The organism is Citrobacter freundii complex sp. 2024EL-00216 (assembly GCF_043945515.1).
Classification (GTDB): Bacteria; Pseudomonadota; Gammaproteobacteria; order Enterobacterales; family Enterobacteriaceae; genus Citrobacter; species Citrobacter portucalensis.
The window spans coordinates 114,797-172,467 of record NZ_JBIMRA010000009.1; the positions used below are offsets into that span (position 1 = coordinate 114,797).

Consider the following 57,671-nt stretch of genomic DNA (forward strand, 5'->3'; position numbering starts at 1 on the left):
AAAATAGCACTCATCTGCGAGGAAGTGGCCGCGGTCATTGAACGCGAAGGCCACCACACATCTGTGGATGATTTACGCTATTATGTCGAGCAAGTGATTGACAGTACGGCGGAAAATATCTCATCAATGCTGCAAGACATTCGTGCCCTGCGTCATACAGAGATCGACTACATTACCGGATATTTGTTAAAACGCGCCCGCGCGCACGGCATCGCCGTCCCGGAAAACGCCCAACTGTTTGAAATGGTAAAGAGAAAGGAAAGTGAGTATGAGCGCTCAAGCACTGGTATGTCTCGCCCCTGGTAGTGAAGAGACCGAAGCGGTCACCACTATCGATCTGCTGGTGCGCGGCGGAATTAAGGTCACGACCGCTAGCGTCGCCAGCGATGGCGACCTGACGATCGTGTGCTCACGCGGAGTGAAGCTGCTGGCGGATGCGCCATTAGTCGAAGTTGCTGACGGCGATTTCGACATTATCGTGCTACCGGGCAGTATTAAAGGCGCCGAGTGTTTTCGCGACAGCCCGCTGCTAATCGAAACCGTGAAACAGTTTCATCGCTCCGGGCGCATTGTCGCGGCAATTTGCGCCGCGGCCGCCACCGTACTCGTCCCACACGATATTTTCCCCATCGGTAACATGACCGGTTTTCCGGCGCTGAAAGACAAAATTCCCGCTGACCAGTGGCAGGACAAGCGCGTCGTATGGGATCCTCGCGTCAACCTGTTAACCAGCCAGGGACCGGGAACCTCAATCGATTTCGGTTTAAAAATCATTGATCTGCTGGTGAGCCGCGAAAAAGCTCACGAGGTGGCGTCACAACTGGTGATGGCCGCGGGAATCTATAACTACTACGAGTAAATCTTCGAGCCACTCCCTTATAAGGAATCATAATGAAAGGATATCTGAGTGGAGTGGCTTTACTGCTCCTTTCCGGTTATGCCACAGCGACGCAACTCGAAATAAAGAGTATTGAATATCGCTATCCCGGAAGCACTGAAATGCAGTATCGCGTGCCATGGTTTTCCTCGACGGATAACCCCAACGTTGCAAAACGCATTAACGATTATATTTTCGCAAGCTTTATCAATCAGCTACCGGGTAATACTCCACAGGCCACAGTAAATCAGTTTGCGAAATCAGCCATGAATCCCACCGCAAACCTTGACTACACGGTTGAGTATCGCGACGCAAAAATCCTGACGCTCAACATGTTTATCGAAGGCTGCGGGGCGTATTGCGAGTCGTACAATGTGCCGATAAGCTTCGATTTAGCCAGCGGTGCGGCAATTACCCTTAACGATCTCTTTTCCCGGGCTACAATCGCCGAATTAAACACCCGCATCAGAAAAGATATCCGCGGCCAAATCGATACCTTTGTTACGGCGCATAATTCGCAAACACCAGAAAAAATAAAAGAAGATAAAGGTGAAGATTTTAACTATGCCGAATTCTACGCATCGTGCGCAACCTACACCGATGGTTTGTACTACATCGACAAATTCTCCCTGCAAAAAGACCACCTGGCTTTCCTGAACGGACGCTGTAGCAACCACGCCAGCCGTGCGTTCGACGAGTTGGGTGATTTCACAACGAAAATCCCAACCGCGGAACTGCAAAATCAGCTCACACCGTACGGCCAATATCTGACTACCGCAAAGAGTACAACACCAGTTTCGCCAGCGCCCGGCATTGACGGCAAAGTCATGTACGGCACGCTGGGAAAAAGCATGCGTATTGTGTTGAAGGTGGACTGCAAATACGGTGATTTTTTTGAAGGGGCTTACTTTTACCAAAAATTTGGCGCACCGATTGAATTGACCGGCAAATGCGACACAGCCGACAATCAACATTATGAACTGAAGACATCTGCGGCTGAACAAACGCAAGAGAAGATAACGCTAGAGTTAAAAGACGGTGTCTATCAGGGGGTCTGGGAGTCGAACGGGAAGACGCTTCCCGTTCGTTTTGAATAATATCGTTATATTGCCGGATGGAGGCGTAACCGCCTTATCCGGCCTACAACACGATGTTTACTCAATTACGGGCGATACACCTTCACATTTTCAAAGCCCTGCTCGCGCAGATAAAGCGCCTGCAGGCGACTCATCACCCCGCGTTCACACCACAGCAGCCAGGTTTTACTCTGGTCCAGATCGCCGAATTTAGTGCTCAGCTTGTAGAATGGCAGAGAAACGACGTCCACACCTTCAACCTTCAGCGGTTTATCATCCTGTTCATCCACAGAACGGATATCAAGGATTACGTCATTCGGGCCGAAACCGCTCACGGTTTCCACTTCTACCACGGTCTGCTGCGTCTGCTGGGCGATATCGCGAATATCGATATTGTTCGCTTCTTCAACCACTTTATCGAGGATAGAGAAATCGAAGTTTTCTTCTTCGGCCTCAATCTTCGCTTTGATCGCTTTCACCGTCGGGCTTTTTGAAATTACACCGCAGTATTCCGGCATGGTACGGGCAAAGTCCTCGGTACCAATTTCACGCGCCAGATTGATGATGTGCTCTTTATCATGGGAGATAAGCGGGCGCAGAATCAGGGTGTCAGAAACGTTATCGATCAGACGCAGGTTGGTCAGCGTCTGGCTGGACACCTGGCCCAGTGCTTCACCGGTTACCAGCGCCTGTACGCCGTAGCGCTCAGCGACTTTCGACGCCGCGCGAACCATCATACGTTTGAGAACCACGCCCATCTGGCCGTCATCAACTTTCTCCAGGATCTCACCGACCACCGGTTCAAAGTTGATAGCAACAAAACGCACGCGATGCGAACTACCGAAGCGATTCCACAGGTAATGCGCCACCTGGCGAACGCCGATTTCATGCGCTGCGCCGCCAAGGTTAAAGAAGCAATAGTGTACGCGGCAGCCGCGACGCATCAGCATGTAGCTGGATACACCAGAGTCGAAACCACCGGAGATCAGCGACAGGACGTCTTCCTGCGTACCAATCGGGAAACCGCCAATACCTTCATAGCGGCCTTTAACCAGCAGCAGACGATCATTTTCGATTTCAAGATTAACGGTCACATCCGGCTTCGTCAGCTTCACGCGCGCGGATTCAATATGCTGGTTCAACCCGCCGCCAACATAACGTTCCACCTCAATGGAGCTAAACTCATGCTTCCCGCGACGCTTAACGCGTACACAGAAGGTTTTACCTTCCAGTTGATCGCGATACTGCACCAGTGCCTTCTCGAAAATATCGTGCATATCGGTAAACGGCACGTCTTCTACTTCGAGAATGTGGTGGATACCCGGAATACGGGTCAGCGCGTCGCGAATATCCAGGCGCTGGCTTTCATCTTTAGCGCGAACCTCAACGTGATCCCAGTGACGGACAACGGCAAGGTCTTCATCGTAGTGCTTTAAAACGTTACGAATGTTCCCTGTCAGAATTTTTATAAAGCGCAAACGCACAGATTGGCTTTTGATGGTGATTTCTGGGAACAATTTAATGATAAACTTCATGGCGGCAATGGTTCTTAGGCAAGTCGGAATGACTTGTAATGGAAAAAAATACAGCAGCCCATACCCGCGACTGCATCCAGGCGCGCAAGTATATCACCATCACGCGGCTACTGTGCACATTGCGCGTTATTTGCTTATCAGTGCGAGTCCGTTACCATAGTCTTGTGCTGCCAATACAGAGAGTCAGACATTCATTATGCCGAAGAAAAATGAAGCGCCCGCCAGTTTTGAAACCGCGCTGAGCGAGCTGGAACAAATTGTTACCCGTCTGGAAGGCGGCGACCTGCCGTTAGAAGAAGCGTTGAACGAATTCGAACGTGGCGTACAGTTGGCGCGTCAGGGACAGGTCAAATTGCAACAGGCTGAACAGCGCGTACAAATCCTGCTGTCAGATACTGAAGACGCCGCCCTTACGCCTTTTACACCGGATAATGAGTAAATGGATTTTACGCAGCAGCTACAGGCTTGCGTTGAGCAGGCAAACCAGGCACTGAGCCATTTTATCGCGCCACTGCCCTTTCAGAACACTCCCGTGGTAGAAACCATGCAATATGGCGCATTATTAGGCGGTAAACGTCTGCGCCCGTTCCTGGTATATGCGACCGGTCAGATGTTTGGTGTCAGCCTGAGTACGCTTGATGCTCCCGCTGCCGCCGTCGAATGCATTCATGCCTATTCGCTGATGCACGATGATTTGCCCGCGATGGATGACGATGACCTGCGACGCGGTCTGCCGACTTGCCACGTAAAATTTGGCGAGGCAAATGCAATCCTGGCCGGAGATGCGCTACAAACGCTGGCATTCTCCATTATCAGCGACGCCCCAATGCCGGAAGTCACTGACCGTGACCGCATCGCGATGATCTCTGAACTGGCTCAGGCCAGCGGTATCGCCGGTATGTGCGGCGGCCAGGCACTGGATCTGGAAGCTGAAGGTCATCAGGTTGAGCTGGATGCACTGGAGCGGATTCACCGCCATAAAACCGGAGCATTGATTCGCGCCGCCGTGCGTTTGGGGGCGTTAAGTGCTGGCGATAAAGGGCGAGAATGCCTGCCAATACTCGACAAATACGCAGAAAGCATCGGTCTGGCTTTCCAGGTTCAGGATGACATCCTGGATGTGGTAGGCGATACTGCAACATTGGGTAAACGTCAGGGTGCTGACCAGCAGCTTGGCAAAAGTACCTATCCTGCACTTCTGGGTCTTGAGCAAGCCCAGAATAAAGCCCGGGATTTAATCGAGGACGCCCGCCAGTCGCTAAGTCTGCTGGCCGCACAGTCACTCGATACCTCGGCACTGGAAGCGCTAGCGGACTACATAATCCAGCGTGATAAATAAACCAACATATCCCATGAGCTTGCGATGAGTTTTGATATAGCCAAATACCCGACCCTGGCGCTGGTCGACTCCACCCAGGAGTTACGTCTGCTGCCAAAAGAGAGCCTGCCAAAGCTTTGCGACGAACTGCGCCGCTATTTGCTCGACAGCGTAAGCCGTTCCAGCGGGCACTTCGCCTCTGGTCTGGGCACGGTGGAACTCACCGTCGCGCTGCACTATGTCTACAACACCCCGTTTGACCAGTTAATCTGGGATGTGGGACATCAGGCTTATCCGCACAAAATTCTGACTGGTCGCCGCGATAAAATCGGCACCATTCGTCAGAAAGGCGGCCTGCATCCGTTCCCATGGCGCGGTGAGAGCGAGTATGACGTACTGAGCGTTGGGCACTCTTCTACCTCCATCAGCGCAGGTATCGGTATTGCCGTTGCCGCCGAGAAAGAAGGTAAAGAGCGCCGTACCGTGTGTGTGATTGGTGATGGTGCCATCACCGCTGGGATGGCGTTTGAAGCGATGAACCACGCGGGCGATATTAGGCCCGACATGCTGGTTATCCTCAACGACAACGAAATGTCGATTTCAGAGAACGTTGGCGCGCTGAACAATCATCTGGCACAGCTGCTCTCTGGCAAACTCTACTCCTCGCTGCGCGAAGGCGGGAAGAAAGTCTTCTCCGGCGTGCCGCCGATTAAAGAACTGCTCAAACGTACCGAAGAACACATTAAAGGTATGGTTGTGCCGGGGACTCTGTTTGAAGAACTGGGCTTTAACTATATCGGTCCGGTGGACGGTCACGACGTGCTGGGGCTTATTACTACGCTCAAAAACATGCGCGATCTGAAAGGCCCGCAGTTCCTGCACATCATGACCAAAAAGGGTCGTGGCTATGAGCCTGCGGAAAAAGATCCGATAACCTTCCACGCGGTACCCAAATTCGATCCGTCCAGCGGATGCCTGCCGAAAAGCAGTGGCGGCCTGCCGAGCTATTCAAAAATTTTCGGTGACTGGCTGTGCGAGACCGCAGCGAAAGACAATAAGCTGATGGCAATCACCCCGGCGATGCGCGAAGGTTCCGGAATGGTGGAGTTTTCACGTAAGTTCCCGGATCGCTATTTCGATGTGGCGATTGCCGAGCAGCACGCGGTGACGTTTGCTGCCGGTCTGGCGATTGGCGGCTACAAGCCGGTGGTAGCCATTTACTCGACCTTCCTGCAACGCGCCTACGATCAGGTGCTGCACGATGTAGCCATCCAGAAACTGCCGGTCCTGTTCGCCGTTGACCGGGCAGGGATTGTTGGCGCAGATGGACAAACCCATCAGGGGGCGTTCGATCTCTCCTTCCTGCGCTGCATCCCGGAAATGGTCATCATGACCCCGAGTGATGAAAACGAATGCCGCCAGATGCTGTTCACCGGCTATCACTACAACGACGGTCCAACGGTCGTGCGCTACCCACGCGGCAACGCGGTAGGCGTTGAGCTGACCCCGCTGGAACAACTGCCAATTGGTAAAGGCATCGTGAAACGTCACGGGGAAAAAGTGGCGATTCTCAACTTCGGCACCCTGATGCCGGAAGCCGCTCAGGTCGCAGAGTCGCTGAACGCCACGCTGGTCGATATGCGCTTTGTAAAACCACTGGATGAAACGTTGATCCTTGAAATGGCTGCCCAACACGAGGTGCTGGTTACCATTGAAGAGAACGCCATTATGGGTGGTGCTGGCAGCGGCGTAAACGAAGTGCTGATGGCCCATCGTAAGCCCGTCCCGGTGCTGAACATTGGCCTACCAGACTTCTTCATCCCGCAGGGAACTCAGGATGAAGCCCGTGCCGATCTGGGTTTGAATGCCGCCGGAATTGAGACCAAAATCAAGGCCTGGCTGGCATAATCCCCTCCCCGCTCCTGCTATGCTTAATTCATCACGAGCTAAGCAGGAGTGGATTGATGAAATACAACATCTTAGGAAAAACCGACCTACGGGTCTCCCGCCTTTGCCTGGGTTGCATGACATTTGGCGAGCCCAATCGCGGCAATCACGCCTGGACGCTACCTGAAGAAAGCAGCCGCCCGATAATCAAACACGCCCTTGAGGGTGGCATTAACTTTTTCGATACCGCCAACAGCTACTCCGCTGGCAGCAGCGAAGAGATTGTCGGTCGCGCACTGCGTGATTTCGCCCGCCGCGAAGATGTCGTGGTCGCTACCAAGGTTTTTCACCAGGTGGATGATTTAGCGGAAGGTTTATCCCGCGCACAAATCCTGCGCTCAATCGACGACAGCCTCAGACGCCTGGGTATGGACTATGTGGACATCCTGCAAATTCACCGCTGGGATTACAACACGCCAATCGAAGAAACGCTGGAGGCTCTAAACGACGTCGTGAAAGCCGGTAAAGCTCGCTATATTGGCGCCTCATCCATGCACGCTTCGCAGTTTGCCCAGGCTCTTGCCTTACAGAAGCAACACGGCTGGGCGCAGTTCGTCAGCATGCAGGATCACTACAACCTGATCTACCGCGAAGAAGAACGCGAAATGCTGCCGCTTTGCTATCAGGAAGGCGTGGCCGTTATCCCATGGAGCCCGCTGGCGCGCGGTCGCCTGACGCGTCCCTGGGGAGAAACGACCGCACGTCTGGTTTCCGATGAAGTCGGTAAAAATTTGTACAACGAGAGCGATGAAAACGACGCGCAAATCGCCGCACGACTGACCGGTGTCAGTGAGGAGTTGGGTGTAACGCGGGCACAGGTTGCGCTGGCCTGGCTGCTGAGCAAACCCGGCGTGGCAGCGCCAATTATTGGCTCTTCACGTGAGGAACAGCTGGATGAGTTGCTTAACGCGGTAGATTTAACATTGAAGCCGGAGCAGATTGCCGAGCTGGAAACGCCGTACAAACAGCATCCGGTGGTGGGATTTAAATAAGCGAGGTTGTAGATTGTAGGCCGGATAAGCATAGCGCATCCGGCACTGATCGCCCGATGTCGCGGCGCTTATCGGGCCTACAATAGTCCATGAAAAGGGTTAAATGATACCTACCGGCCAGTGATGACCGATAAAATACAAAATTCCGGCAGAGAGTATCCCGGCCACAATATCGTCGATCATGATCCCCGTCCCGCCATGCACGTTGCGATCAAACCAACGAATCGGCCACGGCTTCCACATATCCAGAATACGGAAAATCACAAATCCGGCGGCAACCCACTGCCAGTCGTTGGTCGGCAGCGCCATCAGGGTAATCCACATCCCGACAAACTCGTCCCAGACAATGCTACCGTGATCGTGCACGCCCATATCTTTCGCCGTTTGATGGCACAGATAAACGCCGATACAGATAGATAACATCACCACCAGCGAATACAGCTGCCACGGCAGAAAGGTCATTAAATACCAAAAAGGGATCGCCGCCAGCGATCCCATCGTGCCAGGAACAATTGGGCTCAGCCCGCTGCCAAAACCGGTGGCTAACAGGTGCCACGGATTGCGCATACTCAGGCGGCTTTTGGCGACATCTTTTTTAAGGCGCGGCAAAATGGTCATATCCTTTCCAGTCAAACGTGACGGGTTTTCCATCGCGCGTAAAGTGAATGCCTTCCACGTCCGCGCTCATCTGCCCAATGCAGGTAAACGCTGCGCCGAGATTTCCCAGCGCTACGTCCAGCGCACCACGATTAATTTCCGGTACGGTAAAGCATAACTCATAATCTTCACCTCCCGAGAGCGCCCAGCGCAGGGCCTGTTCCGGCTCAACGTGCTGTGACAATGCCGTGGAGTATGGCAGCACATCAACGTTAACCCGTGCGCCACAGCCGCTGGCATTAACGATGTGTCCCAAATCGGAAATCAGGCCATCGGAGAGATCGATAGCCGCACTGGCCAGATCGCGCAGGGCTTGTCCCTGCAAAATACGCGGCGTGGGACGCAGATGACGTTGCAGCAGATAGTCCGCGTCTGTTGCATCTGCAACCTGCAATCGGTTCTGCAAAATCGCCAGCCCGGCCGCACTGTCGCCCGGTGTGCCGGTAACATAAATCCAGTCACCCGGTTTCGCGCCGGAACGTTTTAAGGCCCGCCCAACGGGGACGTAGCCATGGATACCCAGCGTCATCGACAGCGGCCCACGCGTGGTGTCACCACCAATCAGCTGCATATCATAGTAATTGAGGAGTTCAAACAGGCCATCGCTGAAGGCTTCCAGCCAGGCTTCATCGACGTCAGGTAACGTGAGCGCCAGCGTCAGCCACGCAGGATCCGCCCCCATCGCCGCCAGATCGCTCAAATTCACCGCCAGCGCTTTCCAGGCGAGATCGGTCGGATCAATGTCGGGGAGGAAGTGGTTGCCTGCCACCAGCGTATCGGTACTGATCGCCAGCGTTTGTTTTTCAGGGATGTTCAGAAGTGCGCAGTCGTCACCAATACCGGTTTCGACATCAAGACGAGAAGTTCTTACGCGGTCAAAATAACGGGCAATCAGGGAAAACTCGCCACATGCCATACGTTATGCCTCAGCAGAAAAAAAAGAAAAAGCCGGGGACAGCGGAAACAGGTTCCACCATCCAGCCGGCCTCGGGATTACTTTTTGTTGGGGCGAATCACAGGTGCTGCTTTATCCAGTACGCCGTTCACGAATTTGTGGCTATCTTCAGCGCCGAAGGTTTTTGCCAGTTCAATCGCTTCGTTGATGGCCACTTTGTACGGCACATCACTACGTTTAGACAATTCAAACAGCGCAATACGCAGTACGGCTTTTTCTACCTGACCCAGCTCTTCCAACAGACGAGACAGGTAAGGCTTCATTAATCCATCCAGGTACGCGCTGTTAGTCGCCACCCCGGACAGCAGTTCACGGAAATACAGAACGTCGACATCTTTAACGTCCTGTTCCGCCAGGAACTGGTATTCAACATCAGCGATGTCGTTCTGGGACAACTGCCAGGAGTAGAGCGCCTGGACGGCACACTCACGGGCGCGGCGACGAGCAGCAGGTTTCACGGATTTCCCCTTACAAAAATCAGGCCTTGATGGCTTTCAATACATTAATCATTTCAAGCGCAGTCAGTGCAGCTTCTGCGCCTTTGTTACCGGCTTTAGTGCCAGCACGTTCGATGGCTTGTTCAATACTTTCGGTGGTCAGAACACCGAAGGCTACCGGAATGCCACTGTCCTGAGCGACATGCGCCAGGCCATTGCTTGCACCGCCAGCCACATATTCGAAGTGCGCGGTACCGCCACGGATCACCGTACCGAGCGCAATCACCGCGTCGTATTTACCGGTTTTTGCCAGTGCGTCAGCCGCCAGTGGCAGCTCATATGCACCTGGAACCCAAACAACGGTAATGTTTTCATCTTTAACCTGGCCAATACGTTTCAGGGCGTCGATAGCACCTTCCAGCAGGCTGTCATTGATAAAGTTGTTGAAACGCGCAATGGTGATGGCGACGCGAGCGTCCGGGGTAGCAACGTTAGCTTCAATAATGTTCATATTCTTCCTTCGGGTTCGATTTATGGCCCCGTAAGGGGGGCGGATTTTATCATAATATTCTGTGCGCTGCTTCCTCTAAATCAGAAAGCCTCACGCAGTCGTTAAATGCAGGCAAACGTCCGGGCCCACCTGGCGTATCTCATTGAATTTGAAATGGGGTGCGTCAGCCAGTTTCTCAAGGCCTGGAAGCACACATAATCCTCTCGCATCGCTGCCTAACAGTTTAGGCGCAACATACACGATTAGCTCATCGACCAAACCGGCCTGTAATAATGCCCCGGCGAGCGTTGGGCCTGCTTCAACCCAAATGCTGTTAATTTGCTGTTTGCCCAGTTGCATCATTAGCACCACCAGATCCAGATGCCCGTTATGTTCCGGCACCTTCAGGCTGCGCACCGTCTCCGGCCAGCTACGAGGGTCGTCTTCAGTCCGGACAATCCAGGTTTCTCCAGGCTGTTGCACAATTCGGTGCGCCGGTGTGACCTGATTCTGGCTATCAAGAACAATGCGGATTGGCTGACGCAGCTCTTCCTGCGGGTAACTCGCCTGAGTTGACTCCCCAAGCTCCGACCAACGCACGGTAAGCTGAGGGTCGTCTGCCAGCACCGTCGCACTGCTGGTTAAAATGGCATGGCTTTGCGCGCGCAAGCGTTGCACATCGCGGCGCGCCTGTGGCGAGGTGATCCACTGGCTTTCACCGCTGGCCATCGCTGTACGGCCATCAAGCGACGCGCCAAGCTTAAGCTGAAGATATGGGAATCCCGTACGCATGCGCTTGAGGAAGCCTTTATTCAGTTGCTCAACTTCGCTCATCATCAGCCCGTGGCTGACGTCGATACCCGCCTGCTGCAAACGGTAGAGCCCACGTCCTGCGACCTGCGGATTGGGATCCTGCATCGCCGCAACCACACGCGACACCCCCGCCGCAATCAGCGCATCGCAACACGGCGGCGTGCGACCATGATGACTGCAGGGTTCGAGCGTCACGTAGGCAGTTGCCCCCTGCGCTTTTTCTCCAGCCATCCGCAGAGCATGAACTTCGGCATGCGGTTCGCCCGCGCGGTGATGATATCCTTCACCGACGATCTCCCCATCTTTCACAATCACGCAGCCCACGTTGGGGTTGGGGTGAGTGGTAAAACGTCCGCGCGCAGCAAGCTTTAGCGCGCGCGCCATGTACAATTCATCCTGCATGGCTTAGTCCTGTAGGCGAGCAATCTCTTCGCCAAATTCTTTGATGTCTTCGAAACTCCGGTAGACAGAGGCAAAGCGGATGTAGGCGACTTTATCGAGCTTTTTCAACTGCTCCATCACCAGGTTGCCAATCATCTTGCTCGGCACCTCACGCTCGCCCGTCGCACGCAGCTGTGATTTGATATGGTTTAACGCCATTTCGACGTCATCTGCACTGACAGGGCGTTTCTCAAGCGCTCTGAGCATGCCGCTGCGCAGCTTTTCTTCATTAAAGGGTTCACGCACATCGTTGCTTTTCACAACGCGCGGCATGACAAGTTCAGCCACTTCAAAAGTGGTGAAACGTTCGTTACAGACCAGACACTGCCGACGGCGGCGTACCGAGGAGCCCTCGCCTACAAGACGAGAGTCAATTACCTTAGTGTCTACGGCGAAACAGAATGGGCAATGCATACGGCGTCCTGTACCTCAGTGGTTAACAGAATCTATTTTACCCTGAACTGCCGTGACAACAAAGGCGCTGCGCTTTTGAGACAAAGGATCGATGCCTTCGTGCTCAGTGCACACTACCATTATGCTATCGCGACAATGAAGGAAGTAATCACAATGACAAGACGTTACCTAAGAATTCTCCTGGTGGGAAGTCTCTTTAGTCTTAGTGCCTGCGCACAGCAAAGCGAAGTACGCCAGATGCATCAAAGCGTTAGCACGTTGAATAAAGAGATGACGCAGCTTAATCAGGAAACGGTAAAAATTACGCAACAAAATATGTTGAATGCAAAATCAACCAGCGGCGCCTATCTGCTGCCCGGTTCCAAAACCCCGGCACGACTGGACAGCCAGATTGGCACCTTACGCATGTCGCTGGTGAACATTGCGCCGAACGCCGATGGTACGCGCCTGACGCTACGAATTCAGGGTGAATCCAACACGCCTTTACCCGCCTTTAGCGCCACCGTCGAGTACGGGCAAATTCAGGGCACCACGGACAACTATCAGGAAGTGAACGTTCATAACCAATTGGTCAACGCTCCGGCGAGTATTCTAGCTCCCAGCGACGTAGACATTCCGTTACAGATAAATGGCCTCACTCCAGATCAGTTAGGATTTGTGCGCATCCACGACGTCCAGCCTGTTAGCCAATAAACTTTTTTGCGGAACGTTTTGTGCGTTCCGCAACATCACTTCGCTTCTTTTTGTTACTCCCCTGACATAACCGATATTTCTGGTAAAACTTGGCAACATTCATGGGAGCCAGTACAATTCGCCGCCTAAAGTACGCAAACGTGAACGCAATCGATTACGTAAATGATAGAACTGTGAAACAAGACATATTTTTGTGAACAATGATTTTTATAATAGGCTCCGAAGAATTACGAAATATTTAGAAACGCAAATTGCGCATTTTTCACTCCCGAAAGGGATTTCAAACAGTGGCATACATATGAAAAAAACATTACTTGCAGCCGGTGCAGTGCTGGCGCTCTCCTCGTCTTTTACTGCCAACGCAGCAGAAAATGACAAACCGCAATATCTGTCCGACTGGTGGCACCAAAGCGTTAACGTGGTGGGTAGCTATCACACCCGTTTCTCCCCGAAACTGAACAACGACGTGTATCTTGAATACGAAGCGTTTGCCAAAAAAGACTGGTTTGACTTCTATGGCTACATCGATATTCCGAAAACCTTCGACTGGGGTAACGGCAACGATAAAGGTATCTGGTCTGACGGTTCCCCGCTGTTTATGGAAATCGAACCACGTTTCTCCATCGACAAACTGACCGGTGCTGACCTGAGCTTTGGTCCGTTCAAAGAATGGTATTTCGCCAACAACTACATCTACGATATGGGTGATAACAAAGCCAGCCGCCAGAGCACCTGGTACATGGGTCTGGGTACCGATATCGATACCGGTCTGCCGATGGGTCTGTCCCTGAACGTGTATGCTAAATACCAGTGGCAGAACTATGGCGCATCCAACGAAAACGAGTGGGATGGCTACCGTTTCAAAGTGAAATACTTTGTGCCGATCACCCAGGTTTGGGGCGGCCAGTTGACCTACATCGGCTTCACCAACTTCGACTGGGGCTCAGATTTGGGTGATGATCCGAACCGCACCAGCAACTCTATCGCGTCCAGCCACGTCCTGGCGCTGAACTACGATCACTGGCACTACTCCGTCGTAGCGCGTTACTTCCATAACGGCGGCCAGTGGAAAGGTGGAGATACCCTGAACTGGGGCGAAGGCGACTTCAGCGCGAAATCTACCGGTTGGGGTGGTTACCTGGTCGTAGGTTACAACTTCTAATCCAGACAATGTCTCGCAGACAAGCCAGCTTAACCGCTGGCTTTTTTATGGCTGGTCTTCACAGCGTACTTTACGCAAAAAGTCACTTAGCGAGCGATCTGCCGATTCGCGAAAATGCCTTTCGAGTGGCGTAATCTTCAGACATCGATCAACGCGAAAGCAACGATAATCGTCACGCTTCTCGCACCAGCCAACCAGCAGCCAGTGCTCGCCCCAGAAAAATAATCCCAGCGGCTGAACGTCGCGCCAGGAGAGGTTCCCGGACTCATCGCGATAATGCAGCGCCAGCACCTGCTGGGCTGAAACCGCGCGATGTATGAGATCGAAGGCACTACGTGAATGCGGCTGATTACCAAAATCTGGCGCGAAAATCCGCGTTTGCTCGGCTCTGCGCCGACTCTCTGGCGGCAATATCGCCAACACTTTTTCCTGCGCGGATTCCAACGCCTGTGAGAGTGAATCCCCACCCCATGTTTTCAGCAATCGAATCGCTACCATCAATGCTTCTGATTCGTGATGCGTTAACATCAACGGCGGTAGATCAAACCCGGCCATTAAGCGGTATCCGCTGCCCACTTCGCCTTCAATAGGCACACCGGATAAAGAGAGATCGCGGATATCGCGATAAATCGTCCGTTCAGAAACCTCAAGACGCTCTGCCAGCAGCGCCGCCGTTGTCACTCGCCTGCCACGCAGGATTTGCACAATCTGAAACAAGCGGTCGGCGCGTCTGCTCATTTTAATCCTCAGTGCTGAAAATATTACGCGGGTTGATGTAAACCAACACGATTGCCTTCGCTGTCAGTAAATAGCGCAATCGTACCAATGTCCTGACCCAGTTCTAGTGGGCCAAACACACACTGACCGCCAGCAGTGGCGACGCGTTCAAGCGTTGCAGCCAAATCGTCCGTATGCAGATAAATGATAGCGCCCTGCGTTGAAGGCGTAATACCGTCAAATTTAGCCAGCGCCCCGCCGGGAGCGGGATCCTGATGCGGAAATACGGCGAGCTCAGCGCAGTCCATGTTCTCCCGGCGCAAAGAAACCTGCATTACTGGCTCATAAAAAGCGATGGCGCGGTCCATTTGTGCCACGGGGATTTCAAACCAATTAATTACGTTGCTCATACTTCCTCCTGCCTGTGTGGGTAATCTCAGGAGGACTATATGACAGGGCTGCTGACAGCATACTGTCAGTAGTGTGGCGACAGGAAAAGATAATTACCTGTCGCTAATTCACAGGCAAAAAAAATCCCGACCTTGCGATCGGGATTCCAGTATCTTCACTCCTGGATGGGTTAAGGCAGAATCGACGGTTGATCTGCCCCTTCTTTCTCGACCTTCTGCTGCAGCATGTGCTCACGCTTCATACCCAGCTTCAGCGCCAGCGCCGATGCCACGTAGATAGAAGACGCAGTACCGATAGAAACACCGATCAGCATCGTCAGCGAGAATCCTTCCAGTACCGGACCACCGAACAGGAACAGCATCAGAATAACCATCAACGTTGTACCGGACGTAATCAACGTACGGTGCAGCGTTTGAGTCAGTGACACGTTAAAGATTTCGTAAGGCGTACCGCGACGAATTTTGCGGAAGTTTTCACGAATACGGTCAGATACAACGATACTGTCGTTCAGCGAGTAACCGATTACCGACATCAGTGATGCGACGATAGTCAGGTCAATCTCGATATGGAACAACGACAGGATCCCAAGTGTGATAATCACGTCGTGCGCCAGCGCGATAACTACCCCTGCCGCCAGTCGCCACTCAAAGCGGAAACCGACGTACACCAGGATGGAGATCAACGCCGCCATCAGCGCCATCGCACCTGTTTGCGCCAGGTCTGCACCCACGCTCGGACCCACGAATTCAATTCGCTTCACCGCGGCGTTTTGGTTGGTGGATTCGTTAATCACACTCAACACTTTGCTACCCAGCACCTGACCGCCGTCTGCACCTTCAGTTGGCGGCATACGTACCATAATGTCGTGGCTGCTGCCGAAGTTCTGCAGAAGCGGATCAACGAAGCCCGCTTTCTCCAGCGCATCGCGCATCACGTCCATATCGGCCGGTTTTTCCAGCGTGATTTCAATAACCGTACCACCGGTGAAATCGAGACCCCAGTTAAACCCGCGTACGCCCATCACCACGATGGCCGCAATCAGCAGGAAACCTGAAATGCCGAAAGCCCAGTAGTCCCAGCGCATAAAGTCCCAGACTTTACGGCCGTGGTTCAATTGTTCAACAGTATATTCCTGTGCCACTTCGCACTCCTCAGATTGACAGCTTTTTGACGCGCTTGCCGCCATACAACAGGTTTACGATGGCACGTGTACCGACAATCGCGGTAAACATCGACGTCGCCACACCAATACCGGTAGTAATCGCGAACCCTTTAATTGCCCCGGTGCCAACTGCGTACAGGATGATGACCTTGATCAGCGTCGTAATGTTCGCATCAAAGATGGAGCTAAATGCGCCCGCATAACCTTCATTGATGGCCTGCTGCACCGAACGCCCGTTACTCAACTCTTCTTTGATACGTTCGTTGATCAGTACGTTCGCATCGACCGCGACGGCAAGGGTTAAGACGATCCCCGCAATCCCCGGCATACTCAGCGTAGCACCCGGCAGCAACGACATAATACCGACAATCAGCACCAGGTTAGCAATCAGCGCACTGGTCGCAATCAGACCGAACTTCTTATAGAAGAAGATCATGAACAGGATAGACACCACCAGACCGGCCAGACATGCTTCCAGACCCTGTTTAATGTTCTGCATACCCAGGGTTGGGCCGATGGTACGTTCTTCAACAATCTGAATCGGCGCAATCAACGCACCGGCACGTAACAGCAGGGAAAGCTGGCGTGCTTCGTTCGGGTTGTTGATACCGGTGATACGGAAGCTGTTACCCAGGCGAGACTGGATATTGGCGATGTTAATCACCTCTTCCTGTTTCACCAGTACTGCACGACCGTTGGCATCTTTCTTACCGCTGTCTTTGTACTCCACGAACAGGGTCGCCATCGGCTTACCGATATTGTCCTTGGTGAAGTTGGACATGATGTTACCACCTGCGCTATCCAGCGAGATGTTAACCTGCGGCTGATTGTATTCGTCCTGGCTGGAAGTGGAGTCGGTGATATGGTCACCGGTCAGGATCACGCGCTTGTACAGCACAACCGGCTGACCTTCGCGAGATTGTTTCACTTCCGAATCACCTGGTACACGCCCGGATGCCGCAGCAGACTGGTCAACGTTGGTATTTACCAGACGGAATTCCAGCGTCGCGGTTGCGCCCAGAATTTCTTTCGCACGCGCGGTATCCTGAATACCCGGCAGTTCGACCACAATGCGGTCAGCACCCTGACGTTGTACCACCGGCTCAGCAACACCCAGTTGGTTAACACGATTACGCAGAATGTTGATGTTCTGCTGTACTGCGTATTCACGGGCTTCGCTCAGGCGCGCATCGGTCATTACCGCACGCAGAGCATTGCTGCCCTGGCTGGAAATAACCAGATCCTGGTGACGTTTGCTCAGGTAAGAGATAGCTTCATCACGGGCGCTGCTATCACGGAAAGTGATGCTCAGACCGTAGTTATCTTCTTTGCGAACGGTAGTATAAGGAATGCCTTTTTCACGCAGATCGCTGCGCAGGCTATCGATATTTTGTTCCTGCAACTTACTCAGCGCGGTGTCCATATCCACTTCCATCAGGAAATGAACGCCGCCACGCAGGTCAAGACCGAGTTTCATCGGTTCTGCGTGAATGGCAGCCAGCCAGCGCGGGGTTGCCGGAGCAAGGTTAAGCGCCACGACGTACTGATCGCCCAGTACGCCCATTAATACTTCACGTGCGCGCAGTTGGGTATCAGTGGAGTCGAAGCGCGCGAGAATAGCACCCTCTTCCAGAGCCACAGACTTAGGTGTGATTTTATCTTCTTGTAACGTTTTCTGGACCTGGATCAGCGTTTGCTCACTGGCGGCGGCACCGCGCACGCCAGTGATTTGAACAGCCGGATCCTCACCATACAGGTTGGGAAGCGCATAGAGCAGACCGACGACAATAACGACGATCAGCATGACATACTTCCACAAAGGATAACGGTTTAACACGGCAGTTCCCTTTGGGAAAACAATAAATTACAGCGCCTTCATGGTGCCTTTCGGCAGAACGGCAGCTACGAAATCACGTTTGATAACCACTTCAGTGGTGTCGTTCAGCGCGATAGCGATGTAGCCAGATTCTGCTACTTTAGTCACGCGACCCACCAGACCACCGTTAGTCAGTACTTCATCGCCTTTCGCAATGGAGTTCATCAGGTTCTTGTGTTCTTTGGTACGCTTTTGCTGTGGGCGCAGGATCATGAAATAGAAAATCAGACCAAACACCACCAGCATCAGAATCAGAGACATCGGGCTGCCCTGCGCCGGAGCACCTGTTGCCGCTACCGCATCAGAAATAAAAAAGCTCATTCAAATTCCCTCATTATTAAAATTAATCAACGTTCACAGGTGGAACTGGTCTACCCTGACGTTGGTAAAAATCGGTCACGAAGCTCTCTAATTTACCCTCTTCAATAGCCTTGCGTAAACCCGCCATCAAACGCTGGTAGTAGCGAAGGTTATGAATCGTGTTGAGTCGCGCGCCCAATATTTCGTTGCAACGGTCGAGATGATGCAAGTAAGCGCGCGAATAATTGCGACAGGTGTAACAATCACACTCAGCATCGAGCGGACTGGTGTCGCTTTTATGTTTCGCGTTACGAATTTTTACCACGCCGTCAGTCACAAACAAATGACCATTACGGGCATTTCGCGTTGGCATCACGCAGTCAAACATATCGATACCGCGACGCACACCTTCAACCAGATCTTCTGGTTTGCCGACGCCCATCAGGTAACGCGGTTTATCTGCCGGAATCTGCGGGCAAACATGTTCCAGAATGCGGTGCATATCTTCCTTCGGCTCACCGACAGCCAAACCGCCGACAGCGTAGCCATCAAAGCCGATATCTACCAGACCTTTGACGGAGATATCACGTAAATCTTCGTAAACACTGCCCTGAATGATGCCAAAAAGCGCATTTTTGTTGCCGAGACTATCAAAACGGTCACGGCTGCGCTTCGCCCAACGCAAAGACATCTCCATTGAGCGTTTAGCATAGTCCCAGTCGGCCGGATACGGTGTACATTCATCGAAGATCATCACGATATCGGAACCGAGATCGTATTGAATCTCCATCGACTTCTCTGGATCGAGGAAAATCGGATCGCCGTTGATCGGGTTGCGGAAATGCACACCCTGCTCGGTAATCTTGCGGATATCGCCCAGACTGAAAACCTGGAAGCCGCCGGAATCGGTAAGGATTGGCCCTTTCCACTGCATGAAATCGTGCAGATCGCCGTGCAGTTTCATGATTTCCTGACCCGGACGCAGCCACAGGTGGAAAGTGTTGCCGAGGATAATCTGTGCGCCGGTCGCTTCAACTTCTTCCGGCGTCATGCCTTTTACTGTGCCGTAAGTACCGACCGGCATAAAAGCAGGCGTTTCTACTACGCCACGATCAAAAACCAGGCGGCCACGGCGAGCGCGACCGTCTGTGGTATCCAGTTCAAATTTCATCTTCACTCCTGCGTCAGAAAAACAGTCCGACGTTTTAAACACTCATGCCGGAGACTTACTCCCCGACACGCTCAGAAATAGCCTGCGGATTGTACGTGATAAACATGGCATCCCCGTAACTAAAAAAGCGATATTCCGCTTTTACCGCTTCATGATAGGCGTGCATGGTGTTTTTATAACCAGCAAATGCGGAAACCAGCATAATCAGCGTCGATTCCGGCAGGTGGAAGTTGGTGACCAGAGCATCAATCACCTGATATTTATAGCCTGGATAAATAAAGATTTGTGTATCGCCGAAGAACGGCTCGATGAGATCGTTTTTGGCCGCCTGCGCCGCACTTTCCAGCGAACGCACGGAGGTGGTACCTACCGCAATCACGCGATTACCGCGCGCTTTCGCCGCCAGCACCGCGTCCACTACATCCTGCGGCACTTCCGCATATTCGGAATGCATAATGTGGTCTTCGATGGTGTCTACGCGTACCGGCTGGAAAGTACCCGCTCCAACGTGCAGGGTGACGAACGCCATTTCAATGCCTTTATCGCGCAGTTTAGCCAGCAGCGGATCGTCAAAATGCAGACCCGCGGTCGGCGCAGCGACGGCACCCGGTTTTTCGCTGTACACGGTCTGGTACAGCTCGCGGTCGGCGTCTTCATCCGGACGGTCGATATACGGAGGCAACGGCATATGGCCGATGGCGTTGAGGATATCCAGCACGCTGCGTTCGTCGTTAAACTCAACTTCAAACAGCGCGTCATGGCGGGCGACCATCGTCGCTTTAATACTTTCGTCGTCGCCCAGCAGCAGCTCGGCACCCGGTTTCGGCGCTTTCGAGGCACGAATATGCGCCAGAATACGTTTGTCATCCAGCATACGCTCGACCAGCACTTCAATCTTGCCGCCGCTGGCTTTACGACCAAACAGACGCGCAGGAATGACGCGGGTGTTGTTAAAGACCAGCAAGTCTCCATGGTTGAGCTTATCGAGCAAATCGGTGAAAGTACCGTGCGTCAGCGCGCCCGTCGGCCCGTCCAAAGACAGCAAGCGGCAGCTACTGCGCTCAGCTTGCGGATAGTGGGCAATCAGGGATTCGGGTAGTTCAAAGGTGAAATCGGTAACGCGCATGACACTGACTCAGACTAAAATAAGAGGCGGGTAGTCTAGTGCCGGGGCGTTCTCCCTGCAACCTTTACCCCTCAAGTTAAGAGACATAATCTATACACAAAATCATTCAAGATGCATCGAGGCGGCAACTGAATGAGTCCCCGGGAGCTTACTCAAGTAAGTGACAGGGGTGAGTGAAGGCAGCCAACAAAGAGGCAGTTTGAAGGATGAAGTGGATATGAATTTTCTTGCGCACCTGCACTTAGCTCACCTTGCCGATAGCTCGCTTTCCGGCAATCTGCTGGCCGATTTTGTCCGGGGTAATCCGGAAACACACTACTCGCCTGATGTGGTAGCAGGCATCTTCATGCATCGTCGTATCGACGTGATGACCGATAACTTACCGCAGGTGCGTGAAGCCAAAGAGTGGTTTCGTAGCGAAACGCGCCGCGTCGCGCCGATTACGCTGGACGTTATGTGGGATCATTTTCTGTCGCGCCATTGGTCGGAAATCTCCCCTGACTTCCCGCTGACGGACTTTGTGCGCTATGCCCGTACCCAGGTAACCACTATTTTGCCGGAATCGCCGCCGCGCTTTATCAATCTGAACAACTATATATGGTCAGAGAAATGGCTTGAGCGCTACCGGGACATGGATTTTATCCAGAACGTCCTGAACGGCATGGCCAGCCGCCGTCCACGGCTCGATGCCCTACGCGACTCATGGTATGACCTCGATACGCATTACGATGCGTTAGAAGAACGATTCTGGCAGTTTTATCCGCAAATGATGGAGCAGGCGCGGTGTAAAACCCTTTGATCGCAGCCCACATTCCCCGCCGGATAAGCAGTAGCCGCCGTCCGGCAAAAGATTGATAGACAAAACCTGTCTCATTGATTGCCAGCGCCTCTTTGTCTTATTCCCGAACACTCTCTATACTGGCCCGCGTTGCGTTCCAAAAACCCCTTAACTTTGCAGGAGAATTATATGGTACTGGTAACTCGTCAGGCTCCGGATTTCACAGCAGCTGCGGTACTGGGTAGCGGTGAGATCGTTGAAAACTTCAACTTCAAACAGCATACCAACGGTAAAACCACCGTTCTGTTCTTCTGGCCGATGGACTTCACCTTCGTTTGTCCGTCTGAACTGATTGCATTCGACAAACGTTACGAAGAATTCCAGAAGCGCGGCGTTGAAGTTGTTGGCGTTTCCTTCGACTCTGAATTTGTCCACAACGCATGGCGTAACACCCCTGTCGACAAAGGCGGCATCGGTGCAGTGAAATACGCAATGGTTGCTGACATCAAACGCGAAATCCAGAAAGCCTACGGCATCGAGCACCCGGAAGCGGGCGTTGCGCTGCGCGGTTCTTTCCTGATCGACGCTAACGGCGTTGTTCGCCACCAGGTGGTTAACGATCTGCCGCTGGGTCGTAACATCGACGAAATGCTGCGCATGGTTGACGCGCTGCAGTTCCACGAAGAGCACGGCGACGTTTGCCCGGCACAGTGGGAAAAAGGTAAAGAAGGTATGAACGCGTCTCCGGACGGCGTGGCAAAATACCTGACCGAGAACGTTTCCAGCCTGTAATTGGCATGAATCGACAAAAGGCCCGCAAATGCGGGCCTTTTTTATTGTTAGCAGATCCGATAAGCGATTAAAACGCGAAGCAGGAACAGCCAAGCGCGCCCCAGAAAGCTCGGTCATCTGACACCGGAATCCCCGATTTCCGCGCAATATCATGCTGGTGACCGTGTACACCGCAGCTACCGCAGCACTGGTGCATCTGCACCATTGCGCCAATTTTCGCCGCAGCAGGTGGCGCTGAGCGATAATGCCCTGGCACCTTCACCACTGGTGACCAGTCCGGCACAATCGGAATAGCAGGTGGTGCCAGCGGAGTGAAATGCCCGGCGGCGTAAACCACTTTGCCATCAACAACGGTCATCACCGCCTCTATACCTTTGATCTCTTCTTCCGGCACGCTGAAGTAATCTTTAGACAGCACCACCAGGTCGGCCAGTTGATCTTTCTCGATGCGCCCTTTCTTACCCTGCTCGCTGGAAAACCAGGCGCTACCGGCCGTCCACAGTTCCAGGGCAACATCACGCGGCAGACGGTTGTTATCATCGTACATTGCCATCCCGCCAACGGTACGGCCCGAAACCAGCCAGTAGAGCGCGGTCCACGGGTTGTAGCTGGCCACGCGGGTGGCGTCAGTCCCCAGCCCGACCGGAACGTCAGCCGCCAGCATTTTCGCCACCGGCGGCGTATGTTTAACCGCGTCTTTGCCGTAGCGATCGACAAAATACTCTCCCTGGAACGCCATACGGTGCTGGACCGCAATCCCGCCGCCCAGTGCTTTTACACGCTCAATGTTTCGTTCGGTAATTGTTTCGGCGTGATCAAAGAACCAGTGCAGGCCATTGAACGGGATATCACGATTAACTTTCTCAAATACGTCCAACATTCGGCTGATAGATTCATCGTAGGTGGCGTGCAGGCGGAACGGCCAGCGATGCTCCACCAGGTGACGAACCACGCGCTCCAGCTCATCTTCCATCCCCTCCGGCAGATCCGGACGTGGCTGAAGGAAGTCTTCAAAATCCGCTGCAGAAAAGACCAGCATTTCCCCCGCTCCGTTGGCACGATAGAAGTCGGTTCCCTGCCCTGGCTTGAGCATATCGGTCCAGCGTTCAAAGTCTTCCAGTTCCTGCTTCGGACGCTGGGTAAACAGATTGTAGGCAATACGTACCGTCATCTGTTTGTTAGCGTGTAACTGCTCAATGATCTCGTAATCTTCCGGGTAGTTCTGGAAGCCGCCGCCCGCATCGATGGCGCTGGTCAGTCCCAGACGGTTCAGTTCACGCATAAACTGACGGGTCGAATTAACCTGCATTTCCAGCGGCAGTTTTGGTCCCTTTGCCAGCGTCGAGTAAAGGATCATGGCGTTCGGTTTAGCGATCAGCATTCCGGTCGGGTTGCCGTTGCTATCACGCACAATCTCACCGCCCGCCGGATCCGGCGTCGCTTTGGTATAGCCAACCGCTTTCAGCGCGGCGCGGTTGAGCAAAGCCCGGTCGTAGAGATGCAGAACAAAAACCGGAGTATCCGGAGCGGCTTCATTCAGTTCTTCGAGGGTTGGCATGCGACGTTCGGCAAACTGGAATTCACTCCAGCCGCCCACCACGCGTACCCATTGTGGCGACGGCGTTCTGTCAGCCTGGTCTTTGAGCATGCGTAGCGCGTCCGCCAGTGACGGCACGCCCTCCCAACGCAATTCCAGGTTGTAATTCAGTCCACCACGAATAAGGTGCAGGTGCGAATCGTTCAGGCCCGGGATCACCGTATGTCCTTGCAGATCGACAACCTGCGTCCCTTCGGCGGCAAAGCTCATTACCCGTTCGTGGCTACCGGTCGCCAGGATCTTTCCGTTGGCGATCGCCACCGCCTCGACCTGCGGACTTTGCCTGTCGAGAGTATGAATTTTTCCGTGAGTCAGAATCAGTGTGGCAGTTTGAGACATAACAATCTCCTGAGATACCGGTCAGGCTTTTTTCAGCCATCCGGCAAACAGACGGGTTACGATGGGCATCCAGAACCAGACCACTAGCGCAACCACAAAGGCATCATTGATGAGATGCAGGAGTAACGAGCCCTTCATTGCAGGCAACACAATGCCGGTCAACCACGGCACCAGATTGGTACTGGGAAATATCACCAGCAGGGTTATCAGAAACTGTTTCCAGCGTTTGGGCTGGCGTACATGGGGCGCGGGCGGCGTAAACCAGAATGCTGCTTCGGTGCGAATTTCAGTTTTGTCACCTTCAGCCAGCAGTGGAGCAATCTCTTCGACCAACACGCGGCGCGTATCGGACTGGGTCCAGCTATACAGATGCTCAAGCGTGTCGAAGCGGATAATGATGTTCCACAGGTTGTTGCCATCTGCCGGGCGAATCACGTTCGCCCCGAGATGACCGGGAAATTCAGCCGCTACAGGCATGATTTTCCCCAGCCACTGCTCATACCGCTGTGCCTGCTCAGGTAGCAGAGTGTGAGTAATTACCAACGTCACATGTTTGTTCTGCGCCATGAAGGGTTCCTTGTTGACAGGAAACAGGCCGCTTAGGCCAGGAAAGCAATACACAAAATCATTCATGGTGCATCGAGGCGGCAAGGTTGTGGATCCCCGGGAGCTTACATAAGTAAGTGACCGGGGTACGCAAGCGAAGCCAACAAAGATGCAACATGAAGGATGACATGTATTTAAGCTTTACGTTCCGGCGCGCCATGCACCATGGTATAGGCATAATCCACGCCCATACCGTAGGCGCCGCTGTGCTCGCGTACCAGATCCATTACGGCGTCGTAGGTTTCTTTGCGGGACCAGTCGCGCTGGTACTCGAGAAGAACCTGTTGCCAGGTTACGGGTACGGCACCTGCCTGTACCATGCGGTCAATAGAACGCTCATGAGCATCTACGGACGTGCCGCCGGAGGTATCCGTTACCACATAAACTTCATAGCCTGCCTCCAGTGCCATCAGCGCCGGAAAAGTCAGGCATACTTCGGTCCACAGCGCGGAGATAATCAGTTTTTTACGCCCGGTCGCTTCCACTGCTTTCACAAACGCCGCATCTTCCCAGGAGTTCATTGAGGTGCGTTCAATGGGTTTGACATCAGGATGAACCGCTAACAATTCCGGCCAGATATATCCGCTAAAACTTTTGGTTTCTACAGAAGTATAAATCACCGGAACATTGAATATTTTCCCGGCTTTCGCTAATGCCACGGTATTATTTTTTAAAGTCTGGCGATCAATATTCGCCACACCGAATGACATTTGCGGCTGATGATCAATAAAAATAAGCGTAGAGTTTTGAGGGTCAATCAGTTCCCGAATAGACATAGCACACCTTCTTAATCAATAAGTTAAAAGGCAACGGTCTGTATCTGCCGTCAGCAGCAGGATCCTGAATCAGAAAGCTTGTTGAGTATAGCGGGAAATTTCTAACGAGTTATTAAAGAAAACTTACCATCCTGTGAAACTATTAATTTTGTGTTGCGATATATCCTAAACAACATCAAAAAAATGCGCATGACTCATCTAATTTATTCACTGGCATTGTTTTTCTTCATTCGGTACAACAGAAGGGTTTAATTTTCAGGATATTTTCTGCTTATGCGCATTAATCTGGATGTTTTGCTTATTCTCGACGCTCTCGACAAACAGGGTTCATTTGCCGCAGCGGCCGAGTCGCTGTTTAAAACCCCTGCCGCACTCAGCTATATGATTCAGAAGCTGGAAAGCGATTTGAATATCGAGCTGCTTGACCGTTCCGGGCACCGGGCAAAATTTACCGATACCGGACAGATGATGCTGGAAAAAGGGCGTTTGCTGCTGAATGCGGCAAAAGATCTCGAAAAGCAGGCGGTACAGCTGAGTTCAGGCTGGGAAAAAGAGCTGGCAATTGCGCTGGACGACTCCTTCCCTTTCGCCGCGCTGTTGCCCATTATCGATGAATTTCATGCGCTGAATAAGCAAACTCGCCTCAGTTTTACCCACCATACGCTGGCGGGCTCCTGGGAGGAGCTGACCCATAATGGAGCCGATATTATTCTGGGGGCAATTAATGAACCGCCAACGTCTGCAGCCTGGTCCTATAAAATGCTCGGCACGTTGGACAATGTGTTTGTCGTTGCGCCTGAGCATCCGCTGGCCGCAGCAGCAGACGGCCTGACCAACGAACAGTTATGCCTGCATCGGGCGATTGTTATCAGCGACAGCGCCCGCTTCTGCCATCCGTTACAAACCAATCTGATGGAGGAACAGGCGCAAATCCGCGTCGATGACTTCCACAGTAAGGTGATGCTACTACGAGCCGGTATGGGCTGCGGATTTCTCCCCCGCCATATTGCCAGCCCGTGGCTTACCACGGGCGAGCTGGTGGAAAAAACGGTTATCTCATTTCGCCAAAAAGACGTGGCATATATGGCATGGCGCAATAACCGCGATGGGCTGGCACAGCGCTGGTGGCGGGAAACGCTGCTGGCAAGCCCGGAGATTGCGCGCTTATATCAATGACCTATCCATACCGAGGCGGAAATCGCCGGCAACGTCAGGATATCGTCGGCAAGCATGCCGTTGCCCTCTTTGTGCTGCCATTGACTCACGCTCAGTAATGGCGAGGCTGGCAGGACCACTTCACAAGCGTGGCCACGGTTAATCGCCACCAGTACGCGCTGTCGGTTTAGCACGCGAACAAACACCACCACGTTATCCTCGGCGTAAATCACCTGGCAACCACCGTGGCGCAGCGCCTGATTCTGGTGGCGTAGTTTTGCCAGCCGCTGATACAACGCCAGCAGAGTAGCGTCCTGTTTTTCAGGCTGCCACGGGAACGGTTTGCGACAAAACGGATCGTTGTTCCCGTCCAGCCCCACTTCGTCACCGTAGTAAATACAGGGCACGCCAGGCCAGGTAAACAGCCACACCACCGCTAGCGGTAACCGTGCGACGTCTTTACCGAGCAGAGATTTAAAGCGGGCGGTATCGTGGCTGTCGAGCTGATTAAACATCCGCAGCTGTTGCTGATGCGACAACCCCGCGCGGTAGTTATCCATCCATGCCATACAGGTCTGGGCATCAATGGATTGCGGGTCGTATGAGATATCGGTATTGGCGAGAAATCCCCAGAGGGGGAAAGTAAAGCCGCGATAGTTCATGGCGGCATCTTCTGCATCAGCCTGCAACCACTGGCGCGCATCGCCAAAATGCTCACCTACCACATACGCCTCTGGCTGGGTTTCTTTTGCCGCCTGCGTAATTCCGGCCACATGTTGTAGGTTGTTACGTGCGCCTCCGGCCTCTCCCAGCATGTGCACCACATCAAGACGCCAGCCGTCCATACTCCACGGCGCTTTCAGCCAGTGGCGGACGATACTGTCTTCACCACGATAAATTTCATTCACCAGGCTTTCCGAGGAAAAGTCCAGCTTAGGTAAGCTGGAATATCCCAGCCAGTCGAGCGCAACGCCGTCGGCTGAGAAATGATACCAGTCGCGCCAGGGGGATTCTGGATTATGGCACGCCCCGTCTGTCCCCCGATTATGTCGGTCAAACCAGGCGTGCGAATCGCCGCTATGGTTAAAGACGCCGTCGAGAATCAGACGCATGCCCTGCCGTTGGGTGTTGTGCCGCAGACGCAGTAGCGCCCTGTCGCCGCCAAATTGCGGATCAACATGACGGTAATCTTCGGTATCGTATTTATGCACGCTCGGGGCGGTAAATACAGGATTCAGGTACAGCGCCGTGACCCCTAACGTTTTCAGGTACGGTAGCTTTTCGCTGATGCCGTCCAAATCGCCGCCATAAAAAGTGGAGCCACCGGCCTGAGCCGTAAGCGGTTCGTCCCATTCGCGCCGCACGATGTCGTGTCCGGCGGCGTGGTGGTAATAGACGTTATCCTGGCCCGCTTCACGCGACTGGCTGCGGGCAAAACGGTCCGGGAAAATTTGATAGAAAATCTGATCGGCAACCCACTGCGGACCATTATCCGGCACATCAACCGCAAACTGCTCCAGACGCGCAGGCGGAAAACGGCTGAATCCCTGCGGGGTGAACCACAGCTGACGATCGAGCCAAAGTAATTTAAAGCTATAGCGTCGACGAGGCTGCCCGCTGGAGAGATCGATCGCCGCTCGCCACGCGGTCACACCCGGCTGCGGCTGGCTGCGCTGCTTGTGCATAGCCAGCGAAATCTCTTCGTTATCGTTTTCTGCGCGTAGCGTCACCCGCTGGGGTGGATTTTCCCCCGCCAGCCATAATGTAATCGTCAGTTGATCTTTGTTTTGCTTAACAAATGGGGCAACCGGAAGGTGCCAGGCGTTCAACATCACGTATCCCCTTTGATGATAATGACGTCACCTTGCCATAGCGAAGTGCAGGATCACTCATCATCTTAACGTTTATTGGGGGAGGAGTTCGGGGGAGGAGAAACTTGCCGGGTAACGCAAAGCTACCCGGCAAAAATATTACTGTGCTTCAGCCAGTTGGCGCTCGCGACGGCGCTTGAATCCCCATCCGACCAGCAGCAGGACAATCCACGCAAAGCCGACGTACAGCGAAATGCGGGTATCCGGATGATAGCCGATGAGCGCGATGATAAAGACCAGGAAAATCAGGCCAACAACGGTCGTCGTTACCCCACCCGGTACTTTAAATTTCAGCGCTTTGACCTCTTCCGGCGGCAGACGACGACGGAAAGCAATCTGCGACAACAGGATCATAATCCACACCCATACCGTGGCGAAGGTCGCCAAAGAGGCGATCACCAGGAAGACGTTTTCCGGCATGATGTAGTTAAGATACACCGCAAACAGCAGCGCGATAGTCATCACCATTACCGTCACCCACGGCACGCCACGACGCGACGTCTTGGCAAACATTTTCGGGGCACTGCCCTGCTCCGCCATGCCGTGCAGCATACGCCCCACACCGAAGACGTCAGAGTTAATAGCCGACAGCGACGCAGTCAGAACCACAAAGTTGAGGATCCCGGCAGCAAAGGTAATGCCCATATGCTGGAACGTCATAACGAACGGGCTACCGTCGGTACCCACCTGGTTCCACGGGTAGATAGACATAATGACGAACAGCGTCCCCACATAAAACACCAGGATACGCATTGGTACGGAGTTGATGGCGCGCGGAATAGATTTTTCCGGGTCTTTGGCTTCGCCTGCGGTAATCCCGATAATCTCAATCCCGCCATAGGCAAACATCACCATTTGCAGCGACATCACCATGCCGAGCCAGCCGTTGCTGAAGAAGCCACCGTTGCTCCATAAGTTATGGATACCGGTTGGTTGCCCGCCGTTGCCAATCCCCCAAATGATGATACCGAAACCGGCGACAATCATGATGATAATGGTGGCGACTTTGAAGAACGAGAACCAGAACTCCAGCTCACCAAACACCTTCACGCTCATCAGGTTGATGGCGCAGATAATCAGCACCACGCTGAGTACCCAAATCCAGTGCGGTACCGCCGGGAACCAGACGCCCATGTATATGCCGAAGGCTGTCACGTCGGCAATGGCGACAATCAGGATTTCAAAACAGTAGGTCCAGCCGGTAATGTAGCCTGCCAGCGGTCCGAGGTTTTCCTGCGCGTAGCGCGAGAAGGAGCTGGCTGCCGGGTTATGAACAGACATTTCGCCCAGCGCACGCATAATAATGTACGCCGCGACACCGCCGATAATATAGGCCAGCAATACGCTTGGCCCCGCCATTTTGATAGCGTCGGCCGAGCCGTAAAACAGCCCGGTACCAATTGCTGAACCTAATGCCATAAAGCGGATGTGCCGGGTGCTCAGCCCACGCTTTAGCTTGTTATTACTTTCCATCGATTCCTAACCTGTTAACACAATAAAAAAACCACGGGGCCATGTTAATAGCCCCGTGGTTAAAACTTATTGTCAGTGATATTAGTGTGCGCTGGAGGTCACTTGTCGACCCGCGGCGCGATCCCAGATAACTGCCAGGACCACCATCACGACTGTTGGCATCAACCACGCCAGCCCCTGCTCCGCCAGCGGTAAACGCTGGGTCCAGGCCGGTAACACGTCGCCAATTGCAGAAGCTTTAATGCCATCAAGGATACCAAAAATCAGGCTGATAAACATCGCAGGAGCAATGACGCGGGAAGAATTATGCCACCATGAGCGGGTAAAGCTTAATACAACCAGTGCGATACATGGCGGATAGATAGCCGTCAGCACCGGAATAGAGATCTGAATCAGATGGCTCAGACCCAGGTTAGAAACCACCATCGAGAAGCCGCCGAGGATAAATACCAGCGTACGATAAGACAGTGGAACGTACTGGGCAAAGAACTCTGCGCACGCACAGGTCAGGCCAACCGCGGTGACCAGACAGGCGATGAAAATCAGCGCTGCCAGCAGGAAGCTTCCTGCACCGCCAAAGGTGTGCTGAACATACGCATGCAGAATCGCCGCGCCGTTAGCAGACTGATCGACCAGAATCGCGCTATCTGAACCCAGACGGAACAGCGCGAGATACAGCAGCGTTAAGCCCACACCCGCCATTAAACCCGCCCAAACGGTATAACGAGTCAGCAGACGCGCTTCAGTAACACCACGCGAGCGAGCGGCGTTAACGATAACAATACCAAACACCATCGCGCCCAGCGTATCCATGGTCAGATACCCGTTCACGAAGCCATTAGAAAACGCCGCAGTTTGATAGGCTTCCATCGCATTACTGATCGGGCCTGCTGGCCAGACGATTGCAGCGACAGACAGGACCACCAGCGCCAGGATTTTCAGCGGTGCCAGGAAATTACCCACCGTATCCAGCAGTTTGCCCGGATAAAGCGAAACCAGAATGACAATCGCGAAATAGATAACGCTATAGATAAACAGCGGCAGCGCAGAATCACCAGTCAGCGGTGCAATCCCGACTTCGAAAGAGACCGTCGCGGTACGCGGGGTAGCGAATAACGGCCCAACGGCCAGATAGCAAACGGTCGCCAGCAGCAGACCGGCAACTTTACCGATAGGCGTGCTCAGTCGGTCCACACCACCGCCGACTTTCGCCAGCGCGACAACGGTAAGAACCGGCAGGCCAACGGCCGTAATCAAAAAGCCAAAAGCCGCAGTCCAGACGTGTTCACCTGCCTGCAAACCAACCATTGGGGGGAAGATGATGTTACCTGCACCAACGAACAGTGCAAATGTCATAAATCCCAAAGCGATAATATCGCGCGATTTTAACTGATGGGTCATAAAGTCTTACTGCCTGTGGATGTGGTGTTGAAAATAGTAAATTTTTGCCTTTCCTTGGGGGACAATACAGCGGCATTTTTGCTCAATTCCAGCGGGAAACACTCCCGACCTGGCGCGGCGAAGAATAGTTTTTCGATTTACCGCGTAAATGCAGTCGGTATGACAGCACCTGGAGCGCAATTTAAACGCTTATAACGTTTTAAAGCAAGGTGGGATCCAAAAACCAGAACAATATAGCGATATGAAAAATAGGGTTAGCACAAAACACCATTTCATGGAAAAAGGTATGGGTAATAGTTCGAACAAAAAACAATCAAACGTCGTGAAATTCAGGAGGCATCTATTGACCACATAAAAAAAACCAGCTTGCGCTGGCTTTTGGAAAGATTATCTTACGAATACGTCTTAGCCGTTACTTTTGGCAATGAAACGTTCCGGGATCATGAAACTAAATCGCGTCCCTTTGCCTGGTTCGCTTTCGATGTTCAAACGGCTGTCGTGATGATGCAGCGCATGTTTCACGATAGCCAGACCCAGCCCGCTACCGCCCGTTTGTCGCGATCTCGCCTTATCCACACGATAAAAACGTTCAGTCAAACGTGGAATATGCTCGGGGGCAATGCCCGGACCGTTGTCTTCCACGCAAAACTCCGCCCCCGACGCCACATGCTGCCAGCGTACGGTAATGTGCGTTCCCGCTGGTGTGTGGTTAACCGCGTTGTACACGAGATTCGAGATAGCGCTACGCAACTGCTCCTCGTTGCCTCGCACATTCAGGCTGTTATCGACATCAAAGGTAAACGTATGTTTATGCTGGCTCAGGGTTTGCGCTTCGTGCTCGATCACGCGCAGCATCATGGGTACATCGACTTTCTCATTCAGCTGCAACGTCGGCGCAGCTTCAATTTTTGACAGCGTCAGCAGCTGTTTCACCAGGCCTTCCATACGGTACGTTTGTTCACGCATGGTATGCAGTGCTTTTTCGCGCGTTGTCCCTTCCAGCGGATGCTCCTGCATCATTTCCAGGTAGCCTTGCAGCACCGTCAGCGGTGTGCGCAACTCATGGCTGGCGTTGGCGAAAAAGTTACGCCGTGAACCTTCCAGTTGGTGCATCTGGGTAACGTCGCGCGCCACCATCAACAATTGCTTATCGGTATAGGGCATCACGCGAATTTCCAGATGCCGTCCGGTATTGAGCACCAGATTTATTGGCCGGCTAAAATCGCGCGTTTTCAGATATTGTGTGAATTCCGGGTAGCGCAGCAGGTTAAGAATATTTTGCCCGCTATCGTCCGGCCAGCGCAGTCCCAGAACCTGCTGAGCCAGTCCGTTACACCAGAAGATACCGCCTTCTTCGGTGGTCAACACCACCGCGTCGGGTAGGGATTCCGCCCCGCTGCGAAAACGTTTAATCAGGTTACCCAGTTCTCGACGGCGCTTTTTGTTGCGAAGCTGCATTTGATGCAGCCCATATAACAACGGCTCCCAACTGCCTCGCCCCGGCGGCGGCGTCATGCTTCTGTCGACCCATAACCACCAGGACAAACGTAATAAATTCCAGAAATGCCAGATAAGCAGGCCCGTTACCGACGCCAGTAAAAACCAGGGCAGGTAACCGAAAAAAGCGCTAAGGATAAATGCCGGTATGCAGCACAGGATCAGCTCCAGTACCAACCTTTTCCATGACAATCGTTCTAGCAAACGTCTTACTCCATAAACGGCCTAATCCATCAGGCCCTGATTCTTGTCAGTCAAAAGCGGGTCGAAAAACGATATCCCGTCCCGCGAACTGTCTGCACCATACGATCGTGTCCGCTGTGCTCCAGCGCTTTACGTAAGCGGCGGATATGCACATCCACTGTCCGGTCTTCTACGTAGACATTGGTTCCCCAGACATGATTGAGGAGTTGTTCACGGCTGTAGACGCGCTCGGGGTGAGTCATAAAGAAGTGCAACAGTTTGAATTCGGTCGGCCCCATATCCAGCGGTTCTTCGCCGGTCATTACGCGATGCGAAGTGGGATCAAGACTCAGCCCCTGCATCTCAATAACCTCTTCCACCGCCATGGGGGAAATTCGACGCAGCACAGCTTTAATACGCGCCACCAGCTCCTTGGGAGAAAACGGCTTGGTAATATAGTCATCCGCACCGGTTTCCAGACCCCGGACGCGATCTTCCTCTTCTCCCCTCGCCGTCAGCATCATCACGGGGATGTCCCGCGTCATGGCTTCGCGCTTGAGATGCTTAATAAACTGTAGACCCGAGCCGCCGGGAAGCATCCAGTCAAGCAGGACGAGATCCGGCCAGGGTTCATTGAGTTGGTTCACAGCACTGTCATAGTCTTCGGCTTCTACGGGTTGAAAACCGTTTTGCTCGAGCACGAAGCAGACCATTTCACGAATTGGAGCTTCATCTTCTACGACCAGAATACGTCTCGCCATGATTTGCCCTGTTTATAATTAAATCGTTTGCCATCAATACGGTGCCATTATGCGTCAGTTTTATGACAGATTTATGAAAAGATAGTCCAGGTTTAACGCAGCCAGACGAATTATGACAGCCCGGAGACAAGATATTACCGTCCTTGAAAGGTTATAATCCCCGCCACTGTTTTATCGTCATGGAACTCTTATGCGCATCCTTCACACGTCTGACTGGCATCTGGGCCAAAATTTCTACAGCAAGAGCCGCGCCGCTGAACATCAGGCCTTTCTCGACTGGCTGCTGGAGACGGCACAATCCCAGCAGGTGGATGCCATTATTGTGGCAGGCGATATTTTCGATACCGGCTCACCGCCAAGCTACGCCCGTGAGCTGTATAACCGTTTTGTCGTCAATCTGCAGCAAACTGGCTGTCATCTGGTCGTGCTGGCAGGCAACCACGACTCCGTCGCCACGCTCAATGAGTCCCGCGATATTCTGGCGTTTCTCAACACCACGGTCGTTGCCAGCGCCGGCCATGCGCCGCAGGTGCTGCCGCAACGTGATGGCACGCCGGGAGCAATCCTGTGTCCGGTTCCTTTCTTACGACCACGTGACATCATTACCAGCCAGGCCGGGCTAACCGGACAAGAAAAACAGCAGCATCTGCTGGAGGCGATCACCGACTATTACCAGCAGCAGTATCAGGACGCCTGCACGCTGCGTGGCGATCGAAACCTGCCCATCATTGCGACCGGGCATTTGACCACCGTTGGCGCCAGTAAAAGCGACGCCGTACGTGACATTTATATCGGTACGCTGGACGCCTTTCCGGCGCAAAACTTTCCACCCGCGGACTACATCGCACTGGGGCATATTCACCGGGCGCAGGTTATCGGCGGGACGGACCATATTCGCTACTGCGGTTCACCGATTGCCCTCAGTTTTGACGAGTGCGGCAAAAACAAATGTGTACATCTGGTGAGCTTTGAAGCGGGGAAACTCAGCGCCGTTGAAAATCTCACCGTACCGGTCACCCAGCCGCTTGCGGTACTGAAAGGCGATTTAGCCGCCATTACCACCCAGCTTGAACAGTGGCGTAACGTGCCACAAGAGCCGCCGATATGGCTGGATATTGAAATCACCACCGACGACTATCTGCATGACATGCAACGTAAGATCCAGGCCTTAACCGAAGATTTACCGGTCGAGGTGTTATTGGTGCGCCGCAGTCGGGAACAACGTGAACGTATTATGGCCAATGAACGACGCGAAACGTTAAGCGAGCTAAGCGTAACGGAAGTTTTTGACCGCCGCCTGGCGCTGGAAGAGCTCGAGGAGCCTCAGCGTGAGCGGTTGAATCAGCTGTTTAGCGCAACCTTACACACGCTTGCCGGGGAGAGTGAAGCATGAAAATTCTCAGCCTGCGCCTGAAGAACCTCAACTCCCTGAAGGGAGAATGGAAAGTCGATTTCACTGCAGAACCTTTTGCCAGCAACGGGTTGTTCGCCATTACCGGGCCAACGGGCGCGGGGAAAACCACCCTGCTGGACGCGATTTGCCTCGCCCTGTACCACGAAACACCGCGCCTGAATACCGTGTCACAGTCGCAAAACGACCTGATGACTCGCGATACCGCGGAGTGTCTGGCCGAAGTTGAGTTTGAGGTGCGCGGCGAAGCCTACCGCGCATTCTGGAGCCAGAACCGGGCGCGCAATCAGCCCGAGGGCAACCTGCAGGTCCCGCGCGTAGAGCTGGCCCGCTGCGCTGACGGTAAAATCCTCGCCGATAAAGTCAAAGACAAGCTGGAGATGACAGCCGAGCTTACCGGGCTGGATTACGGGCGTTTTACCCGTTCGATGCTACTGTCTCAGGGCCAGTTTGCCGCCTTTCTTAATGCCAAACCGAAAGAGCGCGCCGAGCTTCTGGAGGAGTTAACTGGTACTGAGATCTACGGCCAAATCTCCGCCATGGTGTTTGAAAAGCACAAGTCGGCGCGTACGGAGCTGGAAAAACTGCAGGCCCAGGCCAGCGGCGTGGCGCTGTTAGCACCAGAGCAGGTGCAGTCCCTGACGGAAAGTTTGCAGGTACTTACTGACGAAGAAAAACAATACCTTACCAGCCAACAAACCCAGCAACAGCACCTCAACTGGCTTATTCGGCAAAATGAGCTTCAGACGGACATAAACCGCCACCAGCAGGCATTACAGGCAGCACTTCAGGCGCAAGAAGACGCGCAGCCGCAGCTGGCAGCGCTGAGCCTGGCGCAGCCGGCCAGAGCATTGCGCCCTCACTGGGAGCGAATCCAGGAACAAACGGCTACTATCGAGCGTACGCGCCAGAAGATTCAGGAAGTGAATACTCGCTTACAAAGCAGCTTAGCGCTGCGCGGGCGCATCCGTCAGCAGGCGCACACGCAATCGACCGCGATACTCGCCGAACAACAGACGTTAACCGACTGGCTGAACGAACATGACCGCTTCCGCTTATGGAGTAGCGAACTGGCAGGATGGAAAGCGCTGCTGGCGCAACAGTCCGACGCCAGCGCCCAGCTACGCCAGTGGCAGCAGCTACGGGAGAACGACACACGTAAGCTCGATGCCCTGCAACTTCCTGCGCTGACCCTTTCGCCGCAGGAAGTGACAGAAGCGCTGGCTCAACATGTGCAGCTTCGTCCATTACGCCAGCGCCTCAGTAATCTGCACGGGCAAATCGCCCCGAAGCAAAAGCAGCTGGCACATCTACGCGCTTCACTGCTGCAGCGCCAGCAAGAGCTGACCCAGCGCAACACGGTACTAGCCGAGAAACGTCAGCGCTATAAAGATAAAAATCAGCAACTTGCCGATGTGAGACTCATTTGCGAGCAGGAAGCCCGCATCAAAGATCTGGAAAGCCATCGGGCATTACTGGAATCCGGCAAACCTTGTCCGCTTTGTGGCTCTACTACACATCCGGCTATCGCGCGTTACCAGACGCTTGAGCTGAGCGTAAATCAGGCACGACGTGAAGCGCTGGAAAAAGAGGTCAAAACGCTGGCCGATGAGGGTTCAACCCTGCGCGGGCAGCTTGAGGCGATAACGCAGCAACTTCAGCGCGATGAACATGAAGCACAGAGGCTTTCTCAGGAGGAGCAAGCACTTACTCAAGAGTGGTTGACCGTTACCGCCAGCCTCAACGTATCGCTACAACCGCAGGATGACATTGCCCCGTGGCTGGCCGCTCAGGAAGAGTACGAACAACAGCTTCACCAGTTAAGCTTGCGTCATACCCTGCAGGCGCAAATCGCCGCGCATACCGAACAGATTACTCAACTCCAACAGCATATTGACCAGCGCCAGGCGACGTTAACCTCAGAGCTGGACCGTCATGGCCTGGCCCTTCCGCCCGAGGATAAAGTCTCCTCATGGCTAAGAGAACGGGCGAACGAAGCGCAAATGTGGCAACAGCGCCAGAATGAACTGACTGAGTTACAGGCCCGGATTGCCCAGCTTGCGCCACTGCTGGAAACGCTGCCAGAATCTGAGGTGCTTTCTGAAAACATTGAGGATCTGTCGCTGGAAAACTGGCGGCAGGTGCACGACGATTGCCTCTCTTTACAGGGACAGTGGCAAACCTTGCAGCAGCAGGAAGCACAGGACGTTCAGCGCGCTGCAGACATTCAGGCGCAGTTTGATGCCGCATTGCAGGCCAGCATCTTTGACAACCGTGACGCCTTTATTGCCGCCCTGCTGGATGAAGAGACCTTCAACCGTCTTGAGCTGTTGAAACAATCGCTGGAAAACCAGCAACAACAGGCACAAACGCTGCTTAATCAGGCCCAGCAGGCGCTGGTGACTCATCAACAGCAGCAACCAACCGGGGTGGATCTCACGCTCACGGCACAACATCTTCGCGACACGCTGGCGCAGCTCACCCAACTGCTGCGGGATAACACCACTCGTCAGGGAGAAATTCGCCAGCAGCTCAGGCAGGATGCTGAAAACCGCCAGCAGCAGCAGGCGCTGATGCAGGAGATTGATAACGTCGCGCAACAGGTCGAAGACTGGGGCTATCTGAATGCGCTGATCGGCTCGAAAGAGGGAGATAAGTTCCGCAAATTTGCCCAGGGACTGACGCTGGATAACCTGGTCTGGCTTGCCAACAACCAGTTAACCCGTCTGCACGGTCGCTATTTGTTGCAGCGCAAAGCTAGCGAAGCGCTGGAGCTGGAAGTGGTCGATACCTGGCAAGCCGATGCGGTGCGTGACACGCGTACGCTCTCCGGCGGCGAGAGCTTCCTGGTGAGTCTGGCGCTGGCGCTGGCATTGTCCGATCTGGTCAGCCACAAAACGCGAATTGACTCCCTGTTCCTCGACGAAGGCTTCGGCACGCTGGACAGCGAAACGCTGGATACCGCGCTGGACGCACTGGATGCACTGAACGCTAGCGGTAAAACCATTGGCGTGATCAGCCACGTCGAAGCAATGAAAGAACGCATTCCGGTGCAAATCAAAGTGAAAAAAATTAACGGGCTGGGTTACAGCAAACTCGACAACACTTTCAGAGTGGAATGACGCTGATTTTTCGACGTATTGATATTGCCGACAAGATCGGCAATATCATTCCCTGCATATTATTCTTACGCTTAAAAAATAACCGCTAGCGGTAAATCATATCAAAGGTCGCCGTGGCGTTGATTTCGCCGGCCCGCAAGTTCTCATTTAAACGTATGACGTGAGCTTTAAACGGCAGAGCGACGCTCCCTTCTGCACCATTTTTTATCGTGGACAGGAGCTCGCCAAAATTCACTAACCGATCGTTATATAAAATTTGTACACCGACACCTTGCGCAGACGTCGGAGAATCAAGATCATTTAATGTCAGAATAGTGCTATCGCCTGCTGCCGTTGTACCAGAAAATAATACATTGACATTGGTATCCTGATCGCACGTCAAATCAATTTTAAAATCAACCGCATCACCAGTATCACCCGGGTTATTCAGGCTGACAGTTTTAAAGTAACGCCCCAAATTAACAGAAATATTCTTACTATTAAGTACACAACTGGCACTGTTAACTACCACATCTGCATCGGTAAAGTTAATATGAAGTTGGGCGGCGGATTCATATATTCGGGAAGCACTAAATCGTGATAATTGCAAGGGAGTATCTGTAATAGGTTGCCCGGTTGAGATTAATCGCACCTCAAACATTGCCGATACATTTGTGTATTCACACCCCTTACATGTTTTATTACCCTCGGCCTTTGCCGGAGAATAAAAAATACGGGCATCACTTGGTGAGTAGCTTTTGCCACTATCAACAGACAACCACCAAATTTTAATCCCAATGCCTGGATTATTCGTCTGATAAACATATTCTTCAACACCATTTACCAGCGTCAATGATGAGTCATCATATCCACGATAGATTGGGTGCACCCCATTACAAAATATATCCGATTGATTTGGAGCACTAAGATAACCGCTATCCCATAGGACAGTTCCTGCAGGGACATCGCGCTGAGCGTTAATAGTCGGAACGGTGACCGTATAGGTTGCAGCTGTCGTATCATTTTTATAATAACATGAAGCATAACTTACCACTGACCAGTTTAGTACAAAAAATACAATCACATACCTAATGAAGGATATCATTATCACTTTCACCTTTATTTACACTCTGCCGCTAATATAGCAACGGTTTTGTTGGTAAGTTCATCGGCAGGAATAGCAATCTGCGCGGTACACTGCTGTGTTGCTTTCTCACCCCACTTCACCATAACGCGATCGCCTGCCGATACACCGGTTAAATAAACCTGTCCGTTATCACCCACGATACTGGCATAATTTTTTTCGTTTTCCCCTGCCAATGCCGCAAGCGCGCCGAAAGGAACGTTATTTCCATTATGTTGTAGCGTTAACAAAACACGTATACCGGTGCGTGCAGAAAATGTTGCCAGTGTGACCGCACCACGCGAAGGAATCACCTGTTTGACGGGCTCCTCAATATCAACCTGCGGGTTACTTGCCGTATTCAATATAATGTTATTCGTTCGATAGGGTGAGGCATATGGAATAACAGCGTAGCCATAGGAATCAGTATATACGCCGGTACTGTTTTCTACTTTAATATCAGGCCCATCGTCGGCATCGACTAAGGTCACCGTTTCAGGTAGCGACTGTGCTAAAGTAAACCCGCCAGCATGGCCGATAATCCCACCTTGTAACTTATAATTCACTTGCCTGCTGTTGTTGTCATAATTGTACCCACCAGAAACAGAGCCAAATGAGCCTTGCCAGGTGGCATTCATACTTCCATTCTCCCCCATTCCATTATTCCCCCAGGACTGCTGGAGATTATAATTGAGGTTATCATCCTGCAATGCAGTACCACTGATCCCAATCAGATGTTGCTGACTACGATGACGGTTATCTGTATAAGTATAATTCGCCCAGGCACTGGGTAACCATTTATCTAAGGGAATACTGACAGTAAATGAAACCTGCTCATCTCGATGTGAGGTTGGCGTTTGCGTCAACGAATAGTTGAGCATAAATCGGATCCGTTCCCAGTTCTGGTTATAACCGACAGAAACCGTGCGCTCATAACCCGCCAGCCCCCAGTAATCTTGCTGATAACCGGAGAGATAGAAAGAACCTAGCTCATTCAGGCTCTGGCTGATATTTACCTGAAAGCGGCTACGACGGTTATTGGTATTGCGATAAGCATAAAAACTGTCGTCATCAATAGCGTTAGTTCGGTTATTTAACGTTTCCGTAAACGTATAAAAATTACGGGTAGAGTAACGATAACTCGCAAGCGTAAGATTGGTGTTGGTCGTATCGATATTCTTCGCATACTGGGCACGATAAGACATCCCCTGCCAGACGTTATCAGCCACTTCGCTTCTGGCCGTTGTGGCATCAAACGAAAACGCGCCAAAATCATGAAGATCGATACCAAAACCTAATGCCGCGGAACGATAAAAATCACTGCCCAACACGCCGCTATACACGGTAAACCATAAGGCAACCCATAGATAAGTTGCGCTTCGACCAGATTAGGATCCTCTGATGTATCATTATTTTGGTAATGCCCGGCGGCAACGCTATATTGCAATGCCCCCTGTCGCTGCATGATAGGTAAAGAAGACGACGTCTGAACGAAGCTACGCTCACTCCCATCAGCCTCCGTGATTGTTATATCGAAATCACTGCCGGAAGATACCTGCGGTACATCCGTAATTTCAAACGCCCCTGCGCTGACATAGGTTTGATAGAGAGTGTAGCCATTTTGCTTAATGGTCACCTTAGCATCGCTTTTCGCAATCCCCCGAATCACCGGCGCAAACCCTTGTTGGCTATAGGGCAGCATAGCGGTATCTGTTTGCAGACGAATACCACGAATCGGAAGGCTGTCAAAAATATCTCCCGCAGTAGAGCTATCGCCGAGCGTCAGTTGGCTACGCAGGCGCTTTATATCCCGCTGAATATACGTCGAAATGTTTTCCCAACCATCTCCGCTTTGGTAATTTCCATTGTTTCGTATGCGCCACGGCCCTACATTCAGTCCACTGTTTAAACTCAGGTAATTTTGTGTTGACGAGCCCTGAGAGCTGTAGTGTGTTTTAGAGCCGCTATAGTAATAACCCAACAGTGCAGCAGGTATCCCATCATCCCAATTATCAGGGTCGATATACCCCTGCACTTCCTGATTAACAGCAACTTGCGGAACACGAATATCCAGCCGTTGTTGCTGAGTGGAGAAAGTCCAGGAAGCCTCTTCAATGTAACGTCCGATATCATCAACCGTGGCGTCATCAGACATCATTTTCATCAATGGCATTTTGCTGACATTGACGCCATAGGCGGCCAGTTCTGATTTTTTTAACACGGGAATGAGTGCGGTATGGGCTTCATTAAGCACATACGTCACATTCTTTTTTTCAACAAAATGATTATTAAAATAAACAGAACTGAGGTAGACGCCTGGTGCAAGTGCATTATCGTCTAAAAAAGTACGGATCGCCTCTGCGCTGTCTATTGGGGAATCAAAACGTAGCGCATCAATATTAAACTCATCATCAGCAACTTGTGATTCAGCGATACAAAACGGACTACACAACATCAATGCGGCGGCAATAGCTGATAATTTCAATGAGAGAATTTCATGATAATTATTGATAGGCCGCATATTGTGGATATCCTTATCCGCCGAATTTAAAGTGACTTTTCCTGTTCGGAAGTGGCATTACCGTAGTCGTCAATTGCGCTCCACCGAACAGACTTAGCGTTCCCACCCGGTAGGGAATAGATCATTTTTGAATAGGGTGAAATCATCATAGACACAGCAGAAAGCGTATCTTTCGGCGGCTTTACCTCTTTGCCGTCAACGGTCATATTATGCAAAGAAATATAGTATGCCGTCGGGTTATCCACAGCCAAACGTCCACCTGAAACCGAAAATATCAGGCTTTTGTATGCTTCTTGCGCGTCGCTTTTATTTAATCCCTTTGGTCGCCATATCAGCTTAATACGACTGCGGGTAGCCAATTGTAGCTTACTTTGTTGTACTAACACTTTAGGCGTCGCTTCGATAGACTTGATATTAGCCCAAAAAATTTGTTCACGATCTTTTGTCAGGATGCCATTTTTATCGACTGAGATAAAATGCAGGATATTTGTCTGTCCGCCAATAAGTTTAAATAACGGAGGAGTAATAATAAGAGGAGGCTTACTTTTATCATTCTTATCGAAGTTATCAACCCATGCCTGAACAAGCTGATTTCCATTACCCGTATTTTTTACCGTTGCCTGAACTTCATCTACATCTCCAGGATAAATAATACGCGTATTGCTAATTTGCACCCCCGCCGAAGCAGCGTTTTGAAAAAGAATGAATATTGCTGAAAACAGCAAACCAGAAATGTTGAGATTCATCATTCATCCCTTATGGCTAAATCTCGAAAAGAATTACAGGACATACCCTGATTATCCTATGGCATATCCTGTCTGGACTTACATCACTCCCACTCTACATCCCTTATGGATAGTAAATGGTATAGGTTGTGGTTGCGGCAAACTCGCCGCCTTTGATACTCGCCGGATCAACGGTTGCCACAACTTTTGATGTGAAGTTAAACGTCAGGTCATTTTCTTCGCTTGCCCCGGTCGTTTGAGCAAAAGCAGAGTTCGCTTCGTCGTTAAAAACGACTTTATCATTGCTGGCATCAGCGCCATAAACCACAATACCAACACCGGTATCAACGCCGCCAGTAAGCGCTTTCAGCTGCGTATTTTCCGTTGCGGTATCACCTGCAAAGGTCAGGTTTACCACAGTATTTGCCGGGCACTTAGTCAATTTAATTGCAAATGGCTGAACCTGAGACGCTTCTTCGCCAATACCAGCAAAGGCGTTCGTCCCCAGCGGGGTAAAGGGTACCTGAACATCTTCGCTGTCTGTATCAACCTGGCAAGGTGGGTTAATAATAGTACCGGTAAAAGTGACGGTGCCCTGGTCATCAGTTAAGTCTGCCGCATGCGCAACATTGATAGCCGCAACAAGCAACAAAGAGGCAGAAAGGAGTACTTTCTTTTTCATGTGAAATTTCCCTATAATAAATTTTATTATCTTTCGAATGCTGCCTCTGAAATTTCCGCCAAAGACTTTTGCATATAAAAATCCCAAACAGTCCTCAGAAGAGGTCCGAAAGATAGAATCTTATGCGTTCTAACCCAATGGATATTGTGGTCGGCATATATAATATAATATGATTTTTATTTCATCAATAGCACAAAGACAAAAAACAATACCATTATAAAACAGTAAGTTAAAATAAATTAATCGCACAAAGAAAAACAATATTTAAATAATATATAGCTATGCGCTTTATATATAAAAAATAAATCACTATTGATTCATATACGCTATGAATACAATAATCCATTCCCAACCAGAAATCGCCCATCAATAAATTATTATTTTAGTGTGTTTTATATATTGAAAAGACTACAATTCCGAGTCCGTATGTTATCGGCATCTAACATGCAAATAATTGCTTTCAAGAATAATTGCAATCGTTCGTTCAGACTTCACAAATATGATAGCATTAGCCCTACTTAGCTGTTGTTGCTGTGTATGACAGGTGGTATGAAAAAAGTCATTTTCTCTTTAGCCCTGGGGACGTTTGGGCTGGGCATGGCCGAGTTTGGCATCATGGGTGTACTCACCGAATTGGCGCGGGACGTGGGAATTTCCATTCCTGCCGCTGGCCATATGATTTCGTTTTACGCCTTTGGCGTGGTGCTTGGCGCGCCCATTATTGCACTCTTTTCCAGCCGCTTTTCGCTCAAGCATATTCTGCTATTTCTGGTCACGCTGTGTGTGATTGGCAACGCCATTTTCACCCTCTCCTCCTCGTATTTTATGCTGGCGGTGGGCAGGCTGGTTTCAGGCTTCCCGCACGGCGCATTTTTTGGCGTTGGCGCAATTATCCTGTCGAAGCTCGCCCGCCCGGGAAAAGTCACCGCCGCCGTTGCGGGCATGATTTCGGGTATGACCGTTGCCAATCTGGTTGGCATTCCCGTCGGCACCTGGCTGAGTCAGGAATTTAGCTGGCGCTATACGTTCCTGCTGATTGCCGTCTTTAATATCGCCGTGATGGTCTCGGTCGCTTTTTGGGTACCCAACATCAGCGATGAAGCAAAAGGAAACCTGCGCGAACAATTTCACTTTTTGAAAAGCCCCGCCCCGTGGCTCATTTTCTCCGCCACCATGTTTGGTAACGCCGGGGTTTTCGCCTGGTTCAGCTATGTCAAACCATACATGATGTTCATCTCCGGCTTTTCCGAAGCGCTGATGACCTTCATCATGATGCTGGTAGGATTAGGAATGGTGTTGGGAAATCTGCTGAGCGGTCGGCTGTCTGGTCGCTATACGCCGCTGCGCATTGCGGTGATAACCGACTTCGTGATTGTGCTGGCTCTGCTGTTACTCTTTGCCTTTGGTGGGATCAAAGCCACGTCGCTGACCTTCGCCTTTATTTGCTGCGCGGGCCTGTTTGCCCTGTCGGCACCGCTGCAAATTTTATTGCTGCAAAATGCTAAAGGAGGGGAGCTGCTGGGTGCGGCTGGCGGGCAAATTGCCTTTAACCTCGGCAGCGCGATTGGCGCCTACAGCGGTGGCATGATGCTGACGCTGGGCTTTGCCTACAACTACGTGACGCTGCCGGCGGCACTGCTGTCGTTTTCTGCGATGTCGTCACTGTTGCTGTACGGTCGCCTGAAGCGCGCAGTACCCCAGATGACACACGCTGCCGGATAGCATCTGCGCTACCCGGCTACGCGAACCTTACTCCTGCGGCCACAGCCAGGCCGCACCGCGTACACCGCTGGAATCCCCGTGTAGCGCCTTGCGTAGAGGCGTTTCGCATTCGCCGCCAAAGACAAACTGCTTAATCAACGTCGGAACGTTTTGATACAATCGGTCGACATTGCTCATTCCGCCCCCCAGCACAATGACGTCCGGATCGAGAATATTCACCACATGTGCCAGTGATTTCGCCAGACGACGCTCATAGCGGCTCAACGCCTGCTCCGCAAGAGCATCCTGCGCAGTAACAAGACTGATAATTTCATTGCCTTTGAGCTGCTTACCGCTCAGACGCTGGTAGTCGGTGGCAAAGCCGGTCCCGGAAATGAAGGTTTCAATGCAGCCTTGTTTACCGCAATAACAGGGGACTTCCTGTCGGAAACGCAGCTCATCTTCGTCCATCCATGGCAGCGGATTATGCCCCCACTCGCCCGCGGTACCGTTACCGCCCGTGTGCGCCCGACCATTCAGTGCCACGCCTGCGCCACATCCAGTGCCGATAATCACCGCAAACACGGTTTGCGCCCCGGCCGCCGCACCATCCACCGCTTCTGAAACCGCCAGACAGTTGGCATCATTTGCCAACCGCACTTCACGATTCAGACGCGAACTCAGGTCTTTGTCAAAAGGTTGTCCGTTAAGCCAGGTCGAGTTGGCATTCTTTACCACCCCGGTGTAAGGCGAGATTGAACCTGGAATGCCCATTCCCACGGTTCCCGTCTGTCTGGTGGCGTTTTCCGCCATCTCCACCAGCGTGGCGATGGTTTCTATCGTTTGCCGATAATCATCACGCGGCGTGGGCAGGCGATGGCGAAAAAGCTGCTCACCCGCATCGCCAAGCGCAATAACTTCCGTTTTCGTACCGCCCAAATCGATACCTATACGCACTGTTTGCTCCTCTTCCCGATTAACAATGCAAGCATAGCGACAATTCGCTATCATGCCCGCTGGATTTAACGACAAGGCCGTGGAAATTATCATGCTGTGGTTCAAAAATTTAATGGTTTACCGTCTTAGCCGCGATGTTTCTTTGCGAGCCGAAGAGATGGAAAAACAGCTGGCATCAATGACGTTCACCCCTTGCGGTAGCCAGGATATGGCAAAAATGGGCTGGGTTCCGCCGATGGGATCGCACAGCGATGCATTAACGCATACCGCCAATGGCCAAATTATTATCTGCGCCCGCAAAGAAGAAAAAATTCTGCCGTCGCCGGTTATCAAACAGGCGCTGGAAGCCAAAATATTCAAACTGGAAGCTGAGCAAGGTCGCAAACTTAAGAAGACCGAAAAAGACTCGCTGAAAGATGAAGTTCTGCACTCATTGCTGCCGCGCGCCTTTAGCCGCTTCAGCCAGACAATGATGTGGATCGATACCGTCAACGATCTGATCATGGTTGATTGTGCGAGCGCGAAAAAAGCCGAAGATACGCTGGCGCTGCTGCGTAAGAGTCTCGGTTCGCTGCCGGTCGTTCCGCTGACGATGGAAAACCCTATTGAGCTGACGCTGACCGAATGGGTTCGCTCCGGCACCACGGCGCAGGGCTTCCAACTGCTGGATGAAGCTGAACTGAAAGCGATCCTTGAAGACGGCGGTGTGATCCGCGCGAAAAAGCAGGATCTGGTCTGCGACGAAATCGCCGTGCATATCGAAGCGGGCAAACTGGTCACTAAGCTGGCCCTCGACTGGCAGCAGCGCATTCAGTTCGTTATGTGTGACGACGGCTCCATTAAGCGCCTGAAGTTCAGCGACGAGCTGCGCGATCAGAATGAAGATATCGACCGCGAAGATTATGCTCAGCGTTTTGATGCCGATTTCATCCTGATGACAGGCGAACTGGCGGCGCTGATTAAAAGTCTGGTGGAAGGATTAGGCGGCGAAGCGCAACGTTAAGCCGTGTTTAGCGAATGGCGACTCAATATCGCCATTCGTCATTTTTACGCTTACAGGTAACGGCAAAGATAGGATGTTGGCTCTGCTACCTGCAGATGAAACTCGCTGTTGCCCGGTACGTTAAACACGTCTCCTGCGGCATACACTTTCCACTCGGTTTCCCCTGGCAGCAGCACGTTCAGTGCGCCACTAACTACCGTCATCTCTTCAGGTGCCGCAGTACCAAAGGTATATTCACCTTCAGCCATCACGCCTACACTGGCGCGGCCAGTACTGCTGCTGGTAAAACCGATCGATTTTACTTTGCCGGAAAAGTATTCATTACTTTGAAGCATACAACTGGCCCTATCTCGTGATTAAGTTAGGAACCAATATAGGGGGCTGACGTTCCACCTGTCACGCAAAATTACGCCAGCAATTCCGAAGCCAGTCGGGCAATCAACACATTGGACAGCAGAACCGGGACATCCAGCGACTTTTGCAGTAAATCACGATGACGTTGATGAAACCCCAAGCAGTCCAGCATAAGAACATCAGCACCTTGCTCAAGGAGATATTTCCCGGCATCAATCAGCTGTTGTTCAGAACCTTCTACTGGATTCGCCACGGCGTACACTGGCGGAGTTTGTAACACCTGCCACTTTTGTGTCTGGGCTTTGAGCAATTCAGCAACAGGTACAATGACCCCAACCTGATGCCCTTCAACAATCGAAGCCACTAACGGGGGAATAATGCGTATAGGTTCCAACAAGATACTATTGCGGGCGGTCAGACGGGTAATTGAGGCGGTACTCATCAGCAGGATCACATCAAATCCCTGATTATCGAGAACCTCCACAATGCTTTGCAGCGAGCGTTCCACTTTTTGACGTGAGACATGAGCAAGTTGGTGGTCGCTAAGCAGCGTTAATAACAGCTCGTCACCGGGTGAAGCTCCGTACTCAGCCATCACATCTTCTCGCTGCATCTGCCCCAGCAGACTGTGGTGAGTAATGTGCTGTTCATCAATATATTCCGTCAGGAGCGGTAACATCTCACACATCGGCACAACGCCAATCGTGAGGATAGCCAACGACGTACTCATTTGTTGCTCCACCGTCTTCTTACTTTGCTGTGAAATCCCGGATAAGTGCCGGGCGCTGACCTGTGCTACAAATGCTCAAAAGCGTAGCAGTAGATCGGCGGTGTATTGTGTAAAGATTCCAGATCATTCCAGTACTGGATTGTTATTGTTTAATTTTCAATTTTTACTGTATACGGCGAAATTTAAAATAATGTGATGTACGCCCGGACTGGCACTTTTAAGACTCGTGCCAGAGCGGTCTTCATATCAGGTTTTATCGGGGTCTTCGTAGCGTTTTTTAGCATCCATCGCTTCCTGAGCTGAAGGATGCTCACTGATCAACGAATTCGGTTTAGGGTGATCGGCACGAAGTTGATACCAGGTTACCGTCTGGCCTGGCGTCCCTTTTTCAACCGTAACAATCATCGCTTGACGTGGGTAAGGTGGTTGTGTCGGCATAGTTCTTCCTTTTCACTGGATGAACATTAAGTATAGACACCGCCCTGCAACCGTGGCGCTGCCTGCGCCAGTATCCCAAGAATGTCTTCCACTACCTGCGAAGGCGGATTGGTGGCATCAACGATATAGTGCGCAGCCTCACGATACAGAACATCACGCTGGGCGAGCACTTCCTGAACCTCTTCGGTCAACGGTTTGCCGGTTAGAGTCGGTCGTAATCCTTCTTCAGGCGTGGCCTCCAGACGATCAACCAGTACCGATACCGGTGCGCTTAGATAGATAACCACGCCGTGGCTGCGCATGTAATGACGATTAAATTCGGTAAGAATGATACCGCCGCCGGTCGCAACAACCGTGGCAGGAGCGGTGACAGCCTGCAGAGCGGTCGTTTCCTGGGCACGAAACCCTTCCCATCCTTCTCTTTCGACGATTTCCGCCACGGTCATTTGCACGTGCGATTGCAACCAGCGATCGGTATCAACGAACTGGAAATCAATAGCCTTTGCCAGCGCCATACCGGTTGTCGTCTTACCACACCCCCGGGGGCCAACAAGAAAAAGAGGTTGCGTCATCACAGAATTTCCCCAGAGAGCCGCCAACAAGCGGGATCTGATGCGGTTAAAAATATAATCATATCATCAAACTAGTACATCGCCAAAACTGTAAAGAAAAAATTACAGAAGGAATGGTGAGATGAGTTAACCCCTACTATAACAAGAATTCACAATGAATAAAGTGTAAATAATAAATTACACACCCTATTTTCTACGCTGAACTTCCAGCCACCACTTATCCAGTTCAGCCGCAAAATGCTGTCTGTCGCGGGGCGAAAGGCTGTCCGGCCCCCCGGTCTGGATACCGCTGGTTCGCAGTGTATCCATAAAATCACGCATCATCAGACGCTCGCGGATCGTGGCTTCGGTATAGCGTTCGCCGCGCGGGTTAAGCGCCGCCGCACCTTTTTCAATCACTTCAGCCGCCAGCGGAATATCTGCCGTTATCACTAAATCACCGGCGCTGCACTGACGCACAATCTCGTTATCAGCCACTTCAAAGCCCGCAGGCACACGTAATGTGTTGATGAAACGCGAAGGCGGGACGCGCAGGCTTTGGTTGGCCACCAAAACAAGCGGCATTTGCATGCGCTCAGAGGCGCGGTACAAAATGTCTTTAATCACATTCGGACACGCATCGGCATCCACCCATATTGTCATAACTTCTCCCCACTGGTGTGCTGTCGCACATTGTCGCGTGCTTTTACTTTCAGGCAAAGTGCTGTTTCTCCTTCTGAACATATTCATTCCGCGCTAAGCTTAGCTTTCCCAGATTTACCCTAAATAATTCGGGTTGCAGGCAGGCGGCAAGAGAATGAGTCCGGATGAGCTTACTCTGGTAAGTGATTCGGGTGAGCGAACGCAGCCAACGCACATGCAACTTGAAGTATGACGGGTATAAAACAATGAATATCATCCATAGGGAGTGACAAGATGGACAAGAAAATTGGTTTTATCGGCTGCGGTAATATGGGCAAAGCCATTCTTGGCGGCATGATCGCCAGCGGTCAGGTTCTCCCCGGACAAATCTGGGTCTACACCCCTTCCCCCGATAAGGTCGCCGCGCTGCACGACCAGTACGGCATTAATGCGGCGCAGTCTGCACAAGAAGTCGCGCAGATCGCTGATATTGTTTTTGGGGCCGTAAAACCAGGCATCATGATTAAGGTGCTGAGCGAAATTACCTCCAGCCTGAACAAAGATTCCCTTGTCGTCTCGATTGCCGCCGGTGTTACCCTCGATCAACTTGCCCGCGCGCTGGGTCATGACCGTAAAATCATTCGCGCGATGCCAAACACGCCATCGCTGGTGAACGCCGGAATGACCTCCGTCACGCCAAACGCCTTAGTCACGCCGGAAGATACGGCCGACGTGCTCAATATCTTCCGCTGCTTTGGCGAAGCTGAAGTCATTGCGGAGGCAATGATTCATCCGGTCGTTGGCGTCAGCGGTTCAGCACCGGCCTATGTATTTATGTTTATCGAAGCGATGGCAGATGCCGCCGTTCAGGGGGGGATGCCCCGCGCACAGGCTTATAAATTTGCAGCACAAGCGGTAATGGGTTCGGCGAAGATGGTTCTGGAAACGGGTAAACATCCTGGCGAATTGAAGGATATGGTGTGCTCGCCAGGTGGAACCACCATTGAGGCGGTACGCGTCCTGGAAGAACGCGGTTTCCGTTCATCGGTGATTGAAGCGATGATTAAGTGCATGGAGCAGTCGGAAAAACTCAGCCGCTCCTGAGTTAACACCGCCGGACGTCAGGCCGCCGCTTCAGTGCGGTTACGTCCGGAATTCTTTGCTTTGTAGAGAGCCATATCTGCTGATTTTAACCATTCTCGATAGTGTTCAGTTTCAGACGTCAGCGGCGCAACGCCCACGCTAATGCGCAGGTCAACCTGCGGCGCGCAAGATAAACGCAGTTGGGTAAGCCGTTCGTGAACACGAGACATCGCTGCAATCGCGCTGCTCGCAGACGTGCCACACATGATTACCGCAAACTCATCACCGCCAAAGCGACCAATCACATCGCTACCGCGTAAGGTCATCTGTAACTGGCGGGTCAGTGCAACAATGGCCTGATCCCCAACGTCATGGCCCCAGGTATCATTGATACTCTTAAAATGGTCGATATCGATGATAAGGAGCGTGGCATCACGTTGATGGCGGCGGCAATTATCAAATTCATTCCGCAGCAACAGTTCCCAATGACGTCGGTTATAAACCCCGGTCATCCCATCTCGCGTACTCATAACCTGTAAGCGACGTTTATGTTCTGCCAGCCTGATGAGCGTCTGGTAACTCACCCAGGCAAACAGCAACGGGTAAACCACTAACACCGGCAGCGACAGCAGCACACTCAGTTGCGTACTGCTAAAAGCCACGGGAATATCCGTTAACTGTAACGTCACCAGGCAGGAAACCACCATCAACACGGCGCCTGCGATGAAGACACGCATACCCCCTGCGCCCATCAGGTTGATACAGATAATCATCAACAGCGCCGTGGATGGCAGCAAGTTTATCCCCATAATCCCCATCCACATCCCGGCGAGAATGGCATCGGTTTTTAAGTTGGTATATTCGCTATGCAGTGGATCGATAGCTTTACTTGCCAATTGCCATGCCAGATGCGGCCAGACAAACGCCCATCCCACCAGCAAAAGCCACCAGCCTCCGGTTATTGGCTGAGAAACTAATACCGACGCGATAGGGAAAAACATTCCCCCCAGTCCCACCGCTCGCGGCAGCCTGATTCGTCGGGCAAATCGCAGACCGGAACGTTGGTGGTCATTTTGATGAAGCAATATAAATGCTTCATTCGGGACGACCTTCTTTTGATAAAAGTTTTCATCATTCATCGTATTTGGGAATATTCTGAAACAAATTTCCCAAATTATAGGAAGGGGTCTGGTGGCGGAAGTATGATATTTCGGGTGAGCGATTTTACCTGCTCACCCGGAAGTGCTAAGCAGATTTTTTCAGGCAAGCGCTCATAAACTTATTACGATCATCGCCTTTCAGAGACTGTTCCGTCGCCTTGACGTTGCATTCACGCATTTTCTGTTGCTGCGGCGTCAGGCTCTTTTCCTCAGGCGCAGATTTACTGTTTTTCAGGCAATCACTCATATAGGTCTTACGCGCATCCCCTTTTAAGGTCTGCGCCGTGGCCTGCTGATTGCAGGTGGTCATACGCTGTTGTTGCGGGGTTAACGTCTTCTCGGCAGCACCGACGGTAGTTAAAAAAATCAGACCAAAAAGTAACGTCATTAATAATGTAATTTTCATAGCACCATCCTTTTCTGAACGACGACACACAGGTAAGTTTGGCTGCTAACGATAAAAAAACCACCCGACGGCAAAAGTATTGCCGCCGGGTATCAGCTTATTTCAGTCCTAACGCCGCTTTCATGGTGTAAAACAGATCGGTTTGATCGGTCAGGCCAACCACATTCGCCGCATGAGGGCCATAGGCTGCAATACGCAGTTGGCTGCCGGTGTGCTCCTGGGACTCTTCTTCAGAGTTGCCATAGCTAATGACCATCACCGCGCCATCTTTAGTGTTCAGCGCCTGCGTCAAACCTGGTGCTTTGGTATCCGGTGCGACAATCTGGCTGGCATGCGCGTGGTCAGCGGTTACCACAACCAGGGTGTTGCCATCTTTCTTCGCAAAGGCAAGTGCACGCTGCACCGCTTCATCCAGATCGACCGTTTCACCAATTTGTCCACACGGGTTAGCGGCATGATCTTGTTTGTCGATTGACGCGCCTTCTACTTGCAGGAAGAAACCTTTCTCATTTTTGCTTAACAGCTCAATCGCTTTATCCGTCATCTGCGCCAGCGTTGGCACGCTGTCGTTACGTTTTGGATTTGGCGTACAGGTCACTACCGGCTTATCCAGGTTGCCGTGATAAGACGCTTTCGGCCCTTCCCAACGCACTGGCATATTACAGTCTGAGAACAGACCCAACAGCGGTTTATCCTGATTCGCTTCGCTAACAGCCGCCAGCGTCGCGGCATCACTCACCATCTGGTAACCACGGGCCTGGGCTTGTTCTCGCAGCGTTTTACCCTGCCACTCACCTGCCGTAGCGGTTTCAGTAAAAGTCTTTGCTCCGCCGCCTAACGTAACATCCGCACGAGCATTCAATAATTGTTCGGTAATTGACCCTTTACCGCCTTTTTCCAGCGCGTTCGTCGGGCATTTTTCAGCCGTCACGCTCGGACCATAGCATTTACGCGAAGTGACATGGGCAACCAGTGCGGCCGGCGTGGCATCCTGCAATTCAGCCGTGGAAACGTTGCCTGTCGCCAGACCTGCCGCTTTGGCCATTTCCAGAATCGTGGTGTGATCTTTTTCATGAATATCCACACCCAGCGCCCCGTTATAGGTCTTCACGCCGGTTGTCCATGCTGTCGCAGATGCTGCTGAATCTGTCACATAATCGGGCTTGCCCGTTTTCTTATCCAACGCATAATGTGTGTATTGTCCGGTCAACGGTAAAGCATCAATACCTTTAAAAAAGCCGCCCGCGCCTTCAGCATAATTTCGCGCTGCCGTTATTTCGGAGTCGCCCATCCCATCGCCAATCAGTAAAATTATATTTTTGGCCGGTTTATCGTTCAGGGATTCGCGCAGAGCTGCCGTTTGATCGGCAGACAATCGGCGAGCGCCACCCGGCGTGGTGATATCTCCCTGAGCAGCACGATTATCCATAACCGCTACAGTAGATGTTTCTGCATTAATAACCGGGGTAAACAGCAAAGGTAACAGGGCAATAGCCAGAGCGCTTTGTTTCACTTTATATTCTCCATGTATAAATACGGTAAAATTAAAACAAAGCGACTATAAGTATTTGATGTGACACTTTTATGATAATTTGTGGTTACCCCACCACAGATGGATCACAACGCTTTTGGTACGCACTCGCCAGCATTATGTATGTTCGTCAGAAACGCGGGCATGTGGTTTCCGCCAGCCAGCGCCCCCTCAATTTGACGAATAAATATTTGCCGATCGTTCCACGCCATATTGCGCAGCATTTCGATGATTACCCGCTCTAACGTTTCGACCTGTGCCGCCAGATCTTGCGATTCTTCTTCTTTTTGCGCGAGCTTAAGTAACAACTCAGTGACGAGGTTTTTCATTTGCCTATTCCCTTAACAAAATATGGGTCACGTTATCATTAAGGCTCACGACTGCCTAGAGGATGAAAGTTGTATTTTTATAAGGAATAAAACGATTTGCGAAAACAATCACAACACAAAATAAGGGCAAATGCGTCTGGATGCAGAATGATACAATATAAAAAGGTAAGAAAAGTAATAATCACACAAATATATAATACACAGTTATGGATTAACAACGCTGACAAGCAGCGTTGTTAATCAGGAACTCAACGAACCCCGCGCCGACGTCGCAACGCAATAGCCAGTTGCCAGATATTGATAAGCACAATGCTTGCTGTAGCAATGAACACCCAACGGAACCCCGCCATTGCCGAAACCGTTGCCCCCATCAATGGCCCTGCGACGTTGCCAAGGTACATAAATGACTGGTTATAGCCAAAGATGCGTCCGGTTATCTGGTCGCTGGAGTATTTCACCAACAGCGTCTGCACCGCCGGCAACATCGCACCATCAGCAAAGCCGAGCAGAAAACGTAGAATTCCCAACTGCAACGGCGTGGTAACCCACGACATGGCAAAAAACAGCACCACCGCGAAGATTAACGTCGCCATTAAAATCCGCTCAGTACCAATACGGTCGCCTAATTTACCAAGTCGGGGCGCGGAAATCAGAGCAGAAATGCCCGGTACTGAGGCTATCAGCCCACTGAGAAAAGCAATATTCGAACTGTCCGGGACCATCGATTTAATAAACAGCGCCAGAATAGGCCCAATTGAGCCGTTACACAGTTGAATCACCATGGTGGTAAAAAACAGGCTGATCACCAACGCTGGATGCGAAAGCGAGGCAAACACGGCCTTCCCACTCAGACGTTCGCTTTTTTTAATCGTCGGGCGAACGCCCTCTTTGATCAAGAACAGTGTGACCAGAAAACTCACCACCAGCAAGGCGGCGGTAATACAGAATACCGCTCGTAAGCCAACATGATCGGCGATAAAGCCTCCCATCAGCGGTCCGCCAATGACGCCGCTAATTTGCGCCGTAGAGAGCGTACTCAGCGCCCAGCCGCTGCGCTCGCGTGGAACCTGGGACGCGACCAGTGCCATCGCATTAGGAATATAGCCGGAGGTTAACCCCATCACCCCGCGCAGCAGAAAAAGCTGCCAGACGTTAGTGGCAAATGCCTGTAGCAAAATCGCAATGGCCATCCCCAGTGAGGCCCGCAGCAGCATCAGCTTGCGTCCTTTACGGTCGGCCAGACTGCCCCACATCGGAGAAACAATGGCTGAAATCAGGAAGGTGACGCTGAACGTTAATCCGGACCACATTGATAGCGCTTCATGCGAGGTCACGCCCAGTTGGGAGATATAGAGTGGTAAAAAAGGCAAGATTTGGCTAATCGCCAGTCCGGTAAAAAAGCACCCGAACCAAACGGAAATAAGGTTAACTCTCCAGGATTCCATAAGGACTCATAACGATAAGTAGCTGAAAACTGCGAGCAGCTTAACAAATTACTTAGCCGAATAAGGGTCTACAGGTGCGATAAATCACAGTTTAGGATTTTATCTTCCCGCTCATCATATTTGTGATATAGCTCACATCAAACCCATAAAATAAACAGGGGATTATGCTTCCCGCGCGATCTGCGTGTATGTCCCCTTCTAATCCCCTGTCATTCGCCAAAACAATCTGCCAGAAGCCGAGGAAACCTGCGTTTTGTCGTGGTAATGTATGTGCTTTGCATTCATGGAATGGGTTTTTAAGATGGCAAAGTTGCGGGTAGGAATCGTATTTGGTGGTAAATCAGCGGAACATGAAGTGTCATTGCAATCGGCAAAAAATATTGTCGATGCCATCGACAAGACTCGCTTTGACGTTGTGCTGTTAGGTATTGATAAACAAGGGCAATGGCACGTCAGCGATGCCAGTAACTATCTGCTCAATTCAAACGATCCGGCGCATATTGCGTTGCGACCTTCTGAGACCAGCCTGGCGCAGGTACCCGGTAAACAAGAGCACCAGTTGATCGATGCACAAAACGGTCAACCGCTGCCGACGGTCGATGTTATTTTCCCAATCGTACACGGTACTTTGGGTGAAGATGGCTCTCTGCAGGGCATGCTGCGCGTGGCGAACCTGCCGTTTGTCGGTTCTGATGTGCTGGGTTCTGCTGCCTGTATGGATAAAGACGTGACCAAACGTCTGCTGCGTGATGCCGGGTTAAACATCGCGCCATTTATTACACTCACTCGCGCGAATCGCAACAGCATCAGCTTTAGTGAAGTGGAATCCCGCCTGGGTCTGCCGCTGTTTGTAAAACCGGCCAACCAGGGATCGTCCGTTGGCGTCAGTAAAGTAACCAGCGAAGCCCAATACGATCAGGCCGTCGCGCTGGCATTTGAATTCGATCATAAAGTCGTTGTGGAGCAAGGGATCAAAGGTCGCGAGATCGAATGTGCGGTACTGGGCAACGATCATCCGCAGGCCAGTACCTGTGGTGAGATCGTGCTGAACAGCGATTTTTACGCTTACGACACTAAATACATTGACGATAACGGTGCCAAAGTTGTCGTTCCGGCAGCAATTGCGCCAGAGATTAACGATAAGATCCGCGAAATCGCCATTCAGGCCTACCAGACTCTGGGCTGTGCCGGCATGGCGCGCGTGGACGTCTTCTTAACTGCTGAAAACGACGTTGTGATCAATGAGATCAACACGCTGCCTGGCTTTACCAACATCAGTATGTATCCGAAACTGTGGCAGGCGAGCGGTTTAGGCTATACCGATTTGATCACTCGCCTGATCGAACTGGCGCTGGAACGCCATGCTGCGGATAGCGCGCTGAAAACCAGTATGTAAACCCGTCAGGATGCCTGATAGAGCTATTGGGCATCCTTTGCTTCATCATCTTCAACGCGGCGACGGATGATTAATCCGGCCAGCCAAAAGCTAATCACCCAGGTCACCAGCCCCACCGCATAAGTTTGCCATCCCTGCGCTTCAAAACCTAATAACCCCACCACGCCATTCAGAATAAAGATAAGCCCAATAGCGAAGGCATAGTAGTGCCAGTCTCGGCGGATTTTTACAGGCAGGTTCATAACAGCTCCGGTGAAAATACAACACAGTAAGGCATCCTCGCACATTTCCCCGAGGGCGTCTGTGGCCTGTGCGGAATTTCTTAAATGTAACTCAGTTTAACTTAAGGTTACATAATTGTGACCGCCAACAAAAAACCGAAATCCAGGAATAATCTCTACCTGAAATTACCATCATTCTGATATTGACATTGCCGATCACCTGTCAGACTCACTCTCAGTTCCAGGCATTACGTCAAAAAAAGCAGGTTATTTCCGGAGGTCTTTATGGCTGATTTTACGCTCTCAAAATCCCTGTTTAAGGGCAAGCATCGGGATCCCTCCTCCCTGCCCGGCAACATTGC

The 57,671-nt window shown here is 51.9% G+C and carries 57 protein-coding genes and 1 pseudogene (2 of these 58 running past the window's edge); 19 read left to right on the forward strand and 39 right to left on the reverse strand.

Translation table 11 applies throughout. The features are described 5' to 3' along the window. The 3 genes in view from panE to ACHHZ7_RS13920 are tightly spaced (at most 32 nt apart) and all read left to right on the forward strand, a layout consistent with a single transcriptional unit that may run on beyond the window. Positions 1-306: the end of a 2-dehydropantoate 2-reductase gene (gene panE, locus ACHHZ7_RS13910; protein WP_060682658.1), read on the forward strand. Its footprint begins 606 nt before the window's first position; the window shows 306 of its 912 coding nt (coding positions 607-912); its start codon lies off the left edge, out of view; its stop codon occupies positions 304-306. Further along, positions 269-859: a protein deglycase YajL gene (gene yajL / locus ACHHZ7_RS13915; protein ID WP_060682659.1), complete on the forward strand. Its 591-nt coding sequence runs from the start codon at positions 269-271 to the stop codon at positions 857-859. The genes panE and yajL overlap by 38 nt, the downstream gene beginning before the upstream one ends. Before the next feature lie 32 nt (positions 860-891). After that, positions 892-1,974, forward strand: coding sequence for a hypothetical protein (locus ACHHZ7_RS13920; protein ID WP_060682660.1), 1,083 nt, complete (start codon positions 892-894; stop codon positions 1,972-1,974). Positions 1,975-2,039: 65 nt separating this feature from the next. On the opposite strand, the gene thiI is transcribed toward ACHHZ7_RS13920, so the two are convergent. Then, the gene (gene thiI / locus ACHHZ7_RS13925; RefSeq protein WP_008783933.1) at positions 2,040-3,488 is read right to left on the reverse strand and encodes a tRNA uracil 4-sulfurtransferase ThiI; all 1,449 of its coding nucleotides are present in this window, start codon (positions 3,486-3,488) and stop codon (positions 2,040-2,042) included. Between the two features lie 196 nt (positions 3,489-3,684). Here thiI and xseB point away from each other — a divergent pair, with 196 nt between their 5' ends. Genes xseB through yajO form a run of 4 tightly spaced genes read left to right on the forward strand, consistent with a single transcriptional unit; the run spans position 3,685 to position 7,745 of the window. After that, positions 3,685-3,927 (forward strand): exodeoxyribonuclease VII small subunit, encoded by a 243-nt coding sequence (gene xseB, locus ACHHZ7_RS13930; protein WP_003021586.1) that lies wholly within the window; start codon positions 3,685-3,687, stop codon positions 3,925-3,927. Then, complete coding sequence (ispA, locus tag ACHHZ7_RS13935) at positions 3,928-4,827, forward strand: (2E,6E)-farnesyl diphosphate synthase (protein WP_060682661.1); 900 nt, start codon at positions 3,928-3,930, stop codon at positions 4,825-4,827. A 24-nt stretch (positions 4,828-4,851) separates the two neighbouring features. After that, positions 4,852-6,714, forward strand: coding sequence for a 1-deoxy-D-xylulose-5-phosphate synthase (gene dxs, locus ACHHZ7_RS13940; RefSeq protein ID WP_003830996.1), 1,863 nt, complete (start codon positions 4,852-4,854; stop codon positions 6,712-6,714). A gap of 56 nt (positions 6,715-6,770) precedes the next feature. Then, complete coding sequence (yajO, locus tag ACHHZ7_RS13945) at positions 6,771-7,745, forward strand: 1-deoxyxylulose-5-phosphate synthase YajO (RefSeq protein ID WP_008783931.1); 975 nt, start codon at positions 6,771-6,773, stop codon at positions 7,743-7,745. A gap of 99 nt (positions 7,746-7,844) precedes the next feature. Here yajO and pgpA read toward each other — a convergent pair whose 3' ends face one another. From pgpA to nrdR, 6 genes are all read right to left on the reverse strand, one after another. Continuing rightward, a complete protein-coding gene (pgpA, locus tag ACHHZ7_RS13950; protein WP_003021578.1) occupies positions 7,845-8,363 on the reverse strand; it encodes a phosphatidylglycerophosphatase A in 519 nt (172 codons plus the stop codon). Beyond that, positions 8,341-9,318 (reverse strand): thiamine-phosphate kinase, encoded by a 978-nt coding sequence (gene thiL, locus ACHHZ7_RS13955; RefSeq protein WP_060682662.1) that lies wholly within the window; start codon positions 9,316-9,318, stop codon positions 8,341-8,343. The genes pgpA and thiL overlap by 23 nt, the downstream gene beginning before the upstream one ends. Before the next feature lie 77 nt (positions 9,319-9,395). Beyond that, positions 9,396-9,815, reverse strand: a complete 420-nt coding sequence (gene nusB / locus ACHHZ7_RS13960; protein ID WP_000801129.1) for a transcription antitermination factor NusB — start codon at positions 9,813-9,815, stop codon at positions 9,396-9,398. Between the two features lie 19 nt (positions 9,816-9,834). Then, positions 9,835-10,305 (reverse strand): 6,7-dimethyl-8-ribityllumazine synthase, encoded by a 471-nt coding sequence (ribE, locus tag ACHHZ7_RS13965; protein ID WP_003021575.1) that lies wholly within the window; start codon positions 10,303-10,305, stop codon positions 9,835-9,837. Between the two features lie 90 nt (positions 10,306-10,395). Beyond that, positions 10,396-11,499: a bifunctional diaminohydroxyphosphoribosylaminopyrimidine deaminase/5-amino-6-(5-phosphoribosylamino)uracil reductase RibD gene (gene ribD, locus ACHHZ7_RS13970; RefSeq protein ID WP_008783929.1), complete on the reverse strand. Its 1,104-nt coding sequence runs from the start codon at positions 11,497-11,499 to the stop codon at positions 10,396-10,398. A gap of 3 nt (positions 11,500-11,502) precedes the next feature. Next, complete coding sequence (nrdR, locus tag ACHHZ7_RS13975) at positions 11,503-11,952, reverse strand: transcriptional regulator NrdR (protein WP_003021571.1); 450 nt, start codon at positions 11,950-11,952, stop codon at positions 11,503-11,505. 153 nt (positions 11,953-12,105) lie between these two features. Here nrdR and ACHHZ7_RS13980 point away from each other — a divergent pair, with 153 nt between their 5' ends. Next, positions 12,106-12,645, forward strand: coding sequence for a DUF3251 domain-containing protein (locus ACHHZ7_RS13980; protein ID WP_020996578.1), 540 nt, complete (start codon positions 12,106-12,108; stop codon positions 12,643-12,645). 298 nt (positions 12,646-12,943) lie between these two features. After that, positions 12,944-13,807: a nucleoside-specific channel-forming protein Tsx gene (locus tag ACHHZ7_RS13985; RefSeq protein WP_003021561.1), complete on the forward strand. Its 864-nt coding sequence runs from the start codon at positions 12,944-12,946 to the stop codon at positions 13,805-13,807. A gap of 45 nt (positions 13,808-13,852) precedes the next feature. On the opposite strand, the gene ACHHZ7_RS13990 is transcribed toward ACHHZ7_RS13985, so the two are convergent. The 7 genes from ACHHZ7_RS13990 to queA form a co-directional block, all read right to left on the reverse strand. Beyond that, positions 13,853-14,545 carry a YafY family protein gene (locus tag ACHHZ7_RS13990; protein WP_057067578.1) on the reverse strand — a complete coding sequence of 231 codons (693 nt, stop codon included), beginning with the start codon at positions 14,543-14,545 and terminating at the stop codon, positions 13,853-13,855. Positions 14,546-14,568: 23 nt separating this feature from the next. Then, positions 14,569-14,934, reverse strand: a complete 366-nt coding sequence (locus tag ACHHZ7_RS13995) for a VOC family protein (protein ID WP_008783926.1) — start codon at positions 14,932-14,934, stop codon at positions 14,569-14,571. A 170-nt stretch (positions 14,935-15,104) separates the two neighbouring features. Continuing rightward, on the reverse strand, positions 15,105-16,076 hold the full coding sequence (gene secF, locus ACHHZ7_RS14000; RefSeq protein WP_003021550.1) for a protein translocase subunit SecF: 972 nt from the start codon (positions 16,074-16,076) through the stop codon (positions 15,105-15,107). 10 nt (positions 16,077-16,086) lie between these two features. Continuing rightward, on the reverse strand, positions 16,087-17,934 hold the full coding sequence (gene secD, locus ACHHZ7_RS14005) for a protein translocase subunit SecD (protein WP_003021547.1): 1,848 nt from the start codon (positions 17,932-17,934) through the stop codon (positions 16,087-16,089). 27 nt (positions 17,935-17,961) lie between these two features. Then, entirely contained in the window at positions 17,962-18,294 is a 333-nt protein-coding gene (gene yajC, locus ACHHZ7_RS14010) for a preprotein translocase subunit YajC (protein ID WP_003021544.1), read from the reverse strand. A gap of 22 nt (positions 18,295-18,316) precedes the next feature. Then, a complete protein-coding gene (gene tgt / locus ACHHZ7_RS14015) occupies positions 18,317-19,444 on the reverse strand; it encodes a tRNA guanosine(34) transglycosylase Tgt (RefSeq protein WP_003021535.1) in 1,128 nt (375 codons plus the stop codon). A gap of 55 nt (positions 19,445-19,499) precedes the next feature. Continuing rightward, positions 19,500-20,570, reverse strand: a complete 1,071-nt coding sequence (queA, locus tag ACHHZ7_RS14020; protein ID WP_060682663.1) for a tRNA preQ1(34) S-adenosylmethionine ribosyltransferase-isomerase QueA — start codon at positions 20,568-20,570, stop codon at positions 19,500-19,502. Positions 20,571-20,787: 217 nt separating this feature from the next. Between queA and acpH the strand changes: the two genes are divergently transcribed. Then, complete coding sequence (acpH, locus tag ACHHZ7_RS14025) at positions 20,788-21,369, forward strand: ACP phosphodiesterase (RefSeq protein WP_003830978.1); 582 nt, start codon at positions 20,788-20,790, stop codon at positions 21,367-21,369. Between the two features lie 168 nt (positions 21,370-21,537). Continuing rightward, complete coding sequence (locus tag ACHHZ7_RS14030; protein ID WP_003021524.1) at positions 21,538-22,140, forward strand: peroxiredoxin; 603 nt, start codon at positions 21,538-21,540, stop codon at positions 22,138-22,140. A 67-nt stretch (positions 22,141-22,207) separates the two neighbouring features. On the opposite strand, the gene ACHHZ7_RS14035 is transcribed toward ACHHZ7_RS14030, so the two are convergent. From ACHHZ7_RS14035 to ACHHZ7_RS14045, 3 genes are all read right to left on the reverse strand, one after another. After that, complete coding sequence (locus tag ACHHZ7_RS14035) at positions 22,208-24,076, reverse strand: amidohydrolase (RefSeq protein ID WP_060682664.1); 1,869 nt, start codon at positions 24,074-24,076, stop codon at positions 22,208-22,210. A 21-nt stretch (positions 24,077-24,097) separates the two neighbouring features. After that, on the reverse strand, positions 24,098-24,643 hold the full coding sequence (locus tag ACHHZ7_RS14040) for an antibiotic biosynthesis monooxygenase (RefSeq protein WP_003830975.1): 546 nt from the start codon (positions 24,641-24,643) through the stop codon (positions 24,098-24,100). Between the two features lie 173 nt (positions 24,644-24,816). Continuing rightward, on the reverse strand, positions 24,817-25,458 hold the full coding sequence (locus ACHHZ7_RS14045) for a hydrolase (RefSeq protein ID WP_003021513.1): 642 nt from the start codon (positions 25,456-25,458) through the stop codon (positions 24,817-24,819). A 273-nt stretch (positions 25,459-25,731) separates the two neighbouring features. Between ACHHZ7_RS14045 and ACHHZ7_RS14050 the strand changes: the two genes are divergently transcribed. Next, positions 25,732-26,634 (forward strand): LysR family transcriptional regulator, encoded by a 903-nt coding sequence (locus ACHHZ7_RS14050; RefSeq protein ID WP_003830973.1) that lies wholly within the window; start codon positions 25,732-25,734, stop codon positions 26,632-26,634. On the opposite strand, the gene malZ is transcribed toward ACHHZ7_RS14050, so the two are convergent. The 5 genes from malZ to phoB form a co-directional block, all read right to left on the reverse strand. Next, the gene (gene malZ / locus ACHHZ7_RS14055) at positions 26,628-28,445 is read right to left on the reverse strand and encodes a maltodextrin glucosidase (RefSeq protein ID WP_060682666.1); all 1,818 of its coding nucleotides are present in this window, start codon (positions 28,443-28,445) and stop codon (positions 26,628-26,630) included. The genes ACHHZ7_RS14050 and malZ overlap by 7 nt on opposite strands. 138 nt (positions 28,446-28,583) lie before the next feature. Continuing rightward, the gene (proY, locus tag ACHHZ7_RS14060; protein WP_003021504.1) at positions 28,584-29,957 is read right to left on the reverse strand and encodes a proline-specific permease ProY; all 1,374 of its coding nucleotides are present in this window, start codon (positions 29,955-29,957) and stop codon (positions 28,584-28,586) included. 81 nt (positions 29,958-30,038) lie between these two features. Further along, positions 30,039-31,358, reverse strand: coding sequence for a branched-chain amino acid transporter carrier protein BrnQ (brnQ, locus tag ACHHZ7_RS14065; RefSeq protein WP_003021501.1), 1,320 nt, complete (start codon positions 31,356-31,358; stop codon positions 30,039-30,041). A gap of 405 nt (positions 31,359-31,763) precedes the next feature. Continuing rightward, positions 31,764-33,059, reverse strand: a complete 1,296-nt coding sequence (gene phoR, locus ACHHZ7_RS14070) for a phosphate regulon sensor histidine kinase PhoR (RefSeq protein ID WP_003830971.1) — start codon at positions 33,057-33,059, stop codon at positions 31,764-31,766. Positions 33,060-33,109: 50 nt separating this feature from the next. Then, positions 33,110-33,799: a phosphate response regulator transcription factor PhoB gene (phoB, locus tag ACHHZ7_RS14075; protein ID WP_003830970.1), complete on the reverse strand. Its 690-nt coding sequence runs from the start codon at positions 33,797-33,799 to the stop codon at positions 33,110-33,112. Between the two features lie 190 nt (positions 33,800-33,989). Between phoB and sbcD the strand changes: the two genes are divergently transcribed. Both sbcD and sbcC read left to right on the forward strand, forming a co-directional pair. After that, positions 33,990-35,192 (forward strand): exonuclease subunit SbcD, encoded by a 1,203-nt coding sequence (gene sbcD, locus ACHHZ7_RS14080; protein WP_192464016.1) that lies wholly within the window; start codon positions 33,990-33,992, stop codon positions 35,190-35,192. Next, positions 35,189-38,332 (forward strand): exonuclease subunit SbcC, encoded by a 3,144-nt coding sequence (gene sbcC, locus ACHHZ7_RS14085; protein ID WP_060682668.1) that lies wholly within the window; start codon positions 35,189-35,191, stop codon positions 38,330-38,332. Before sbcD ends, sbcC begins: the two co-directional genes overlap by 4 nt. 85 nt (positions 38,333-38,417) lie before the next feature. Here sbcC and ACHHZ7_RS14090 read toward each other — a convergent pair whose 3' ends face one another. From ACHHZ7_RS14090 to ACHHZ7_RS14110, 5 genes and pseudogenes are all read right to left on the reverse strand, one after another. Next, entirely contained in the window at positions 38,418-39,416 is a 999-nt protein-coding gene (locus tag ACHHZ7_RS14090) for a fimbrial protein (protein WP_060682669.1), read from the reverse strand. Between the two features lie 14 nt (positions 39,417-39,430). After that, positions 39,431-39,748: a FimD/PapC C-terminal domain-containing protein gene (locus ACHHZ7_RS14095; RefSeq protein ID WP_238937803.1), complete on the reverse strand. Its 318-nt coding sequence runs from the start codon at positions 39,746-39,748 to the stop codon at positions 39,431-39,433. 21 nt (positions 39,749-39,769) lie between these two features. Further along, positions 39,770-41,955 (reverse strand): annotated as a pseudogene (locus tag ACHHZ7_RS14100) (fimbria/pilus outer membrane usher protein); the annotation flags it as partial. Between the two features lie 26 nt (positions 41,956-41,981). Then, entirely contained in the window at positions 41,982-42,704 is a 723-nt protein-coding gene (locus ACHHZ7_RS14105) for a molecular chaperone (protein ID WP_225623065.1), read from the reverse strand. 100 nt (positions 42,705-42,804) lie between these two features. Next, positions 42,805-43,362, reverse strand: coding sequence for a fimbrial protein (locus tag ACHHZ7_RS14110; RefSeq protein WP_079934862.1), 558 nt, complete (start codon positions 43,360-43,362; stop codon positions 42,805-42,807). Positions 43,363-43,911: 549 nt separating this feature from the next. Between ACHHZ7_RS14110 and araJ the strand changes: the two genes are divergently transcribed. Continuing rightward, positions 43,912-45,084, forward strand: a complete 1,173-nt coding sequence (araJ, locus tag ACHHZ7_RS14115) for an MFS transporter AraJ (protein WP_060682672.1) — start codon at positions 43,912-43,914, stop codon at positions 45,082-45,084. 27 nt (positions 45,085-45,111) lie between these two features. Here the strand turns inward: araJ and mak are convergent, their stop codons facing one another. Next, entirely contained in the window at positions 45,112-46,020 is a 909-nt protein-coding gene (gene mak, locus ACHHZ7_RS14120; protein WP_060682673.1) for a fructokinase, read from the reverse strand. A 91-nt stretch (positions 46,021-46,111) separates the two neighbouring features. On the opposite strand from mak, the gene rdgC reads away from it, so the two are divergent. Beyond that, positions 46,112-47,023, forward strand: coding sequence for a recombination-associated protein RdgC (gene rdgC, locus ACHHZ7_RS14125; RefSeq protein ID WP_003021479.1), 912 nt, complete (start codon positions 46,112-46,114; stop codon positions 47,021-47,023). Positions 47,024-47,073: 50 nt separating this feature from the next. Here the strand turns inward: rdgC and ppnP are convergent, their stop codons facing one another. The 5 genes from ppnP to ACHHZ7_RS14150 form a co-directional block, all read right to left on the reverse strand. Next, positions 47,074-47,358 (reverse strand): pyrimidine/purine nucleoside phosphorylase, encoded by a 285-nt coding sequence (ppnP, locus tag ACHHZ7_RS14130; RefSeq protein WP_003021477.1) that lies wholly within the window; start codon positions 47,356-47,358, stop codon positions 47,074-47,076. A gap of 71 nt (positions 47,359-47,429) precedes the next feature. Next, positions 47,430-48,107 (reverse strand): AroM family protein, encoded by a 678-nt coding sequence (locus tag ACHHZ7_RS14135; protein ID WP_003830963.1) that lies wholly within the window; start codon positions 48,105-48,107, stop codon positions 47,430-47,432. A 246-nt stretch (positions 48,108-48,353) separates the two neighbouring features. Further along, positions 48,354-48,545 carry a protein YaiA gene (gene yaiA / locus ACHHZ7_RS14140; RefSeq protein ID WP_060682674.1) on the reverse strand — a complete coding sequence of 64 codons (192 nt, stop codon included), beginning with the start codon at positions 48,543-48,545 and terminating at the stop codon, positions 48,354-48,356. 26 nt (positions 48,546-48,571) lie between these two features. Next, on the reverse strand, positions 48,572-49,117 hold the full coding sequence (aroL, locus tag ACHHZ7_RS14145; protein WP_008783910.1) for a shikimate kinase AroL: 546 nt from the start codon (positions 49,115-49,117) through the stop codon (positions 48,572-48,574). Between the two features lie 186 nt (positions 49,118-49,303). Beyond that, positions 49,304-49,759, reverse strand: a complete 456-nt coding sequence (locus ACHHZ7_RS14150; RefSeq protein ID WP_395149123.1) for a YaiI/YqxD family protein — start codon at positions 49,757-49,759, stop codon at positions 49,304-49,306. Between the two features lie 273 nt (positions 49,760-50,032). Here ACHHZ7_RS14150 and proC point away from each other — a divergent pair, with 273 nt between their 5' ends. Continuing rightward, positions 50,033-50,842 carry a pyrroline-5-carboxylate reductase gene (gene proC / locus ACHHZ7_RS14155; protein ID WP_003021462.1) on the forward strand — a complete coding sequence of 270 codons (810 nt, stop codon included), beginning with the start codon at positions 50,033-50,035 and terminating at the stop codon, positions 50,840-50,842. 17 nt (positions 50,843-50,859) lie between these two features. On the opposite strand, the gene adrA is transcribed toward proC, so the two are convergent. The 5 genes from adrA to ACHHZ7_RS14180 form a co-directional block, all read right to left on the reverse strand. Beyond that, the gene (gene adrA / locus ACHHZ7_RS14160) at positions 50,860-51,975 is read right to left on the reverse strand and encodes a diguanylate cyclase AdrA (protein ID WP_123969718.1); all 1,116 of its coding nucleotides are present in this window, start codon (positions 51,973-51,975) and stop codon (positions 50,860-50,862) included. A 91-nt stretch (positions 51,976-52,066) separates the two neighbouring features. Beyond that, positions 52,067-52,387 (reverse strand): phosphate starvation-inducible protein PsiF, encoded by a 321-nt coding sequence (gene psiF / locus ACHHZ7_RS14165; RefSeq protein ID WP_003830956.1) that lies wholly within the window; start codon positions 52,385-52,387, stop codon positions 52,067-52,069. Positions 52,388-52,484: 97 nt separating this feature from the next. Next, positions 52,485-53,900 (reverse strand): alkaline phosphatase, encoded by a 1,416-nt coding sequence (phoA, locus tag ACHHZ7_RS14170; protein ID WP_395149124.1) that lies wholly within the window; start codon positions 53,898-53,900, stop codon positions 52,485-52,487. Between the two features lie 104 nt (positions 53,901-54,004). Continuing rightward, the gene (locus ACHHZ7_RS14175) at positions 54,005-54,247 is read right to left on the reverse strand and encodes a sigma-S stabilization anti-adapter protein IraP (protein ID WP_048235990.1); all 243 of its coding nucleotides are present in this window, start codon (positions 54,245-54,247) and stop codon (positions 54,005-54,007) included. 248 nt (positions 54,248-54,495) lie between these two features. Beyond that, positions 54,496-55,692, reverse strand: coding sequence for a multidrug efflux MFS transporter (locus tag ACHHZ7_RS14180; RefSeq protein ID WP_032942508.1), 1,197 nt, complete (start codon positions 55,690-55,692; stop codon positions 54,496-54,498). A gap of 301 nt (positions 55,693-55,993) precedes the next feature. Here ACHHZ7_RS14180 and ddlA point away from each other — a divergent pair, with 301 nt between their 5' ends. Then, complete coding sequence (gene ddlA / locus ACHHZ7_RS14185) at positions 55,994-57,088, forward strand: D-alanine--D-alanine ligase (protein ID WP_032944316.1); 1,095 nt, start codon at positions 55,994-55,996, stop codon at positions 57,086-57,088. A gap of 23 nt (positions 57,089-57,111) precedes the next feature. On the opposite strand, the gene ACHHZ7_RS14190 is transcribed toward ddlA, so the two are convergent. Further along, entirely contained in the window at positions 57,112-57,330 is a 219-nt protein-coding gene (locus ACHHZ7_RS14190) for a DUF2754 domain-containing protein (RefSeq protein ID WP_003830949.1), read from the reverse strand. Positions 57,331-57,594: 264 nt separating this feature from the next. Between ACHHZ7_RS14190 and ACHHZ7_RS14195 the strand changes: the two genes are divergently transcribed. After that, a protein-coding gene (locus ACHHZ7_RS14195) for a DUF2755 family protein (RefSeq protein ID WP_032942507.1) crosses the window boundary here: on the forward strand, positions 57,595-57,671 show its 5' end (the start). It continues 247 nt past the right edge of the window; the window shows 77 of its 324 coding nt (coding positions 1-77); the start codon lies at positions 57,595-57,597; its stop codon lies beyond the right edge, outside the window.

Coding starts and splice junctions, on each gene's coding strand:
- ACHHZ7_RS14135 (WP_003830963.1), bottom strand. CDS start 48,107: ATGAGTACGTCGTTGGCTATCCTCACGATTGGCGTTGTGCCGATGTGT.
- ribE (WP_003021575.1), bottom strand. CDS start 10,305: ATGAACATTATTGAAGCTAACGTTGCTACCCCGGACGCTCGCGTCGCC.
- malZ (WP_060682666.1), bottom strand. CDS start 28,445: ATGTTGAACGCCTGGCACCTTCCGGTTGCCCCATTTGTTAAGCAAAAC.
- proC (WP_003021462.1), top strand. CDS start 50,033: ATGGACAAGAAAATTGGTTTTATCGGCTGCGGTAATATGGGCAAAGCC.
- ACHHZ7_RS14110 (WP_079934862.1), bottom strand. CDS start 43,362: ATGAAAAAGAAAGTACTCCTTTCTGCCTCTTTGTTGCTTGTTGCGGCT.
- ppnP (WP_003021477.1), bottom strand. CDS start 47,358: ATGCTTCAAAGTAATGAATACTTTTCCGGCAAAGTAAAATCGATCGGT.
- yajL (WP_060682659.1), top strand. CDS start 269: ATGAGCGCTCAAGCACTGGTATGTCTCGCCCCTGGTAGTGAAGAGACC.
- aroL (WP_008783910.1), bottom strand. CDS start 49,117: ATGACGCAACCTCTTTTTCTTGTTGGCCCCCGGGGGTGTGGTAAGACG.
- proY (WP_003021504.1), bottom strand. CDS start 29,957: ATGGAAAGTAATAACAAGCTAAAGCGTGGGCTGAGCACCCGGCACATC.
- brnQ (WP_003021501.1), bottom strand. CDS start 31,358: ATGACCCATCAGTTAAAATCGCGCGATATTATCGCTTTGGGATTTATG.
- ACHHZ7_RS13995 (WP_008783926.1), bottom strand. CDS start 14,934: ATGAGCAACGTAATTAATTGGTTTGAAATCCCCGTGGCACAAATGGAC.
- araJ (WP_060682672.1), top strand. CDS start 43,912: ATGAAAAAAGTCATTTTCTCTTTAGCCCTGGGGACGTTTGGGCTGGGC.
- ACHHZ7_RS13920 (WP_060682660.1), top strand. CDS start 892: ATGAAAGGATATCTGAGTGGAGTGGCTTTACTGCTCCTTTCCGGTTAT.
- yajO (WP_008783931.1), top strand. CDS start 6,771: ATGAAATACAACATCTTAGGAAAAACCGACCTACGGGTCTCCCGCCTT.
- thiI (WP_008783933.1), bottom strand. CDS start 3,488: ATGAAGTTTATCATTAAATTGTTCCCAGAAATCACCATCAAAAGCCAA.
- queA (WP_060682663.1), bottom strand. CDS start 20,570: ATGCGCGTTACCGATTTCACCTTTGAACTACCCGAATCCCTGATTGCC.
- psiF (WP_003830956.1), bottom strand. CDS start 52,387: ATGAAAATTACATTATTAATGACGTTACTTTTTGGTCTGATTTTTTTA.
- ACHHZ7_RS14030 (WP_003021524.1), top strand. CDS start 21,538: ATGGTACTGGTAACTCGTCAGGCTCCGGATTTCACAGCAGCTGCGGTA.
- ACHHZ7_RS14035 (WP_060682664.1), bottom strand. CDS start 24,076: ATGTCTCAAACTGCCACACTGATTCTGACTCACGGAAAAATTCATACT.
- ACHHZ7_RS14050 (WP_003830973.1), top strand. CDS start 25,732: ATGCGCATTAATCTGGATGTTTTGCTTATTCTCGACGCTCTCGACAAA.
- ACHHZ7_RS14105 (WP_225623065.1), bottom strand. CDS start 42,704: ATGATGAATCTCAACATTTCTGGTTTGCTGTTTTCAGCAATATTCATT.
- ACHHZ7_RS14190 (WP_003830949.1), bottom strand. CDS start 57,330: ATGAACCTGCCTGTAAAAATCCGCCGAGACTGGCACTACTATGCCTTC.
- ACHHZ7_RS14045 (WP_003021513.1), bottom strand. CDS start 25,458: ATGTCTATTCGGGAACTGATTGACCCTCAAAACTCTACGCTTATTTTT.
- ACHHZ7_RS13985 (WP_003021561.1), top strand. CDS start 12,944: ATGAAAAAAACATTACTTGCAGCCGGTGCAGTGCTGGCGCTCTCCTCG.
- ACHHZ7_RS13990 (WP_057067578.1), bottom strand. CDS start 14,545: ATGAGCAGACGCGCCGACCGCTTGTTTCAGATTGTGCAAATCCTGCGT.
- ispA (WP_060682661.1), top strand. CDS start 3,928: ATGGATTTTACGCAGCAGCTACAGGCTTGCGTTGAGCAGGCAAACCAG.
- tgt (WP_003021535.1), bottom strand. CDS start 19,444: ATGAAATTTGAACTGGATACCACAGACGGTCGCGCTCGCCGTGGCCGC.
- ACHHZ7_RS14175 (WP_048235990.1), bottom strand. CDS start 54,247: ATGAAAAACCTCGTCACTGAGTTGTTACTTAAGCTCGCGCAAAAAGAA.
- acpH (WP_003830978.1), top strand. CDS start 20,788: ATGAATTTTCTTGCGCACCTGCACTTAGCTCACCTTGCCGATAGCTCG.
- ddlA (WP_032944316.1), top strand. CDS start 55,994: ATGGCAAAGTTGCGGGTAGGAATCGTATTTGGTGGTAAATCAGCGGAA.
- dxs (WP_003830996.1), top strand. CDS start 4,852: ATGAGTTTTGATATAGCCAAATACCCGACCCTGGCGCTGGTCGACTCC.
- yajC (WP_003021544.1), bottom strand. CDS start 18,294: ATGAGCTTTTTTATTTCTGATGCGGTAGCGGCAACAGGTGCTCCGGCG.
- phoB (WP_003830970.1), bottom strand. CDS start 33,799: ATGGCGAGACGTATTCTGGTCGTAGAAGATGAAGCTCCAATTCGTGAA.
- pgpA (WP_003021578.1), bottom strand. CDS start 8,363: ATGACCATTTTGCCGCGCCTTAAAAAAGATGTCGCCAAAAGCCGCCTG.
- ribD (WP_008783929.1), bottom strand. CDS start 11,499: ATGCAGGATGAATTGTACATGGCGCGCGCGCTAAAGCTTGCTGCGCGC.
- ACHHZ7_RS14090 (WP_060682669.1), bottom strand. CDS start 39,416: ATGATATCCTTCATTAGGTATGTGATTGTATTTTTTGTACTAAACTGG.
- sbcC (WP_060682668.1), top strand. CDS start 35,189: ATGAAAATTCTCAGCCTGCGCCTGAAGAACCTCAACTCCCTGAAGGGA.
- ACHHZ7_RS14180 (WP_032942508.1), bottom strand. CDS start 55,692: ATGGAATCCTGGAGAGTTAACCTTATTTCCGTTTGGTTCGGGTGCTTT.
- rdgC (WP_003021479.1), top strand. CDS start 46,112: ATGCTGTGGTTCAAAAATTTAATGGTTTACCGTCTTAGCCGCGATGTT.
- yaiA (WP_060682674.1), bottom strand. CDS start 48,545: ATGCCGACACAACCACCTTACCCACGTCAAGCGATGATTGTTACGGTT.
- xseB (WP_003021586.1), top strand. CDS start 3,685: ATGCCGAAGAAAAATGAAGCGCCCGCCAGTTTTGAAACCGCGCTGAGC.
- nrdR (WP_003021571.1), bottom strand. CDS start 11,952: ATGCATTGCCCATTCTGTTTCGCCGTAGACACTAAGGTAATTGACTCT.
- ACHHZ7_RS14150 (WP_395149123.1), bottom strand. CDS start 49,759: ATGACAATATGGGTGGATGCCGATGCGTGTCCGAATGTGATTAAAGAC.
- ACHHZ7_RS14040 (WP_003830975.1), bottom strand. CDS start 24,643: ATGGCGCAGAACAAACATGTGACGTTGGTAATTACTCACACTCTGCTA.
- sbcD (WP_192464016.1), top strand. CDS start 33,990: ATGCGCATCCTTCACACGTCTGACTGGCATCTGGGCCAAAATTTCTAC.
- ACHHZ7_RS13980 (WP_020996578.1), top strand. CDS start 12,106: ATGACAAGACGTTACCTAAGAATTCTCCTGGTGGGAAGTCTCTTTAGT.
- thiL (WP_060682662.1), bottom strand. CDS start 9,318: ATGGCATGTGGCGAGTTTTCCCTGATTGCCCGTTATTTTGACCGCGTA.